Genomic DNA, 57,671 nt, shown 5'->3' on the forward strand with positions numbered 1-57,671 from the left:
GCGCCGCAAGCAGGGCCAGAGGTGGCGCTGCTGACCGAGTTTTCATTCATGAGTGGATTCCTTGTTTTCGATCAGTGCTTGCCTTGAGGCGACTCCCCAACTGAGGTTTTGCTCGAAGCTGACGAGCTCGCGGGTTAAGCGAAAAAGTGCGCTCACTGCCTCCGAGAGTGAGAACGACACCACCTGGAAAAGCCAATCACCAACCAGGGGCTGGAAGGTGGAGCGCAGGTTGGGTTGGGTAGCCACGATTCCTCCTAAAAAATTTTTGGAAATACACAGACGCGGTGAACATCTGCGTGGTAATGGGTTGCTGTAGATCCCGTACATGAAGGACAACGAGGACGCTATCAACGCACACCAACAAGTTCAGACGCGGCGGATGCAAAACTTGCGCAGTCACTTTCGGATCACTGAGTGAAATCAGACTGCCAGTTGCTGTTGCGAGGTATCACCACTGGTTTCGATGCCGTATTTTTCCCTCGGGCTCATTCGAAAACAGTGGTGGACTAATTTCAGCATGTTCTGGAGTCGCTTTCGTCGTTGCGCATCGGTGATTGAATATCAGAAAATCCCTCGCCGGAGGGGCGTTGTTGAAGATGCCCGAGATAGGATGCGATATCCACATGGGGCGACTGCATCAGATCGAAAACAGCACCGGCTCATAGCTACACTCTTCTTTCGTCCCAGCTCTTCGAGGCATGAGGCGGGGCCGTGCGGCGGCATCGCGGTTTTGCACGTGGGATTCGTGAAGTCGGTGCGCAACTGAATGGCAGGGTGTGTGGGATAGGCCCTCTCGTAGCCAGCATGCTTTTGCTGGCCTGGGTTGGCCAGGGCCTTGTACGGATAGATCGGCGCCATTCGGGAAAGCCCTGATGGGTCGAAAGCTGGTGCATGAGTATCCACAGAATATGCCCCTCCTCGAACTTGATGATAGTGCACTATTGAAAAGTTCTGAAACTGTCGTTGTAGGAAAATTCCAATTGCACATGTGGTTTTTTCTTCAGGCTAAGATTATTCCTACGCTGCGATTTTAGTTTGACGGCTTTGCTGTTTTCGATCTTTTGGGGTTTAGGGTGACCATAGCGCAGTTCGAGGCTCACTGGTCGAATTTAAACTGTAAGTTAATATTGGTTGTCTCTCGTGGCCGATACTTTAGCCTTGGCAGGTAAGGTCGGTATTAAGCTTTTCTAAAACCTTGTGCATGAAGGGCTGTGGGCCTGCTCCTTCACCTTGCTTTTGGTGGTCGTGCCTTGCTCGGCTGGGTGGGGGGGCTGCGTCATGCTTGGAAGCCGAACGTCCGCGATTCGCTGCCCTCGAGATGGAGCCCAGCCTTCGCTTTGTGTAGGACTGAGATCAGAAGCAGGCGGGGGCGTGAGCAATCACCACGCGCACCGAGCCTGTAGCAACGTCGCGTGGATCTGGGGAGATGGCCGCAGCAGTAAGCTGAGCGTCGTAGGCATTGGTCGATGTTCCGACTGCTCAGTCGGGGAATGCTCAATGGTCGTACGTAGACGAGTGAGGATTTGACCTACAAGGATTTCGCCATGCCAAGCCCCTTGCTCGATTCCGCTGGCCTGCAAGTCGGCATGACGCAGTCGAACTGAGCCTCAGGCCCAGTAACCGAACGCCAGCAGCGCCGCGACCCCAAGCCCGACCGCCACGGAACACCCGCCCAACGACAGCGCCGCACGCCCGTTCCTGTACCAACCGTCCTGCCCCAGCTCCCGCGCGGGAGCCAGCAATTGCCGCCAGCGCAGCTCGGTGTCGTGAAACGCCTGCAGGTGTGCCAAGTCGGCATCCAGCCAGCGGCGGAAGTCGATGCGCTCGCAAGTGGTGGCTTCGGGGCTCTGCAGGCGGATGTACCATTGCGTGGCCACGTCGGCCAAGCTGTCGCCCCGCGGGCGAGCGGTCTGCAGGGCCTGGTTCATGTGCCGCTCGATACTGCGCAGCGGCAGGTCGAGGCGGCTGGCGATGCTGGCGAAATCGAGCTGATCCAGGCGATTGAGCAAAAACACCTGCTGCACGCGCCGTGGCAGGCGCTTGAGGCCATGCAGCAGGGCATCGTCGACCACGTGCTCGGCGGAGGGCGTGGGGTGCTCGAGGGGCAGCAGCAGACGGCTCATGGACAGCTCCTTGCTCGAAAAAGGGAGGGGTGGGGGCATCTTCCTTGACGCGAAATCAGCTTAGGCGAAACGAGATTGATTCTCAAGTGCTGATTCCGCAAAGATTTGTAATGAGCGTTCACGCCCTGACACACTTTTGCTATCATGCCGGCCATCAACGATCTTCATTAGCCTGAAGAGCCAAAAAAAAGACCCGGCAAAAAGCCGGGTCAAAAACCGTGATTAGCCTGATGAGGAGATAATCTGAGAGCGACCTAAGCTCCAGGTTATCCAGCGGATCTCGCGATCAGCTGAGTGCAATAATAATCGTTATCATTTGCAAGTCAAATGAATTTTCAGTCATTCGCTGAAAATTTTTTCGATGCACCTCCTCGACCCGGCCCACGGGCCTTTCGCCGCTACCTTTCCTTTCCTTCGAATGTTCGCTCGGCCCCTCGCGGTTCGGGCTGTTCTGCGTGTTCCAGCAGGGCTTTGGCCATCTCGATCATGTGTACCAATGCCATGGTCAGTTCCCGCGGGTTACCTTCCTGATGAGCAGCGGTGGCGTGGGCCGAGGCGGCAGCGCAGCGGAGCAGGGCGATGGCGTTGGCCATGATTTCCTCGTGGCTGACATCCTCGTTCAAGGTCCAGATCTTGTGCTGGATGGTCGACAGGGGTTGGGCGGGATTGAGGTAGTAATCGAGCGCGCGCCGGGCAGCATCGCTCTCGCTTTCTGTAACGGGCTTTTTCGGGGGTTTCATCCTGATACCTACGTATGCCAGAGATAGTGAGGGGAGGCTGATTCTAATACTTGTGGTATTTGCTCTGTTTGGAATAAATAATACTGAATGTTTATTGAGCGCCGGGAGGCAGCCCGTATCGTGCCAGCGATGAATATGGATAAATGGATTGCCCTCGTCCGTGACCGGCTCGAGGAACTCGATATCTCCCAGGAGCAACTCGCCGAACGCGTCGGGGTTTCCCAGGGCAGCGTGGGTCACTGGCTCTGCAAACGGCGCCAGCCCAAGGTCGACTCGATGAACCGGGTGTTCGTCGAGCTGGGCATGCCGCACTACCAAGTCAGCATGCAACTGCGGCTACTGGGGCAGGTAGGCGAGGACAGTGGCCATTACGCGCTCGATGACGAGGACGACGATGTCGACCTGATGCAATACATCGTCTGCTTCCGCTACCCCGTGCGTGCCTGGAGCGCGCTCGACGAGGTCGAGCCGCAAGTGCATGAGCCGTTCGAGCAGACCGAGTATTTCGCTCAGGGCAAGGCGTTCTGGCTGCCGGTGGAGAACGATGCCATGAGTTCGGCCAGTGGACGCAGCGTGCCGCAGGGCATGCGCATCCTGGTCGACCCGGGGCGCGAGGCCGAGGCGGGGCGCCTGGTGATCGCTCGGCTGCCGGGGAAGAAGGCCATTCTCCGCGAGCTGGCTGAAGAGGGTGGCCAGCGTTACCTGAAGGCGTTGAACAGCAATTACCCGGCACTGCTGTGCGAGGAAGGCTGCGAGTTCCTCGGCGTGGTGGTGCGGGTGCACGGTAGCTTCGATTGACCGGGAACTTCGACTGAACGGGCCCAGGGTTGGCTGAAATGGGACCATCCCAGCCAACCCAAGTCGGGTTCTATCCCGCAATCATTCCTCCAACTCCACCAGCACCGTTCCTTCGCTGACCATATCCCCTTCCTGGCAGAACAGCGCCTGCACCGTGCCGGCATGCGGCGCGCGGATACTGTGTTCCATCTTCATCGCCTCCAGCACCACCAAGGCAGTGCCGGCCTCCACCACTTGCCCCAGCTCGACCAGAACCCGCACGATGCTGCCGTTCATCGGCGCGCCCAGGCCGCCTTGGTGACCATGGCTGGCTTCGGCCGCGCTGATCGGATCGAACGCTTCGATGGCGTGCATTTCGCCGTCCCAGCGCAGGAACAAAGTATCGCCACGGCGCACCGCCAGGTAGCGGCGACGCAAGCCATCCAGGTCGTGGCACAACTGTTCGCCATCCAGCTGCCAAGCCGAGGGCGCGCTGCGCTCCAGGGCGACAGCCTGGTCCTGGCCGCCACTGCTCAGGTGCAGGCTGCTACGGGCCGGCAGGCCCAGGCGCAGGCCAGCCCGCTCGGCCCACGGCGAGTCGCTGTCGTCAGCACGGCGTTGCCTGGTCTCGCCTTGCAGCCAGGCTTCTGCTGCCGCTTCCCAGAACGGCGCCGGCAAGGCTTGCGCTGCCGGCAGCAATACCTGCTGGTGGCGGGCGATGAAACCGGTGTCCAACTCGGCCTCGGCAAAAGCGGGATGGGCGAGGATGCGGCGCAGGAAGCCGATGTTGGTCTTCAGCCCACCGATGGCGAATTCGTCGAGCATCGCCAGCAAACGCAGGCGTGCCTGTTCACGGTCCTGGCCCCAGGCGATCAGCTTGCCCAACATCGGGTCGTAGAACGGCGACACCACGTCGCCCTCGCTGACCCCGCTGTCCACCCGACGGCCCTCGCCAGGTGCCGATTCGCGGTACAGCGCCAGGCGCCCGGTGGCCGGCAGGAACTCGTTGGCCGGATCTTCGGCGTACAGCCGCACCTCGATGGCATGGCCGACCAGCGGCACCTGTTCCTGGGTGATCGGCAACGGTTCGCCGCAGGCGACGCGGATCTGCCAGGCCACCAGGTCGAGGCCGGTGATCGCCTCGGTGACCGGGTGCTCCACTTGCAGGCGGGTGTTCATCTCCATGAAGAAGAATTCGCCGCGGGCGTCGAGCAGGAATTCCACGGTGCCGGCGCCGACATAACCGATGGCCTGAGCCGCGCGCACCGCCGACTCACCCATGGCCTGGCGCAGTTCGCGAGACAGCCCCGGGGCGGGCGCTTCCTCGACCACCTTCTGGTGACGGCGCTGGATCGAGCAGTCACGCTCGTTCAGGTACAGGCAGTTGCCGTGCTGGTCGGCGAACACCTGGATCTCCACGTGGCGCGGCTTGAGCACGTATTTTTCCACCAGCATGCGGGCGTCGCCGAACGATGCTTGCGCTTCGCGTTGCGCCGAGGCCAGGGCGTCGGCCAGCTCGGCTTCGTGCTCGACCACTTTCATGCCTTTGCCGCCGCCGCCGGCACTGGCCTTGAGCAGCACCGGGTAGCCGATGCGCTCGGCGGCGGCGCGGAAGGTGTCGAGGTCCTGGGCTTCGCCGTGATAGCCCGGCACCAGGGGCACGCCGGCGGCTTCCATCAGCGCCTTGGCCGCCGACTTGCTGCCCATGGCGTCGATGGCGCTGGCCGGTGGGCCAAGGAAGATCAACCCGGCGGCCTCGATGGCGCGGGCGAAGCCGGCGTTTTCCGAAAGGAAGCCGTAGCCGGGGTGGATGGCCTGGGCGCCACTGGTCTTGGCCGCCGCCAGCAGCTTGTCGACCAGCAGGTAGCTGTCGGCGGCCTTGGTGCCGCCCAGGTCGACGCGGAGGTCCGCTTCACGGCTGTGCCGCGCGTCACGGTCGGTAGCGCTGTGCACGGCCACGGTGGTCAGGCCCATGGCCTTGGCGGTGCGCATCACCCGGCAGGCGATCTCGCCGCGGTTGGCGACCAGCAGGGTGGTCAGGGGAGGGCGGCTCATGGGCGCGGTTCCTTCTTGTCGTCGGTTTGCCAGGCAGGGCGGCGTTTTTCCAGGAAGGCGCGCAGGCCCTCTTGGCCTTCGGCGCTGACGCGGATGCGGGCGATGGTGTTTTCGCAGTAGCGGCGCAGCGCCGGGCTGAGCTCGCCGTCATCGACTTCCTGCAGCAGGTCCTTGGTCGCCCGCAGGGCCTGCGGGCTGTTGTGCAGCAGGTTGGCGACCCAGGCTTCGACCTGGGCCTCCAGTTCATTGGCCGGGTACACCTCGGCCAACAGCCCCAGCTCACGGGCGCGCACGCCACTGAAACGCTCGGCGGTGAGGCTGTAGCGCCGCGCCGCACGTTCGCCGATGGCCTTGACCACGAATGGGCTGATCACCGCCGGGGCCAGGCCAATGCGTACCTCCGACAGGCACAGTTGCGCGTCTTCGGCGCCGATGGCCATGTCGCAGCAAGCGATCAGGCCCAACGCACCGCCAAAGGCGGCGCCTTGCACCACGGCCAGGGTCGGGGCCTTGAGGCGGTGCAGGGCGTACATCAGCTCGCCGAGCTCATGGGCGTCTTCGAGGTTGCGATTGAAGTCCAGTTGCGCCGACTGCTGCATCCAGGCCAGGTCGGCGCCCGCACTGAAGTGCCGGCCACGGCCACGCAGCAGCAGAAAGCGCAGGCTGGGGTCTTCGGCAAGTTGGTCGAGGGCGCGGATCAGCTCACCGATCATCTGGGCGTTGAAGGCGTTGTTCTTGTCCTCGCGGCTCAGCCACAGGGTGGCGTAGCCGCGCGGGTCGCGAATCACTTCGAGGGTGCTGAAATCGCTCATGGGTCACATCCGGAAGATGCCGAAGCGGCTCTGTTCGATCGGGGCGTTCAGCGCGGCCGACAGGGCCAGGCCGAGCACATCGCGGGTCTGCGCCGGGTCGATGACGCCGTCGTCCCACAGCCGGGCGCTGGAGTAGTAGGGGTGGCCCTGGCGCTCATACTGGTCGAGGATCGGCTGCTTGAGGCTGGCCTCGTCGGCGGCGCTGAAGGACTGGCCGCTGCGCTCGCTCTGCTCGCGCTTGACCTGGGCCAGCACCCCGGCGGCCTGTTCGGCGCCCATCACGCCAATGCGCGCATTGGGCCACATCCACAGGAAGCGCGGGTCGTAGGCGCGCCCGCACATGCCATAGTTGCCGGCACCGAAGCTGCCGCCGATGATCACCGTGAACTTCGGCACCTGGGCGCAGGCCACGGCGGTGACCAGCTTGGCGCCGTGCTTGGCGATACCGCCTTCCTCGTACTTCTTGCCGACCATGAAGCCGGTGATGTTCTGCAGGAACAGCAGCGGGATGCCGCGCTGGCAGGCCAGTTCGATGAAGTGCGCGCCTTTTTGCGCGGCTTCGGCGAAGAGGATGCCGTTGTTGGCCAGGATCGCCACCGGGTAGCCGTGCAGGTGGGCGAAGCCGCACACCAGGGTGGTGCCGAACAGGGCCTTGAACTCATCGAACACCGAGCCATCGACCAGGCGGGCGATCACCTCGCGCACATCGAACGGCTGCTTGGCATCGGCTGGCACCACGCCGTACAGCTCCTCGGTGGCATACAGCGGGGCCACCACTGGCCGGCACTGCACCTGGCCGAGCTTGTGCCAGTTGAGGTTGGCAACGCTACGCCGAGCCAGGGCCAGGGCGTGTTCGTCGTTGTCGGCGTAGTGGTCGGCAACGCCGCTGGTGCGGCAGTGCACGTCGGCGCCGCCGAGGTCCTCGGCGCTCACCACCTCACCGGTGGCAGCCTTCACCAACGGTGGCCCGGCGAGGAAGATGGTGGCTTGCTGGCGCACCATGATCGCTTCGTCGGCCATGGCCGGCACGTAGGCGCCACCGGCGGTGCAGGAGCCCATGACCACGGCGATCTGCGGGATGCCCAGGGCGCTCATGTTGGCCTGGTTGAAGAAGATTCGCCCGAAATGTTCGCGGTCGGGGAACACCTCGTCCTGGCGCGGCAGGTTGGCGCCGCCGGAGTCGACCAGGTAGATGCATGGCAGGCGGTTTTGCAGGGCGATGGTCTGCGCACGCAGGTGTTTCTTCACCGTCAGCGGGTAGTAGGAGCCGCCTTTGACCGTGGCGTCGTTGGCCACGATCATGCATTCGACGCCTTCCACGCGGCCGATGCCGGCGATCACACCGGCTGCCGGGACGTCCTCGCCGTACACCTCATGGGCCGCCAGCTGGCCGATTTCGAGAAACGCCGAGCCTGGGTCGAGCAGGCGGTCGATGCGTTCGCGCGGCAGCAGCTTGCCGCGCGAGGTATGCCGCTCCTGGGCCTTCGGCCCGCCGCCCTGACTGACCTGGGCGAGCAGGCCGCGCAAGGCCTGCACCTGCTCGAGCATGGCCGCGCTGTTGCCGGCGAATTCCGCCGAGCGCGGGTTGATCTGGGTGTGCAAGGTAGCCATGTGCGTCGTCCCTCGTGCTCAGCGGGTTTCGTTGAACAGTTCGCGACCGATCAGCATCCGGCGGATTTCGCTGGTGCCGGCGCCGATTTCGTAAAGCTTGGCATCGCGCAGCAGGCGGCCTGCCGGGAATTCGTTGATGTAGCCGTTGCCACCGAGGATCTGGATCGCCTCCAGGGCCATCTGGGTGGCGCGCTCGGCGGTGTAGAGGATCACCCCGGCGGCATCCTTGCGGGTGGTCTCGCCGCGGTCGCAGGCCTGGGCCACGGCATACAGGTAGGCGCGGCTGGCGTTGAGCTGGGTGTACATGTCGGCGATCTTGCCCTGGATCAGCTGGAATTCGCCGATGCTCTGGCCGAACTGCTTGCGGTCATGGATGTACGGCACTACAAGGTCCATGCAGCTTTGCATGATGCCGGTGGGGCCGCCGGAGAGCACCACGCGCTCGTAGTCCAGGCCGCTCATCAACACGCGCACGCCGCCGTTGAGCTGGCCGAGGATGTTTTCTTCCGGCACCTCCACGCCATCGAAGAACAGCTCGCAGGTGTTGGAGCCGCGCATACCCAGCTTGTCGAACTTGTTGCTGCGCGAGAAGCCTTTCCAGTCACGCTCGACGATGAATGCGGTGATGCCGTGGGCACCCTTGTCCAGGTCGGTCTTGGCGTAGATCACATAGGTGTTGGCGTCGGGACCGTTGGTGATCCAGGTCTTGCTGCCGTTGAGCACGTAGTGGTCGCCGCGTTTCTCGGCGCGCAGCTTCATCGATACCACGTCGGAGCCGGCGTTGGGCTCGCTCATGGCCAGGGCGCCGATGTGCTCGCCGCTGATCAGCTTGGGCAGGTACTTGAGCTTCTGCTCATGGCTGCCGTTGCGGTTGATCTGGTTGACGCAGAGGTTGGAGTGGGCGCCATAGGATAGGGCTACGGAGGCCGAGCCGCGGCTGATCTCTTCCATCGACACCACGTGGGCCAGATAGCCCAGGCCGGCGCCGCCGTATTCTTCGGCCACGGTGATACCGAGCAGGCCCATGTCGCCGAACTTGCGCCACATGTCGGCGGGGAACAGGTTGTCGTGGTCGATCTGCGCGGCGCGCGGCGCCAGTTCGGTGGCGACGAAGGTGCGCACCTGGTCGCGGAGCATGTCGATGGTTTCGCCCAGGGCGAAGTTCAGGGAGGGGTAATGCATCTGGGGGCACCTTGTTGTTCTTGATATGTGGGTTGAACCGACCTTGCTGCCGTTGCACCGTGCTCTGTAGGAGCGGGTTTACCCGCGAAAGCGCCGGCCGCAACGACGGCGATGACGGGTCGATCGCTTTCGCGGGTAAACCCGCTCCTACAAGGGGCATCGACCGACCGGCAAGGTAGGTACTGTTTATCACCTTTACGTTAACGTAAACCTGCCTCGAAGCACTGTCAATCGACTTATGACCTTTACGTAAACGTTAATCTGCGCCAGAGTATCCCCACCCGCTTCAGCCCGTGCCCAGAACAAACACAAGAAGGGACACCCATGAGTCAACCAAGCTATACCCGCGGCCGCCAGGACCAGCCGCTGCTGAGCCTGACCATCGGCCAGGCATTCGATGCCACCGTCGCCCGCCACCCTGATGGCGAAGCGTTGGTGTCGCGTCACCAGGGCCTGCGCTACAACTGGCGGCAACTGGCCGAACAGGTCGACCTGCATGCGCGGGCGTTGATGGCCCTGGGCGTCGAGCGTGGCGACCGGGTCGGGATCTGGTCGCCCAACTGTGCTCAGTGGTGCATCCTGCAACTGGCCACGGCGAAGGTCGGTGCGGTCCTGGTCAACATCAACCCAGCCTATCGCGTAGCCGAACTCGAGTACGCGCTGCGCCAGTCCGGCTGCCGCTGGCTGGTGTGCGCCGATGCCTTCAAGACCTCCGACTACCACGCCATGGTCCAGGCCCTGGTGCCGGAACTGGCCGCTGCAGCGTTGGGCGCGCTGGCCTGCGAGGCACTGCCCGAGCTACGCGGGGTCATCAGCCTGGCCGACTGCCCGCCGCCTGGGTTCCTGGCGTGGCAGGCGCTCGCCGCACGGGCAGAAGGCACCAGCACCGAGTCTTACCAGGCCCGTCAACAGGGGCTGCACTGCGAGCAGCCGGTGAACATCCAGTACACCTCCGGCACCACCGGTGCGCCCAAGGGCGCCACGCTGAGCCACTACAACATCCTCAACAACGGGTTCATGGTCGGCCAGAGCCTGGGCCTGAGCAGCGCCGACCGCATGGTGATCCCGGTACCGCTGTACCACTGCTTCGGCATGGTCATGGCCAACCTCGGCTGCATCACCCACGGCAGCACCATGATCTACCCCAACGATGCCTTCGACGCTGAGCTGACCTTGCGCGCCGTGGCCGAAGAGCGTGCCAGCATCCTCTATGGCGTGCCCACCATGTTCATCGCCATGCTCGACCATCCGTCACGCAATGGCCTGGACCTGTCGACCCTGCGCAGCGGCATCATGGCCGGCGCCACCTGCCCGATCGAGGTCATGCGCCGGGTCATCGACCAGATGCACATGGCCGAGGTACAGATTGCCTATGGCATGACCGAAACCAGCCCGGTCTCGCTGCAGACCGGCCCCGACGATGAACTGGAACTGCGTGTGACCACCGTCGGCAGGACCCACCCGCAGTTGGAGACCCAATTGCTGGATGGCGAAGGGCGCGTGGTCGCGCGTGGCGAGATCGGCGAGCTGTGCACCCGCGGCTACAGCGTGATGCTCGGCTACTGGGACAACCCGCAGGCCACGGCCGAGGCCATCGACGCCGATGGCTGGATGCATTCCGGTGACCTGGCGGTGATGGACGAGCAGGGTTACGTGCGCATCGTCGGGCGCAACAAGGACATGATCATCCGCGGCGGTGAGAACATCTATCCGCGCGAGCTGGAGGAGTTCTTCTACACCCACCCGGCAGTGGCCGATGCCCAGGTGATCGGCATTCCTTGCCAGCGCTATGGCGAAGAAGTGGTTGCCTGGATCAAGCTGCATCCCGGTCACAGCGCCACCGTGGAAGAGCTGCAAGGGTGGTGCAAGGCGCGCATCGCCCACTTCAAGGTGCCCCGGCATTTCCGCTTCGTCGACGAGTTCCCGATGACGGTCACCGGCAAGGTGCAGAAATTCCGCATGCGCGAGATCAGCGTGGCGGAGCTGGTGGCTTCGCCTGTTGGATGATGGATTGATGTGCGGGCCTATTCGCGGGTAAACCCGCTCCTACACGGCCTCCTGTAGGAGCGGGTTTACCCGCGAATAGGCCCGCACAACCTCCAACGCCAACCTTGGCTATCCTCTATGCCTTCACCGGTGGTTCATCGCTCGGCGGGTCGCCAACCGTCGGCGGCACGGTCGGCTTGATCGGCAGCTCGTCCGGGTCTTCCTCCGGCACGGGTGGCGGCAGGCTCGGGTCGTCGATGTTGGGGTCGGGTGTCTCCGGTGGAATGGGAATGTTCATGGCCTGACCTCGCAGGGGTGGATTGAAGAGGTGCTGCAGGCTCTGACTGCTGGCAGTGGCCATTCGCTCAATTTTTTTGAACCCCGTGCGTGTGCCTGGCTCTGAACCCTTACCGCCACCAGCTTAAGGGAGCATGGTCCGATGTCACGAAACGAGCCCTTCGAAAGCGTGCCCATGGCGAACGACCATCCGCACCAGGCCATCAGCCTGGCTCAGGCGCTGCTGGCGCCGCGCATCGTGATCGAAGACACCCAGCCCGTGCTCGATGCCGGCACCTTTCCCGCCAAGGCCATCAGCGGCCAGCCGGTCGCGGTCGCCAGCAAGGTCTACAGCGATGGCCACGATCGCCTGGCGGTGATGCTGCAATGGCGCCAGGCGCACAGTGAGCGCTGGCATTGCGTGCCGATGCAGTCGCCGGGGAATGACGTATGGTTGGCCGAATTCACCCCGATAGAACTGGGTCCGCACCTGTTCAGCATCGTCGCCTGGATCGACCCGTTCGCCACCTATTGCCACGACCTGGAGAAGAAGTACCACGCCGGCGTCGAGCTCAAGCTGGAGCTGGAGGAAGGGCGCCTGATGCTCGGCAAGGGTGTCGAGCTCAGCGAGGGCGTGCTGCGCGATGAGCTGGCCGCCTTGCAGCAGCGCCTGATGACCTTGTCCGCCGACGACCAGGTGGCGCTGTTGCTCAGCCGCGACACCACGCGGCTGATGGCCGAGGCCGAGCATCGCAGCTACCTGACCCGCAGCCCGGAGTTTGCCCTGGACGTCGACCGCCCGGCCGCGCAGTTCGCCAGCTGGTACGAGCTGTTTCCCCGCTCGATCACCGACAGCGCCGAGCGCCACGGCACGTTCAACGACGTGCACGAACGCCTGCCGATGATCCGCGACATGGGCTTCGACGTGCTGTATTTCCCGCCCATCCACCCCATCGGCAGCCAGCACCGCAAGGGCCGCAACAATGCCTTGCAGGCCGAGCCGGGCGACCCCGGCAGCCCCTACGCGATCGGCAGCCCCGAGGGCGGCCACGAGGCCATTCACCCGCAGCTGGGCAGCCGCGAGGACTTTCGTCGGCTGGTGGCCGCTGCCGCCGAGCATGGCCTGGAGATCGCCCTGGACTTCGCCATCCAGTGCTCGCAAGACCACCCCTGGCTCAAGGAACACCCCGGTTGGTTCAGTTGGCGCCCGGATGGCACCATCCGCTACGCCGAGAACCCGCCCAAGAAGTACCAGGACATCGTCAACGTCGATTTCTACGCGCCCGACGCCGTGCCCTCGTTGTGGCTGGCTTTGCGCGATGTGGTGGTCGGCTGGGTCCGGGAGGGGGTCAAGACCTTCCGCGTCGACAACCCGCACACCAAGCCGCTGCCGTTTTGGCAATGGCTGATCGCCAATGTGCGCAGCCAGCACCCGGAGGTGATCTTCCTCGCCGAGGCGTTCACCAAGCCGGCGATGATGGCGCGCCTGGGCAAGGTCGGTTATGCCCAGAGCTACACCTACTTCACCTGGCGCAACCACAAGCAGGAGCTGCGCGAGTATTTCGAGCAGCTCAACCAGCCGCCGTGGAGCCAATGCTACCGGCCCAACTTCTTCGTCAACACGCCCGACATCAACCCGTACTTCCTGCACGACTCGGGCCGCGCCGGCTTTCTCATCCGTGCCGCCCTGGCGACCATGGGCTCAGGCCTGTGGGGCATGTATTCGGGTTTCGAGCTGTGCGAAAGTGCAGCGCTGCCGGGCAAGGAGGAATACCTGGATTCGGAGAAGTACCAGATCCGCCCCCGGGACTTCACCCAGCCGGGCAACATCATTGCCGAGATCGCCCAGCTCAACCGTATCCGCCGGCAGAACCCCGCGTTGCAGACGCACCTGGGCGTGGCGTTCTTCAACTGCTGGAACGACAACATCCTGTACTTCGCCAAGCGCACCGCCAAGCGCGACAACTACATCCTGGTAGCCATCAGCCTGGACCCGCACAACGTGCAGGAAGCCCACTTCGAGTTGCCGCTGTGGGAACTGGGGCTGGGCGACGATGCCGAAACCCATGGCGAGGACCTGATGAACGGCCACCGTTGGTCGTGGTATGGCAAGACCCAATGGATGCGCATCGACCCTGGACACCTGCCGTTCGGCATCTGGCGCATCGAAAAGGCCCATTGATGGTAGAGCGCTGGCCCTGTAGGAGCGGGTTCACCCGCGAAGAAGGCAACGCGGTGAATGGCACCGGCTTTGCCGGTGTTCGCGGGTGAGCCCGCTCCTACAGGGGCGTCGTCGTCGATGCGAACTCGAATTTGAAAGGAGTCACCCATGGCCAAGCGTTCACGCCCTGCAGCTTTCATCGACGACCCGCTGTGGTACAAGGACGCCGTCATCTACCAGCTGCACGTCAAGTCGTTCTTCGATGCCAACAATGACGGCATCGGCGACTTCGCCGGCCTGATCGGCAAGCTCGACTACATCGCCGAGCTGGGCGTCAACACCCTCTGGCTGCTGCCGTTCTACCCCTCGCCACGGCGCGACGATGGCTATGACATTGCCGGGTACAAGGCCGTGCATCCAGACTACGGCAGCATGGCCGATGCCCGTCGTTTCATCACCGAAGCGCACAAGCGCGGCCTGCGCGTGATCACCGAGCTGGTCATCAACCACACGTCCGACCAGCACCCCTGGTTCCAGCGTGCCCGTCATGCCAAGCGCGGCAGCAAGGCCCGCAGCTTCTACGTGTGGTCGGACGATGACCAGCACTACGATGGCACGCGGATCATCTTCCTCGACACCGAGAAGTCCAACTGGACCTGGGACCCGGTGGCCGGCCAGTACTTCTGGCACCGCTTCTACTCACATCAGCCGGACCTCAACTTCGACAATCCGCAGGTGCTCAAGGCGGTGATCGGGGTGATGCGCTTCTGGCTCGACCTGGGTGTCGACGGCCTGCGCCTGGATGCCATCCCGTACCTGATCGAGCGCGACGGCACTAATAACGAGAACCTCCCCGAGACCCACCAGGTGCTCAAGGCGATCCGCGCCGAGATCGACGCCAACTACCCCGACCGCATGCTCCTGGCCGAGGCCAACCAATGGCCCGAGGACACCCGGCCGTACTTCGGCGAAGGCGAGGGCGACGAATGCCACATGGCCTTCCACTTCCCGTTGATGCCGCGCATGTACATGGCCCTGGCCATGGAAGATCGCTTCCCGATCACCGACATCCTGCGCCAGACGCCTGAGATTCCCGCCAATTGCCAGTGGGCGATCTTCCTGCGCAACCACGATGAGCTGACCCTGGAAATGGTCACCGACCGGGAACGCGACTACCTGTGGAACTACTACGCAGAGGATCGCCGCGCGCGCATCAACCTGGGCATCCGCCGGCGCCTGGCCCCGCTGCTGCAACGCGATCGCCGGCGCATCGAACTGCTGACCAGCCTGCTGCTGTCGATGCCGGGCACGCCGACCCTGTACTACGGCGACGAACTGGGCATGGGCGACAACATCTACCTGGGTGATCGCGATGGCGTGCGCACGCCGATGCAATGGTCGCCCGACCGCAACGGCGGCTTCTCCCGCGCCGACCCGCAGCGTCTGGTGCTGCCGCCGATCATGGACCCGTTGTACGGCTACCAGACGGTCAACGTCGAGGCCCAATCCCACGACCCGCATTCGCTGCTCAACTGGAACCGTCGCCTGCTGGCGGTGCGCAATCAGCAGAAGGCGTTTGGCCGCGGCAGCCTGCGCCTGCTGACCCCGAGCAACCGGCGCATCCTGGCCTACATCCGCGAGTACACCGGCGCAGATGGCAATACCGAGGTGATCCTGTGCGTGGCCAACGTGTCGCGCGCCGCCCAGGCCGCCGAACTGGACCTTTCGCCGTACGCCGACCAGGTGCCGGTGGAGATGCTCGGCGGCAGTGCCTTCCCGCCGATTGGCCAACTGCCGTTCCTGCTGACCCTGCCACCTTATGGCTTCTACTGGTTCCTGCTGGCGAGCCACGATCGCATGCCCAGCTGGCACACCCCGCCCACGGAGGGCCTGCCCGAATTGACTACCCTCGTGCTGCGCAAACGTATGGAAGAGCTGCTCGAATCGCCTTCGCGCGACACCTTGCAGCAGACCATCCTGCCGCAATACCTGCCCAAGCGCCGCTGGTTCGCCGGCAAGGAGGGGCCCATCGATCAGGTGCGCCTGAGCTATGGCGTGCGCTTCGACACCGCCACGACACCCGTGCTGATTGGCGAACTGCAGGTGCTCAGCGAGGGCACGGCCAGCCAGTACCTGCTGCCGTTCGGCCTGCTCGCCGAAGAACAGATCAATAGCGCGCTGCCTCAGCAACTGGCCTTGGCGCGAGTACGCCGCGGTCGCCAGGTGGGCTTGATCACCGATGCCTTCGTCCTCGAACCGTTCATCCGCGCCGTGTTGGCAGCCTGCCAGAAGGGCCTGCAGCGCAGCTGCGGCGACGGCCTGGGCACGATGCATTTCCACAGCAACGAGGCGCTGGCGGGGATCGAGCTGGATGAGCAGAGCGACGTGCGCTATCTCAGCGCCGAGCAGTCCAACAGCTCGGTGGTGATCGGCGATCGGGTGGTGCTCAAGCTGATCCGTCGGGTCAATCCGGGCATCCACCCCGAACTGGAAATGAGCGCGTACCTGACCGCCGCAGGTTTTGCCAACATCTCGCCGCTGCTGGCCTGGGTCAGCCGCGAAGACGCCCAGGGCACGCCGCACCTGCTGATGATCGCCCAAGGCTACCTGAACAACCAGGGCGATGCCTGGGCCTGGACCCAGAACACCCTGGAACGTGCCATTCGCGATGAAATGGAACCCGCCAGCGCCGAGCCCGAGGCGCATACCAACGCCCTGGCCGAACTGGCAGGCTTCGCCGCGTTGCTCGGCCAGCGTCTGGGCGAAATGCACTTGCTGCTGGCTGCGCCGACCGAGGACCCGGCGTTTGCGCCGCGTATCAGCGATGCCGATGACAGCGTACGCTGGAGCCAGCAGATTGGCGCCGAACTCGGCCATGCCCTCGATTTGCTGGTGCAGCATCGCGAGGGGCTCGACAGCGACAGCCAAGCCCTGGTCGACGATCTGCAACAGCAGCGCGAAGGCCTGGCCGCGCATGTCCAGAGCCTCGCCGAACAGGCCCAGGGCGGCCTGCTGATGCGGGTGCATGGCGACTTGCACCTGGGCCAGGTGCTGGTGGTGCAAGGTGACGCCTACCTGATCGATTTCGAGGGCGAACCTTCGCGCCCGCTGGACGAGCGCCGGGCGATGCACAGCCCCTACAAGGACGTCAGCGGTGTGCTGCGATCCTTCGACTATGCTGCTGCCATGGTCCTGCGCAGTGCCTCGGCAAGCGACCTGTCCGACCCCGCGCGCCAAGCCCGGCAGCGGGTGGCGCGCCAGTACCTGCACCAGGCGCGGCATGCCTTCGTCGAAGCCTATGGGCTGGCTACCGCAGCCTTGCCGCATGCCTGGCAACAGGCCGAAGGGGAGCGCGCAGCACTGGAGTTGTTCTGCCTGGAAAAAGCAGCCTACGAAATCACTTACGAAGCCGAAAACCGTCCAAGCTGGCTGGCCGTGCCCTTGCATGGCCTGCATGGACTGATCAGTACCTGGGGAGAGTCATAGATGAACGCAACCATGCGTGACAACGGCGGCCTTCGGCAGCAGGACCTCGATGGCCTGGCCCGCGCCGAGCACGCCGATCCATTCGCGGTGCTCGGCCCGCACGACGATGGGGCAGGGGGAATGTGGGTACGAGCCTTCCTGCCCAATGCGTTGAGTGTTCGGCTCGTGGCGCGCCACGACGGGCGCATCCTCGCCGAGATGGAGCAGGGCAAGCTGCCTGGATTGTTCACCGCACACTTGAACGAGGCCCACCCCTATCTGCTGCAGATCGGTTGGGCCGGTGGCGAGCAAGTGACCGAAGACCCCTACAGCTTTGGCCCGCAACTGGGCGACATGGACCTGTACCTGTTCGCCGAGGGCAACCACCGCGACCTGTCCGGGCGCTTTGGCGCGCAGCTGATGGACGTCGACGGCATCGCCGGGGTGTGCTTCTCAGTGTGGGCGCCGAATGCCCGGCGGGTGTCGGTGGTGGGCGATTTCAACAACTGGGACGGCCGCCGCCACCCCATGCGCCTGCGCCACAGTGCCGGAATCTGGGAGTTGTTCGTGCCGCGCCTGGGCGAGGGCGAGACCTACAAGTTCGAGGTGCTGGGCCAGGAGGGGGTGTTGCCGCTCAAGGCCGACCCGCTGGCCCGCGCCACCGAGTTGCCGCCGAGTACCGCTTCCAAGGTAGCCCCGGCGTTGAACCACCCCTGGAGCGATCACGACTGGATGGCCCAGCGTGCCCAGCGCCATGCCTACAGCGCCCCGCTGTCGATCTACGAACTGCATCCAGGCTCCTGGCGCTGCGAAACCGACGATCTGGGCGAGGTCGCGCGCTACTACAACTGGCGCGAGCTGGCCGAGCGGCTGGTGCCCTATGTGCAGGACCTGGGGTTCACCCACATCGAGCTGCTGCCGATCATGGAGCACCCCTTTGGTGGTTCGTGGGGGTACCAGCCGCTGTCGCTGTTCGCGCCGACCTCACGCTACGGCACTGCGCAAGACTTCGCCGCCTTCGTCGACGCCTGCCACCAGGGTGGCATCGGCGTGATTCTCGACTGGGTGCCGGCGCATTTCCCCACCGACGAGCATGGCCTGGCGCGCTTCGACGGCACGGCGCTCTACGAATACGACAACCCGCTGGAGGGTTTCCACCAGGACTGGAACACGCTGATCTACAACCTCGGGCGCAACGAGGTGCGTGGCTTCATGCTGGCCTCGGCACTGCACTGGCTCAAGCACTTCCACATCGACGGCCTGCGCGTCGACGCGGTGGCCTCGATGCTCTATCGCGACTATTCACGCAAGGCCGGCGAATGGGTACCCAACCGCCATGGCGGGCGGGAGAACCTCGAGGCCATCGACTTCATCCGCCACCTCAACGGGGTGGTGGAACACGAGGCACCGGGGGCCTTGATCATCGCCGAGGAGTCGACCGCCTGGCCGGGCGTCAGCCAGCCGATCCAGCAGGGCGGGCTGGGCTTTGGCTACAAGTGGAACATGGGCTGGATGCATGACACCTTGCACTACATCCAGAACGATCCGGTGCACCGCACCTACCACCACAACGAGATGAGCTTCGGGCTGATCTATGCCTATTCCGAGCACTTCATCCTGCCGATTTCCCACGACGAGGTGGTGCACGGCAAGCATTCGCTGATCGACAAGATGCCCGGCGACCGCTGGCAGAAGTTCGCCAACCTGCGGGCCTACCTGGCCTTCATGTGGACCCACCCGGGCAAGAAGCTGCTGTTCATGGGCTGCGAGTTCGGCCAGTGGCGCGAGTGGAACCACGACCAGCAGTTGGACTGGTACCTGTTGCAGTACCCCGAGCACCAAGGCGTGCAGCGTCTGGTCGGCGACCTCAACCGCCTGTACCGCGAACTGCCTGCCCTGCACGAGCAGGACTGCCAGCCCCAGGGCTTCCAGTGGCTGATCGGCGACGACGCGCAGAACAGCGTGTTCGCCTGGCTGCGCTGGAGCAGCAGCGGCGAGCCATTGCTGGTGGTGGCCAACTTCACCCCGGTGCCGCGCGAGGGGTACCGCATCGGCGTGCCGTTCGGCGAACGTTGGCAGGAGTTGCTCAACAGCGATGCCGAACTGTATGCCGGGTCGAACGTGGGCAACCTGGGGGTGGTGGAGAGCGAGCAGGTCAGCAGCCATGGGCAGCCGCTGTCGCTGGGTCTCAACCTTCCGCCGCTGGGAGTATTGGTGCTGAAGCCGGCCTGATCGGTTGGCTGTGCCGGCCTCTTCGCGGCGGTTCGGCGCCTCGATGAACCCGCTCCTACACGTTTCATGTAGGAGCGGGTTTACCCGCGAAGAGGCCAGGCCTGCCTACCACCGCATCCGCACCCCAAGGCTACCGATCAACCCATTCAGATCATTGTCATCCACGTCGCTGCTGTAATCGGCGCTGACGAACAACGCCACCGTCGGCGTGACCCGCGCCACCAGCCCCAGGCCCAGTTCCACCGTGGTCGAATAGCGCGAGCTGGAAATCTTGTCGACCTGGTCCAGCTTCACCTCGCCCCCTTCGTTGAAGTCATACCAGACGTTGGTCCGCACGTAGGGCTCGATGGGCATCCCACGCACTTCATAGCGCCCGGACAACTTGGCACCGACCCGGCCGCTCCAGCTCGGCTGGCTGTCGAACGCCCGCAAGGTTTGCTCCTGCACCTGGCTACCTGGGAAGAACTGCTGGTTGATCAACTGCGCCTGCGGCTCGATCACCCAGCTGTTACTCAGTCTGATCGGGTAACCGCCCTCCAGCGAGAAGGTCATCGCATGGCCGCTGTCGTCCAGGCGCTGGCCGTTCTCGCCACGGCCGTTGATGTCGATGCGCGAGCCCATGGCCACGGCATCGACGTGCCAGCCGCGCTCATGGGTCATGCTCCAGTACACGCCCAGGCTCTCGCCGCTGAGGTTGACGGCGTTACGCTGCTTGTCGCCGAGCAGCGGGCGCATGCCATTGAAACTGCTCTGCAGGTTGTTGTGGCCGACGAAGATCCCGGCCCGGTGCACGTTGCCGCCGGCGCTCTCGCGCACGAACAGGTCCGGCCCGATCATCAGTTGCTGGCTGGGTGCTTCGAGTTGCTCGGGCGGCTGGGCGCCTTGGCGCGGCGCGCCGGGGAAGAACTGCGCCCATTGGCTGGCGACCAGGTCCATCGGCGCCTGCCCATGGCGTGCGCTCATCTGGTCGGAGAATGCCTGCAAGGTGCCCAGGTTCACGCCGCTGGCACTGATCGGGTCCAGCGACAATTGCGGCACCGCCGCCAGCGTCAGGAAATTGGGCGAGGCGGGGTCTCCCTGCAATTCGAACGCGAAGGTTTCCACCGGGGTTGCCAGAAGCAGCGACGTGGAAACCGCGTAGAAAATGCGATCGAAACGCAAGGGAGTCGAGGTGCTCTTCATGGCGGATCTCCTGTTTTTTTATGTTGAACAGCCCAATGACCTGGCCTGATGTCTCGAGCTGTACGACTGAAACAGGAGCGACCCAAACCAGCGCGCCAGCCTTGCTCAGCGCGCACGAAGGCGCGAGCTAGAGGCTCGGCACGAGTATTTACCAATACGGTATTGTTCAGCTAAGGAGAGGTCGGCGCTTGCGTCAAGAAAGCGTGAAGGCTATGTGCAAGGGTTGTGATATCGGCTAACTCATTGTTTCAACAGGGTATTGAGAAGGATATAGCCAACTTCGCTATTTGCCCGGGTGCCGCTATGCCGAATCATTGCTAGAGGTGCACTTCCACCGCCAGCGGCAGGTGATCGGACAGGTGCGTCCAGGGCTTGTGACCGAGGATCTGTGGCACATGGCTATCGGCATTGCGCAGGTAGATGCGGTCCAGGCGCAGTAACGGCATGCGCGCCGGATAGGTGCGCGCGAGCCGGCCATTGTGACGCTCGAAGGCCTCGTGCAAGCCTGGATGCAGGCGCAGCGCCTGGTTGCCTCGCAATTGCCAGTCGTTGAAATCGCCGGCGACGATCACCGGGTCGTCATCGGGCAAGCCGTCGAGCAGGGTGCGCAGCAGTTGCAGTTGTTTCTGGCGGTGACTTTCGAGCAGTGACAGGTGCACGCACACCGCGTGCACCTGGCGCCCGCCCGGCACGTCCAGCACGCAATGCAACAGGCCGCGACGTTCGGGCCCGGTGATCGAGACATCCAGATTACGATGTTCGAGGATCGGGTACTTCGACAGCAGTGCATTGCCGTGGTGGCCATCGGGGTAGACGGCATTGCGGCCGTAGGCGAAATCGCTCCACATGCTGTCGGCGAGAAACTCGTACTGGGACGTCTGTGGCCAGCCGGGGTAGCGGGCGGCATGGCGGTCGTGGCTGCCCAGCACCTCCTGAAGGAACACCACGTCGGCCTGGGTGCTGCGCACCGCTTCGCGCAGCTCTGGCAGGATGAAGCGCCGGTTGAAGGCGGTGAAGCCCTTATGGGTATTGACCGTCAACACGCGCAGGCGGTGGACGGCGGGGGCCTGGTCGACGTTGAGGAAACCCGGCTTGCCGGCTTCGGAATTCACGATGGCTCCTCTGGACGGAGGGCGCCGGCACCTGCGGCGAGTAAGCCACCGCAGGCACCGCCCGTTACTACCTGGGACCGGCCACGCCGAGCCAGGTTCACTCAGTCCTCTTCGCGTTGCAGCACGAACAGCAACAGTGAGCGCCCGGTCACCTCGAAGGTGGTGTCGAACGCCAGGTGCTGCGGCTTGCGCAGCTCGGGCCGATCCGTGTCCACCAGGCAACTCCAGTAGTCGCCTTCGGGCACCGCCGGCAACAGGAAGGGTACGGTATCGTGGTGGGCATTGACGATGAGCAGCATGGTCGCCTCGGCACCGGGGCGGGCGATGCCGCTGACCTGGGCACGACCGTCCATGAGCATGCCCAGGCAACGCCCGTGGGGGTCTTCCCATTGCTCCACGCTCATCTCGTTGCCATCGGGCGCCAGCCAGGTCACGTCCTTGACGCCGATCGCTTCGTTGTAGTCGCCCACCAGGAAGCGCGAGCGGCGCAGCACCGGGTAGGCCAGACGCAGGCGGGTCAGGCGCTTGACGAAAGCCAGCAGCTCGGTGCCTTGCTCGTCCAGTTCCCAGTTGATCCAGCCGATCTCGCTGTCCTGGCAATAGGCATTGTTGTTGCCATGCTGGGTGCGGCTGAACTCGTCGCCAGCGACGATCATCGGCGTGCCTTGGGCAAACAGCAGGGTGGCGAAGAAGTTGCGCATCTGGCGCATGCGCAGGGCGTTGATCTCGGCATCGTCGGTGGGCCCTTCGGCCCCGCAGTTCCATGACAGGTTGTTGTCGGTGCCGTCCTGGTTGTTCTCGTCGTTGTCCTCATTGTGCTTCTGGTTGTACGAGACCAGGTCGCGCAGGGTGAAGCCGTCGTGGGCGGTGATGAAGTTGACCGACGAGTAGGGGCGCCGGCCGCGGTTGTTGAACATGTCGCCCGAGGCGGTCATGCGCGCGGCGAACTCGGCCAACTGACCTTCGTCGCCTTTCCAGAAGGCCCGCACGGTGTCGCGGAAGCGGTCGTTCCATTCTGCCCAGCCGGGGGCGAAATTCCCCACCTGGTAGCCGCCCGGGCCGCAGTCCCAGGGCTCGGCGATCAGCTTGACCTGGCTCAGCAACGGGTCCTGGCGACAGGCGACGAGAAAACCGTGACGTTCGCTATAGCCCTCGTGGTAGCGTCCGAGGATGGTCGCCAAGTCGAAGCGGAAGCCATCCACGTGCATTTCGCCGGCCCAGTAGCGCAGCGAGTCGGTCACCAGTTGCAGCACGCAGGGGTGGCTGAGGTCGAGGGTATTGCCGGTGCCTGAATCGTTGATGTAGTAGCGCTTGTCGTCGGGCATCAGGCGGTAGTACGAGGCGTTGTCGATGCCGCGCATCGACAGCGTGGGGCCCAGCTCGTTGCCCTCGGCGGTGTGGTTGTAGACCACGTCGAGGATCACCTCCAGGCCGGCATCGTGCAGGTGCGCGACCATTTCCTTGAACTCGGCGATCTTGCCGCTGGCCAGGTAGGTCGGGTGTGGCGCGAAGAAGGCGATGCTGTTGTAGCCCCAGTAGTTGTTCAGGCCCTTTTGCAGCAGGTGCTGGTCGTTGACGAAGGCATGGATGGGCAGCAGCTCGATACTGGATACGCCCAGATCCTTGATGTGCTTGAGCAGCTCGTCGTTGGCCAGGCCGCCGAAGGTGCCACGCAGTTTTTCCGGCACCGCCGGATGGCGCATGCTGATGCCCTTGGTATGGGCTTCGTAGACGATGGTGCGCTCCCAGGGTATCTGCACGCGCTGGTCGCGGCCCCAGGTGAAGGCCGGGTCGATGACCTTGCACTTGGGCACGAACGGGGCACTGTCGCGCTCGTCGAAACTGAGATCGCCGTCGGGGTGCCCGATGGTATAGCCGAACAGTGCTTCGGACCACTTGAGGTCGCCCACCAGTTGTTTGGCATAGGGGTCGATCAGCAGCTTATTGGGGTTGAAGCGGTGACCGTTTTCCGGCTCGTAGGGCCCATGCACGCGGTAGCCATAGACCTGGCCTGGGTGCGCATCGGGCAGGTAGCCGTGGTAGATCTCGTCGGTGTACTCAGGGAGCTCGATGCGTTCCAGCTCCTTTTCGCCTGTGGAATCGAACAGGCACAGCTCGACCTTGGTGGCATTGGCCGAGAACAGGGCGAAGTTGACGCCCAGGCCGTCCCAGGTGGCGCCAAGGGGAAAAGGCGAGCCCTCACGGATGCGCGAAGGAGCGACGGAGCGGGTTTTCTTTGGGGTGCGGGGACTCATGGCGTTCCTCGTGAGGGCCAGGGGAAAGGGGTATGGTTGCGCAATTCGGCGCCGGCCTCTTCGCGGGCTTGCCCGCGAAGGGGCCGGTACAGGCTCAGCTGGCAGCGGGCTTTCTAGCGGCCCTGGGCTTCTTCACTGCCGCGGGCTTTTCTGCTGCAGGCGAGGCGACCTTGGCTTTGGCCGCCGCCGGCGCTGCCTTGGGCGCCGCCGCGACCTTTGGCTCGGGCGCAGCCTTGGGCTTTGCCGGTGCGCGTTTGCGAGGCGTAGCCTTGGGCGCTAGCGCTTCGGCTTCAGCCAGCTTGCGCGCCATCTCCCAGTGACGCTCCTCGTGCCCCTCGGGTTTTCCTTCCGATTCCCAGATCTGGTAGGCAAATTCGCGAACTCGTTTTTCATCGACACTCATCACGACGCTCCTGAATGCGTTAGGCATGCTCAATCAACAGGTTGACCGGAAACTCCGACAGCACGGCGCTCAACATCAGCTCCCTTGTAGGAGTGACAGCGGCACCACCGAAAAGTCCAGTCCAGGTGGCAGGCGACAAGGCAAACGGCAGTATCAGCCGGGTATCGTCCCAGTTCTGCGCCGGGATCAAGGGCGTTGCGGCGCCGCCAAGCAGGCCACTGGCCAGGCGTGGGGCGACGATGATGGCGCGCTGGCCTTCCCCCAATCGGGCAAAGGCCACTACCTTGTCGGCATATCGCCCTTGCACGTTCAGCGGCAGGTGGGCGCCACGCTGGAACAGCTCGGCATGGGCCTGGCGGCAATCCAGCACCCGGGCGACCAGCGCTTGCTTGATACGGCCGTCCTGCCAGTGCTGCAACAGGTCGGCCAGCGTGCTGCCGTCGTCCAGGGTTCGACGCCTGCAAGCGTAGTCCACGGGACGGCGGTTGTCCGGGTCGACCAGGCTGAAGTCCCAGTATTCGTTGCCCTGGTACAGGTCCGGCACGCCAGGCACGGTCATGCGCAGCAACGCCTGAACCAAGCCGTTGAGCGCCCCGGGGCAGGCGATCAGCTGGGCCGCATCGGCCAGCGACTGGCGCAACTGCTGGTTCTCCCGGGCCAGCAGCAGGCCATCGGTCAGGGCGCTGCAGGCGGCCTCGTAGGCCTCGTTGGGTGCGCTCCAGCTGCTACGCAGCTTGGCCTCGCGCAGGGCTTTCTGCTGCCACTGGCGAATGCGTTCGGCGTACTGGCGCAGGCCGCTTTCATCGTTGCCGGCCAGCCCCAGCGGCCAACTGCCGAGCAGGGTCTGGAACAGCAGCAATTCATCGCCTGGGCTCGGCGCCGGGCCGTCCTCCAGCTGCGCGCGCAGGGGGGCTGCCAGTTCTCGCCAATGCTCGAAGCGGCTGGCCAGCCAGGCCCCGCGCTCGCTCAGGACGGCCAGGCGGGCGCGGGTGTCCTCGCCGCGCTTGTGGTCGTGGGTGGCAGTGGCCAGGAGGTTGTCCGGGAAGTCGCGCAGGCGCCTTTGCGACTCGTTGTGGAAGTACTCGGCACCGGCGCTGAACCGCTCGGCCTCGAAGCCCACGTCGTTGCGCGACAGCAAGCGCGCCGAGCGATAGAACGCGGTGTCTTCCACCGCCTTGGCGGCAGTGGGCGCGGTGAGCTGCTGGAAGCGCACGCAAGCGTGGCGCAGGTGCTTGCGTGTACGGCCCGGTGGCAGGCTGCGCCAAGGCTGGCCACCGAGCCAGCGTTCCAGTTGCTCAAGCAGCGGCCAGTCGGCTTCGCCGAGGTCCTGGCGGGCGTTGGCCAGTGCCTGCTGAAAGAACGCCTCGTCCTCGGCGGGGCGGCCACAGGCCGTGAAGTAGGTGCGATAGACCGGGTAATGCGCAACCAGGGCCTGCAGGGCACGGCGGATCGCGCCGAGCGTCAGGTCGCGGGTCATCAGGTCGTCACGGGCCACTTGCAGCAAGGCCTGGGCCACCGACTCGCAGTCCCCCGCCAGGCTGGCATTGAGCACCAGGTGTCGGGCCAGGCGAATTTCCTCGGTGAATTCAGGGCGTTCGCTGAGGTTGGCCCAGGCCTCGGTCAGTGGCGCCTCGCCGGCCGGATCGTGCTGCAGCAGCGACACCTGGTTCATGAACTCGTAGCCAGTGGTGCCGTCGGTGAGCCAGTCGCGGTGCAGGTGTTCGCCAGGGCCGAGGATCTTCTCGACGTAGATCGGAAAGTGCTCCACGGCCGCCGGCAACGGCCGCCCGGCCAGCAGGGAGGTGACCCGCCGGCGCAATTTGCGGCAGTAGGCGCGTGGGTCGGCAAGGCCGTCGATATGGTCGATGCGCAGGCCGTCGATCAATCCCCGCTCGATCAGTTCGAACAGCTTGGCGTGGGTAGCTTCGAACACCGTGGAGCGCTCCACACGCAGGCCACCGAGTTCGTTGATGTCGAAGAAGCGCCGCCAGTTGATGTCGTCGGCGGCGGTACGCCAGCTGGCCAGGCGGTAGGTCTGCCGTTCGAGCAGCAGGTGCAGGCGCTTGAAGCCCGCTTCGGCACGGCTGTCGAAGGCCAGCAGGGCGGATTCGAGATCGGCGCCGTCGCGCACCAGGCGTGCCAGTTCGGCGTGCAGCGGCAAGGCATCGGCCAGCGGGTCGGCGGCTTCGCGCAGCGCCGTGAAGTGCGCGGCCAATGCTTGCAACGCAGGTTCCGGGCTTTGCGCCAGGATCCAGCCGTAGTCGAGCGGGCAGATCGGGAAACGGTGCTCGTAGTGCTCGACCTGCAACACGCCGTGCCCGCTATCGAAGGCCAGCGGCAACTCGCCCTGCTTGAGCGCGACGCCATAGTCATTGCCCAGGAACGGCAACAGCAGTTGGCCGGCGAGCAGCGGGTCGCTGGAGTGCCACTGGATATCGAAGAACTGGGCGTAGGGGCTGCGTCGCCCCCAGGTCAGCAGGCTTTGCCACCAGGGGTTGTCGGCACCGCCCACAGCCATGTGGTTGGACACGGTATCGACGATCAGCCCCATGTCGTGCTGGCGCAGCGCGGCCACCAGGCGTTCGAGCGCGGCTTCACCGCCAAGCTCGGGGTTGACCTGGGTCGGGTCGACCACGTCGTAGCCATGGCGTGAGCCGGCCCGGGCCTTGAGGATCGGTGAGGCATACAAGTGGCTGATGCCGAGTTGGGCGAAGTAGGGCACCAGCGGTACGGCGTCGTCGAGCGTGAAGTCGCTGTGGAACTGCAGGCGCTGGGTGGCAGTGAGGGCTTTCATCGGTCACGCTCCCAGGCTTGCTCGCGGGCCTGGGCCAGCAGCTCCAGGCGCCGGGCGGCATCTTCATCGTCGAGCAGTTCGCGCACCGGCGCGGCGAAGCGCCGGCGCCAGTTCGGGTGGCCGGCGGTGGTGCCCGGCAGGTTGGGCTGCTCGTCGCAGCCCAGCAGGTCTTCGAGGGGGACCAGCACCAGCGGAGCGCGGGTGTGGCCAACATAGCGAATGGCGGCGTCGATCACGGCGGCGTTGTCCTTGAGGGGGCCATAGTTCGCTTCCAGGGTGCGTTGCAGCCCACTGCGTTCCTTGTGTCGCTCGTGGCGCCAGTGCAACTCGGTGGCCGCGTCGATCAACTGCAAGCGATGGTTCCAGTCGATGTCACGGCTTTCCAGCCAGCCGCCCAGGGGCGCCAGGTCATGGGTGCCGGTGGTGGCCAGGGCGTTGTCCGGCCAGTCGAGAATGGCGGTGAACTGCCCAGGCGACGATTGCTCGAACGGCAGCACACGCATGCCCAGCACGCGTTGCTCGGCCAACGCTTCGCGCAGCCCTGCGGGCACCGTGCCGAGGTCTTCGCCGAGGATGACCGCCTGATGCCGCGACGACTCCAGGGCCAGCAGGCGCAGCAGGTCGTCGAGGGGGTAATGGAGGTAGGCGCCTTCGCTGGGTTTGGATCCCCGCGGGATCACCCACAGCCGACGCAAGCCCATGACATGGTCGATACGCAGCCCGCCAGCGTGGGCCAGGTTGGCCCGCAGCATCTCGATGAAGGCGCGGTAGCCGTTGCGCTTGAGGCCTTCGGGTGAGAACCCGCAGATGCCCCAGTCCTGCCCCGAGCGGTTGAGGATGTCGGGCGGGGCACCCACGGTGAGCCCGGGCAGCAGTTCATCCTGGCGGCTCCAGGCCTGGCTGCCGGCGCCATCGGCGCCCACCGCCAGGTCGGCGATCAGGCCGATGGCCATGCCATTACCGCGCGCGGCCTCCTGGGCCCGTTGCAGGCTGCGTTCGATGAGCCACTGGCAAAAGGCGTGATATTCGACCCGTGCCGGGTAGGTGGCGGCGAAGGCCTGGACCTCGGGGTGGTAGGGATCGCGCCAGGCGTCGGGCCAGGCCCTCCAGTCGGCGCCAAGGCCGCGATCGACGGCCTCGGCTTGCAGCACCTCGAAGCGGCAGTGGTGTTCCAACGCCTCGCCGGCGGCGTCGCGGAAACTTTCGAAATCGCCACGTTGCGGGTGTTCACCCTGGCTGAAGTCCTTGTACAGCGCTTGCAGCAGGCGCTCGCGGGCGGCGGCGGCACGCGGCCAGTCCACCAAGGGCTGCTGTTCCAGCTCGTCCAGCGTCTGTTCCAGGCCACAGGCCTCGACGGCCATGCGCACGGCACGCTCGCCCAGCACGCTGGCGGGGCTGGCGTAAAGGGCGTTGAGCAACAGTCGGCTGGACGGCGAGTAGGGGCTGTAGTGCTGCTGGTCGTAGGCCGACAGTGCGTGGATCGGGCTGATCGCCAAGGCGTCGGCTCCGCGTTCGGCGGCGCTGCGCGCCAGCTGCTCCAGGGCCAGGCAGTCGCCATAGCCGCCATCGCCAGGGCGCCGCAGGCTGTAAAGCTGCACGGCCAGGCCCCAGCAGCGTGCCGGCGGTTGCTCCACGGCCTGCTGGAGGCTGTAGCAGTGCGGCGGTGCCACGGCCAGGGTGAAACGGCGGCCCTCGATCTCGACCTGGTGGTAACCGATCGGCAGCTCGCCGGGCAAATGCGCCTGCGAGTCGAGCGCCAGTGTGCGTTGGCTGCCATCCGCGAGGGTGCAGCGGGCCAGGCTGGCGGCGCTGAAGTAGCGTTGCAGGTCCAGCGGCGTGCCGACCTGCACGGTCAGCAGCGGCGGCAGGTGCTCGCTGTCCTCGTCCTGGTCCAACTGCTGCAGGCTGGTGCGCAGGGCCGCGCGGTCACCGGCCGGGTGGCCGAGGGCTTCGAGTACCCGGCGCAGCACGTCGTCGGCGACCTGCTGCGGGCGGTTGTTGGCGTCCAGCCAGTCGCGCGCCAGGCCGACCCGGGCCGCGAGCGTGTGAAGAAGGTTCTCGCTCATGCAGCCTCCTGTTCAGGGGGGAGCAGGCTGACCACGCAGCTGTGCGGGGACAGGTGCGAGTCGGGGTGGGCATTGTCGCTGCTGTCGAACAGGCGCACCGTGGGGCCGGGCAGGGTTACCGCCTGGGGCTCTGCGGCAAGGTTGAGGTCGATACGCAGGAGGCTGCCATTGCCCAGGCGCCAGCGTGCGCTCAGGGCCTTCTCGCCCAGCACCTCGGCGCCCAGGGCCTGGCTGCCGGGCAAATGCGGCACGATATGCGTGCTGCGCAGGGCCAGCAGTTGCTGGTAAAGCCCATGCCAGCCGGCCAGTACTTCGTGGTTGTCGGGCTGCGAGGCGGTGAAGGTGGCTGGCGCATTGGGGTCGGGAATGCGCTGGCGTTGTTCGGGGTCGTTGAACGCGGCGAAATGGGCGAATTCACCTCGACGGCCCTCGCGCACGGCGTCGGCGAGCTGGTCATGGAAGTCGGTGAAGAACAGGAACGGGGTGCGGCTGCCGTCCTCGTCACCCATGAACAGCAGCGGGATCATCGGCGCCAGCAGCAACAGGCCGGTGGCGGCGCGCAGGGCGGCTGGCGGACACAGGCGCGACAAGCGCTCGCCGAGGGCGCGGTTGCCGACCTGGTCGTGGTTCTGCAGGAACAGGACGAACGCACTGGGCGGCAGATGACCGCTGGGCTCGCCCCGTGGCTCGCCGTGGCGGTTGGCCTGGCCCTGGTAGACGAAGCCTTCGCCCAGACAGCGCGCCAGCTTGCCGATCGGGTCGGCCTGGTAGTCCTGGTAATAGCCTTCGGTTTCACCGGTCAGCAACACGTGCAGGGCGTTGTGGCCGTCGTCGTTCCACTGCGCGTCGAAGCCCTGTTCGAGCAGGAACGCCTGGTTGTGCTCGTTCTCCAGCACCAGCCACACCTGGCGCCCCGGCTCCACGGCGGCGCGCACCCGCTGCGCCAGCTCGACCAGGAAGTCGGGCTGATCGATGGCGTGCACGGCGTCCAGGCGCAGGCCGTCGAAGCGGTATTCGCACAGCCACATCAAGGCGTTCTGGATGAAGTATTCGCGCACCTCCGGCCGGCGGAAGTCGATGGCCGCGCCCCAAGGCGTCTGCCGATCCTCGCGGAAAAAACCGCTGGCGTATTGGTGCAGGAAGTTGCCGTCGGGGCCGAAATGGTTGTAGACCACGTCGAGCATCACCATCAGGCCATGGCCGTGGGCCTGGTCGATCAACGCGCAGAGCTGTTGCGGGTGACCGTAGTTGTGCTGCGCAGCGTAGGGCAGCACCCCGTCATAGCCCCAGTTGCGCTCGCCGGGAAACTGCCCCAGCGGCATCAGCTCGATGGCGGTGATGCCGACCTCGGCCAGGCGTGGCAGTTGCTGCGTGACCCCGGCGTAGCCGCCGAGCACGCCGACGTGCAACTCCTGGATCACCGCCTGGTGCCAGGGCCGGCCCTGCCAGGGGTGTTTCCAGGCATACCCGGCCAGGTCGACGAGCTGGCTGGGGCCGTGTACGCCTTCGGGCTGGAAGCGCGAGGCGGGGTCGGCGACCTGAAGATCGCCGTCGATCCGGTAGTGATAACGTGCCCCCGGCTGGCACGGGGCAACCCCGCTGAACCAGCCCTCGGCGTCGGGCAGCAGCTCGATGGCCGGCTGCCCGTGGATTTCCAAGCTCACGTTGCGCGCATCCGGCGCCCAGAGGGCGAAGCGCGCCGACGTGGCGTCCAGCAAGTGTGCGCCATGCCTGTGCATCTTCAACGCTCCGCTCAGTAGTGGGTCAGGAGGGTCTGCTTGACCAGATCCTCGTAGAGGCGGGCGTAGGGTTCCACCGCCTGGCACCAGTTGAACGGCTGGGTCATCGACAGGCAACGCATGGCGTTGAGCAGGTCAGGCTTGCCATAGATGTAGAAGGCACGGCTCAGCGCTTCGCGGTAGCTGTCCACCGTCGATTCGTCGAACAGGAAGCCAGTCACGCCATTTTCGATGGTATCGGCCAGGCCGCCCGTATTGCGGGCCACCGGCAGCGAACCGAAGCGTTGCGCGTACATCTGGCTGAGGCCGCATGGCTCGTAGCGCGAGGGCATCAACAGGAAGTCGGAGCCTGCGAACATGCGCCGGGCGTCGGTCTCGTTGAAACCGATGCGCACGCCGATGCGACCGGGATGGCGCAGCGCCAGTTCGCGCATGGCCTGTTCCTCTTCCGGCTCGCCACGACCGATGATCGCGATCTGCCCACCCTGTTCGACGATGTAGTCGGCAACCCCGAGGGTCAGGTCCAGGCCCTTCTGGTAGACCAGTCGCGAGACCACCGCGAACAGCGGGCCCTCCGAGGCATCGAGCTCGAACAGCTCGCGCACTTCGGCGGCGTTGCGCGCCTTGCCTTCCCAGTCGTTGAGGCTGAAATTGTGCTGCAGGTGCTTGTCGGTGGCCGAATCCCAGCTTTCGTCGATACCGTTGGGAATGCCACCGAGCAGGCCTTGCTGGGCCTTGCTGGCGAGGAAGCCATGGAGCCCGCAGCCAAACTCCGGGGTGGTGATTTCCTGGGCGTAGGTGGCGCTGACCGTGGTGATGTGGCTGGAGTAGGCCAGGCCGGCCTTGAGGAACGACAACTTGCCGTAGAACTCCATGCCTTCCTGCTGCATGGCGTGCTCGGGAATGGCCAGCTCCGGGCTGCAACCGCGGCTGTAGACGCCCTGGTAGGCCAGGTTGTGAATGGTGAACAGGGTCGGTGTGTTCAGCCCGCGCCAGTGCATGTAGGCAGGCGCCAGGCCCGCCGGCCAGTCGTGGGCGTGGACCACTTCCGGCTTCCAGTGGATCATGCCTTCGCCGGCGGCGATTTCCGCTGCCGCCAGGCCCAGGCGGGCGAAGCGGATGTGGTTGTCGGGCCAGTCACGGCCATTGTTGGCGCCGTAAGGGCCGCCGTCGCGCTGGTACAGTTCGGGGCAGATCAACACGTAGATGACCAGGCCGTCAGCCAGGTCCATGCGGCCGATCTTGCAGGGGGGCAATGCCGCGTGGCCGCCCAGTTCGCCGACGATATGGATGGGGTTGTCGCTTTCCATGACCTGGCGGTAGCCGGGAATCAACACCCGCACATCGTGCAGGTGGGCGAGGGCGCGGGGCAGTGCTGCAGACACATCGCCCAGCCCGCCGGTCTTGATCAGGTCGGCGATTTCCGAGGTAACGAAAAGGATCTTGCGTTTATTGGGATTTTGCTGGCGCTGTGCGCCGGGTGCCTTGACTGTCGGGGCGAACTCCGGGGTGAGCGGCTCGCGATTGTCCGGGTGAAACGTCGTTGCGTTAGGTTCGACAGCGGCACTGATCATACTTCTTTCCGTCCCTATGCTTGGTCGGGTGCTGGCACCCGTCATGTCATCTCGTGTTGGGTCTCTCTGATCTGTAACTGCAATTGCTATCCATGCCCCTGAGTCGTGCGCGCAAGCACAGCGCGCCTGGCATTCCAGCCGAAAGCGATTGGACTGAATGGGATGGGTCGGCTTGGAAGCGGGAAGTCCCTTGCCTCTGGCCTACTTAAAACCTGACCTGCCCTGGCTGCGGAAAGTTTCGACTATTTTCTGTCGCATTTCCGAACGGAGGGTGGGCCAGAATCTTCAGTGTAGGAGAGGATGAGATAAAAAAGTGACCCGCTGGTCACTTTGGTTATGACGCAAACGTTGGCGTTTATGAAGGTTTGTCGAAAGAGGGTTTTTCGGGAGGGCGGCGAGAGATTTGTCTTGAGGAATTGTTTGGTTTTGAGATCGAGCGCCGCCCTGCAGTCATCCAGCCGAACTTCAATACCGCCGGGTAGTGGTCAGCTCCTCCAACACCCGAGGCACCACCCGAAACGGCATCGACATATGGTCCTCGCCAGCCTCGACCTGGAAATCACTGCGCAACCCGTATTGCGACAACCCTTCCAGCCGGTGTTGCAGCGCCCTGGCATCCTGGATCTCCTGGGGCATCTCGCGGTCGCCCATCATCAAGGTCAGGCTGCTGTGGGTCAGGTCCACCTTGCCGTCGATGGCCCGCTGGGTGAAGACCCGCTCCGGCGCCAGCAGGTAACGGTCATGCCACCACAGGCTCGGGCTGATGGCCACCACGTGCTGGAACAGCTGCGGCCGGGTGAACAGGGTATACACCCCGAACATGCCGCCAAACGAATGCCCGACCAGGCTGCGCTGGTCCTGGTCGACCTTGAAGCGCTCGTTGACCTTGGGCATCAGACGCTTCTCGATGAAGTCGAGAAACTGATCCTGGCCACCTTGTGGCGGCGTGTTGCGCTCGGGTGGCTGCGGTGGCGACAGGTCGAAGGCGCGGCGCTCGAAATCCAGTGGTGTGCTGCTTGGATAGCCGATGGCGACGATGATGACGCCATTCCAGCGTTCCTGCGCTCGCTTGGCGGCATGGAAGGCCGGGAAGTAGGCGTTGCCGTCGAGCAGGTAGATCACCGGGTAGCCGCCGGTCCACGGTACGTCGCCTTCGGGCAGGCTGACCATGATCCGGTAATCGCGCCCCTCGGCGCTTTTCATCAGCCACTGCTCGGTGCCATCGAGGGGCACCGGGTCGGCCTGGGCGAGGGTGGCGACCAGCAAGGCTAAAAGCCCGGTCATCAGGCGGCGTAGATTCATCACTGAAAATTCCTGGGAATAGAGAGCACGCGCGCACCATAGTCGCGAACCGTTCTCAATTCAAATTTTCCGATGTGGGCTCGCCGGAGTCGGCTAAGTGGGAGCCAGGGCAGCTCCCACGCTGGAGGGTAACGGCTTACAGGCTGACCGACTTGTCGTCGGAACGCTTTTGTTCCAGCAGCATGTTCAACTGGGCCACTTGCAGGCGCAACTGGTCACGCTCGTCCTTCAACTGGCGCAGCTCGTCGCGACGCACGGAGACATAGAGGGTCTGGGTTGGAGTGGCAGGCATGTAGGTACCCATGAGTACACCTCGCGGTTATGGCTGGTGACAGTTGAAGCTTAGACGCTTCACGCGGCGCGCATTGTGAATTCTTTCCAAGGCGAAGGGAACTTTTTTGTTTATGGTGGTCGCGCCGTTCGTCGCTGAACCCTCGGGCGGTACACTGGACTAATCTGAAAACCTGGACTGTGTTGTCATTCCATTTCGTAAAAGGGGAGCATCGGCTCATGCAACTGGGAATCGTCGGGCTGGGCCGCATGGGCGGCAATATTGCAAGGCGCCTGATGCGCGCCGGTCACCGCACCGTGGTGCATGATCGCAGCCGTGACGCGGTGACTGCGCTGGAGGGCGAAGGCGCCCAAGGCGCACACGACCTCGGTGCCCTGGTGCAGAAACTCAAGGCGCCGCGCGCGGTGTGGGTGATGCTGCCGGCCGGCGAGCCGACCGAGCAGACCATCGCGCAGCTGGCCGATTTGCTGGAGCCGGGCGATGCGATCATCGACGGCGGCAACACCTTCTACAAGGATGACGTGCGCCGCGCCGGCGAGCTGGCCAAGCGCGGCCTGCATTACCTGGATGTCGGCACCTCGGGCGGTGTATGGGGCCTCGAGCGCGGTTACTGCATGATGATCGGCGGCGAAACCGAGGTGTTCGAGCGCCTGGAACCGCTGTTCAAGGCCCTGGCCCCCGGCGTCGGCGATATCCCCCGGACCCGCGGCCGTGAGGGCGAGCACCAGCGTGCCGAGCATGGCTACATCCACGCCGGGCCGCCCGGTGCCGGGCATTACGTGAAGATGGTGCACAACGGCATCGAGTACGGCTTGATGCAGGCCTATGCCGAAGGCTTCGACCTGCTGAGCAGCAAGGGTGGTGACGAACTGCCGGAAGACCAGCGCTTCGACCTCGACGTGGCCGAGATCGCCGAAGTCTGGCGCCGCGGCAGCGTGGTCACCTCGTGGCTGCTCGACCTCACCGCCGATGCGCTGGTGGCCGACCCGCAACTGTCGCAGTTCAGCGGCTCGGTGTCCGACAGCGGCGAGGGGCGCTGGACCATCGACGCCGCGGTCGAGCAGGCCGTGCCGGTGCCGGTGCTGTCCAGCGCGCTGTTCGCCCGTTTCCGCTCACGCCAACAGCAGGGCACCTACGGCGACAAGGTACTGTCGGCCATGCGTCTGGGCTTTGGCGGCCACGTCGAGAAAAAAGCCGAATGATGCCAGCCAAGCCGCCCGCCGCGCCGCCCTGCACGCTGTTCCTGTTCGGCGCCAGCGGCGACCTGGTCAAGCGCCTGCTGATGCCGGCGCTGTACAACCTCAGCCGCGATGGGCTGCTCGACCGCAACCTGCGCATCGTCGGTGTCGACCACAATCGGCTGGGCCGCGAGGGGTTCGTCGAACACCTGCACAGCTTCATGCGCGAACGTGACCAGGGCAGGGATTGCGCCGGCAAGTGCCTGGACGAAAAGCTCTGGGCCCGGCTGGCCAAGCGCCTGGACTACCAGACCGGCGATTTTCTCGACCCTGCGACCTACGTCGCCCTGGCCAAGCGCATCGATGCCACCCGCCACGGCAACGCCATCTTCTACCTGGCCACTGCGCCGCGCTTTTTCCCCGAGGTGGCCAACCAGCTTGGCCAGGCCGGGCTGCTGGACGAGTCGGGCGGCGGCTTTCGCCGCCTGGTGGTGGAAAAACCCTTCGGCACCGACCTGGCCAGTGCCGAGGCGCTCAATGCCTGCCTGCTGAAGGTCATGGGCGAGCGGCAGATCTACCGCATCGACCATTACCTGGGTAAGGAAACGGTACAGAACATCCTGGTCAGCCGTTTCTCCAATGGCCTGTTCGAGTCGTTCTGGAACAACCACTACATCGACCATGTGCAGATCACCGCCGCCGAAACCGTCGGCGTCGAGACCCGCGGTGCGTTCTACGACAGCACCGGCGCGCTGCGAGACATGGTGCCCAACCACCTGTTCCAACTGCTGGCGATGGTCGCCATGGAGCCCCCGGCAGCCTTCGCCGCCGACGCCGTGCGCAGTGAGAAGGCCAAGGTGATCGGCGCCGTGCGGCCCTGGTCGCAGGCGTTGGCCTTGAAGAACTCGGTACGCGGCCAGTACGGCGCCGGCAAACAGGGGCGCAAGCGCCTGCCCGGTTACCGCCAGGAGCCCAACGTGGCCGCCGACAGCCAGACCGAGACCTACGTGGCGATGAAGGTGATGATCGACAACTGGCGCTGGGCCGGAGTGCCGTTCTACCTGCGCACCGGCAAGCGCATGAGCGTGCGCGACACCGAGATCGTCATCTGCTTCAAGCCGGCGCCCTACGCGCAGTTCCGCCAGTCGGCGCTGGAGCGGCCCAAGCCCAACTACCTGCGGATCCAGATCCAGCCCGACGAGGGCATGGCCTTCGCCCTGCAGGCCAAGCGCCCAGGGCCTGAGTTGGTGGTGGAAAACGTCGAGCTGGGGTTCGCCTACAAGGACTACTTCAACATGACCCCGGCCACCGGCTACGAGACGCTGATCTATGACTGCCTGACCGGCGATCAGACCTTGTTCCAGCGTGCCGACAACATCGAGAACGGCTGGCGTGCGGTGCAGCCGTTCCTCGATGCCTGGGCCAAGAACGGCGAGGTACACGAATACTCCGCCGGGCAGGATGGGCCGCAAGCGGCCGACGACCTGCTGGCCAAGGACAAACGCGAGTGGCAACCGCTGGGCCGCCGCCATACATGACCCTGGCGCGTCCGTTCCTCCCATCCAACCCAGGAGACCCGATGCCCGCCCCGATCGAAGACTACGCCCTGCTTGGCAACTGTCGTAGCGCCGCCCTGGTCAGCCGCGACGGCTCCCTCGACTGGCTGTGCCTGCCGCGTTTCGACGCCCCGGCGGTGTTCGCGGCGCTGTTGGGCAACGAGGAAAACGGCCGCTGGCGCCTGGCCCCCAGTGATTCCATCGACAGCAGCACGCGCCGCTACCTGGATGACACCCTGGTGCTGGAAACCACCTGGACCACCGCCAGTGGCCGCGCCCGGGTGCTCGACCTGATGCCCCTGGGCGAGGTCAACTCGGTGGTACGTATCGTCGAGGGCCTGGCCGGCGAGACCAACTTCGAAATGGACCTGGTGATGCGTTTCGACTACGGGCGCACCGTGCCCTGGGTGGAAAAGCTCGAGCCGCTCACCCTCAGCGCCGTCGCCGGCCCCGACCGCCTGCTGCTGTGTAGCACGGTGGCGATCCACGGTCGCGACCACCACAGCGTGGCGCGCTTTCGCGTGTGTGCTGGTGAGCGTCAGGTGTTCAGCCTGCGTCATCAGCCTTCACACCTGCCGGTGCAGCCCGATTGCGACATCGAGCGTGCGCTCGAACAGACCATCGCCCAATGGCAGGCGTTCGCCGCCCGCTGCCCGGATGTCGGCCCGTACACCGGCGCGGTACGCCGCTCGTTGCTGACCCTCAAGGCCATGACCTACGCTCCGACCGGGGGCATCGTCGCCGCCGTGACCACCTCGTTGCCCGAGCGGGTAGGCGGCGAGCGCAACTGGGACTACCGCTTCTGCTGGCTACGCGACGCCACCATGACCCTGCTGGCGTTCATGAACCTGGGCTACTTCGACGAGGCCCAGGCCTGGCGCGAGTGGTTGCTGCGTTCGGTAGCCGGCAATCCGGAACAGATGCAGATCATGTATGGCCTGGCCGGCGAGCGCGACCTGCAAGAGTTCAGCCTGCCCTGGCTGGCCGGTTACGAGCACTCGCAACCGGTGCGCGTGGGCAACGCCGCGTCGCAGCAACTGCAACTGGACATCTTCGGCGAACTGGCCGATGCCATGGGCCAGGCGATCAAGGGCGGCCTGCCGCGCCATCCACGCAGCGCGGCCATCGCCAGGGTGATCCTGCCCTACCTGGAGCGTATCTGGCGTGAGCCGGACGAGGGCATCTGGGAGGTGCGCGGTGGCCGCCAGCAGTTCGTGCACTCCAAGGTCATGGCCTGGGTGGCGTTCGACCGTGCCGCGGGCCTGGCCGACACCACCGAGGAGGGCCGTGAGCAGGGCCGGCATTATCGCCAGGTGGCCGAATGCATCCGCCAGGAGGTGTGCAACCAGGGCCTGGACCCGAGCGGGCGGTATTTCGTCCAGGCCTATGGCTCGAACGAGATCGACGCCAGCCTGTTGCAGATCGCCCTGACCGGTTTCCTGCCCGCGGACGACCCACGCTTCGTCGAAACCCTGGCGCAGATCGAACGGCGACTGTTGAAGAACGGCCTGCTGCTGCGCTACGACAGCGACAGCTGCAGCGATGGGCTGACGCCGGGCGAGGGCACCTTTCTGGTGTGCTCGTTCTGGCTGGCGGATGTCTACGTTCTGTTGGGCCGTGAAGCCGAAGCCCAGGCGTTGTACGAGCGCCTGTTGGGCTTGTGCAACGACCTTGGGCTGCTGGCCGAGCAATACGACCCGGCAGGAAGGCGCATGCTCGGCAACTACCCCCAGGCGTTCAGCCATATCGGCATCATCAACACGGCGTTGAACCTGCACCGGACCCAGTGCCCGGTGCGCGACCGGGCTCGCTCCGGCTGAGCGGCCTACGCCTCGACCGCCACCAGGCGACCGTCGCGATCGAGGTGGTAGCGTTGCAGGTCCCGGGCCAGGGTCAGGTGGCCGTGGTAATGCGCCAGTGCCTCCTGGCGAATATCGTCAAGGCACGGGCTGCGGGCGGGATTGGCCTGGTAGCGGGCGCTGAAATGGGTCAACACCAGGTTGCGCACGCCGGCCAGCTCGGCGAAGCGTGCCACCTGCGCGGCCGTGCTATGGCCCCAGGTCAGGCCGGAGCGCTCGACCACCTGCTCGGTGAAGGTGGCCTCGTGCACCAGTACGTCCACGCCCTGGGCCACCCCGGCGAGCAGTTCAGGGCGGTCGTTGTCGCCACAGACGATCACCCGCCGCGGCGGGCGCGAGGCACGCAGGTAGTCGATGCCCTGCAGCGTGCGGCTGTCGTGGATCACGCTCAGACCCCTGGCCAACTCGCCCCATAGGGGTCCACGCGGGATACCCTCGGCTTCCAGGCGTGCGATGTCCAGGCGCGGTTCCGGATTGCGCTCGGTGAACACGTAGCCAACGCTGGGCACCCGATGCGACAGCTGCACGGCATCCACCTGGATGGCCGGGTTGCACCAGCCGCTGAAGCTTTCCAGGGCCAGCAGGCGCAGCTCGAACGGCAGGTGGGTGTCGCTGGCGGCCAGGCTCAGGCGCAGCCATTGATGCAGGGCGAGCGGCAGCACCAGCTCGAGTGGCTCGCTGCGCCCGGCCACCCCGGCGCTGGCCAGCAGCCCCGGCAGGCCGAAGCAGTGGTCGCCATGCACATGGGTGATGAAGATGCCGCCCAGGGCGCGCAACGACAGCGCGCAGTGCAGCAAGCGATGCTGAGTGCCTTCGCCGCAATCGACCAGGTACCAGCGCTTGCCACTGGCTTCGATCACGGCGGTGGCGCTGACGTTGCGGGCCTTGGTGGGCACGCCGGCCGAGGTGCCCAGAAACTGCAGGTCCATCGAGGGTTCCTTGGCGCAGGGAGAAGGGCACCATTGTAAACCAATGGCACCCTGTGCCGATCATTCGCGCCAGATCAGCTTGCTGGTGTCGTAGCCTTGCTGGCGGGCGATGTCCAGCAACTGCTCGCGGGTCTGGTCGCTGACCGCCTCGGTGCGCGACAACAGCCACAGGTATTCGCGGTTCGGATGGCCGACCAGTGCCACGCGGTAGTCCGCATCGTGGTATAGCACCCAGTATTCGCCCTTGGTCAGGTCCGGCGCCAGGCGGCTGAACCAGTTGTCGAAGCGGACCCAGAGCTTGTCGGTCTTGCCGGCCTGCTGGGCCTCGGCGATGCCGTGCGCCTCGTTGGATTGCCCGTCCTTTTCCTTGCAGCGGTTGGTGACATCGATGCGCCCGTCTTCGCGCAGGCCATAGTGCGCCTCGGACTGCACGCAGTTGCGCTGGAAGAACATCGGCAACCGCGCCAGCTCGTACCAGGTGCCCTGGTAGCGCTTGAGGTCGACCTGCTGGGTTGCGGGTGGGTTGGGGTGGTCATCGGCGGAGCCGGCGCAACCGGCCAGGGCCAGGCTCATGCAGGAAAGAAGCAGGGCAGTGCGCACTGCCAGGGTGAACGGTGCCATGGTGAAGCTCCTCGCAGGCGGGGTTCTCCTGGGGTTCGACCGCGCACGGCCAGCGAAAGTGCGGCTGGGGTTCACAGCCAGTAGGTCACCGCCCACCAGCCCAGCCCACCCATCACCACGGTATAGGGCAGGGCCATCCAGACCATGCGCCCATACGACAGGCGCACCAGCGGCGCGATCGCCGAGGTCAGCAGGAACAGGAACGCCGCCTGGCCGTTGGGGGTCGCCACGCTGGGCAGATTGGTGCCGGTGTTGATCGCCACCGCCAGGGTTTCGAAATGCGCCTGGCTCATGCCGCCCTGAAGGAACGCCTGCTTGACCTCGGTGATGTAGATGGTGGCGACGAACACGTTGTCGCTGATGGCCGACAGCAAGCCGTTGGCCAGGTACAGCATGCCAGGCTGCTGCTCGGTCGGCAGGGCCAGCACCCAGGCTATCAGCGGATGGAACAGTTGCTGTTGGTGAATGACTGCGACCACCGCGAAGAACACCACCAGTAATGCGGTGAACGGCATGGCGTCCTGGAACGCACGGCCCAGGCGGTGCTCGTCGCTGATGCCGGTGAAGGCGGTGATGAGCACGATGACCATCAGGCCGATCAGGCCCACTTCCGCCACGTGCAGGCCCAGGCAGAGGATCAGGATCAGCGCCGCCAGGCCCTGGACCCACAAGGCCAGGCGTTGGGCTGGCGTGCGCGCCGTGGCGTCCTCGGCGGCATGGGCCGCGAGCACCTGGCGTACGGCCTCGGGCAGCCGGGTGCCGTAGCCGAACAGGGCGAAGCGCTCCAGCAGCACGCAGGTCACCAGGCCGGCGGCCAGTACCGGCAAGGACACCGGTGCCACCTTGAAGAAGAAGTCGCCGAAGTGCCAACCCATCTCATGGCCGATCAGCAGGTTCTGCGGCTCGCCGACCAGGGTGCAGACCCCGCCCAGGGCGGTGCCGACCGCGCCATGCATCAGCAGGCTGCGCAAGAAGGCACGAAACTGGTCGAGGTCTTCGCGCTGCAGCGCCGGGATGCGCTGGTCGCTGTCCAGGGCCGTTTCCTCGCGCGGGTTGGTGCCCGATGCGACGCTGTGGTACACCGCGTAGAAACCCACGGCGGCGCTGATGATCACCGCAGTCACGGTCAGGGCGTCGAGGAACGCCGAGAGGAACGCCGACAACACACAGAACAGCAGCGCCAGTACCGCCTTGCTGCGCACCCCGAGCAGGATCCGCGAAAACACGAACAGCAGCAGCTCCTTCATGAAGTGGATGCCGGCGACCATGAACATCAGCAGCAGGATGACCGGGAAGTTGTGCTGCAGTTCCTCGTACAGCGCCTGTGGCGAGGTCATGCCCAGCAGCAGCGCTTCGATCAGCAGCAGGCCACCCGGCATCAGCGGGTAGCACTTGAGCGCCATGCCCAGGCAGAAGATGAACTCGAGCACCAGCGCCCAGCCTGCGGCCACCGGGCCAACGGTGCTGAGCAGCAAGGGGTTGAGTACCAGGAACGAGCCGATGAGCGTCTTGTACCAGCGGGGCGACTGGCCGAGGAAACCTTGGGCCAGCGCGCCGGGCAGGGTGGATGCCATGTATTTGTATCCTTATGATTCAGCGTTGCCGCAAGGTGCCGTATTGCCTGGCCTTAGGCAAGGCGGGCAGTCCTGTTTTTGGCACAAGCGCGGCCTGCCGGCTGGGTTAACATCCAGGCCAACCATCTTTCCCACAGGAGTGCCGCCCGTGTCCGATTACACTGCGTTCAAGGTCGAACTGATCGACAACATCGCCCATGTGCAGATCAACCGCCCGGACAAGATCAACTCGATGAACGCTGCCTTCTGGGAAGAGATCGTCGCCATCTTCCAGTGGGTCGATGACACCGATGCGGTGCGTGCAGTGGTGCTCAGTGGCGCCGGCAAGCATTTCTCCTCCGGCATCGACCTGGCGATGCTGGCCTCGCTGGCCGGGCAGATGGGCAAGGACGTCGGCCGCAACGCGCGCCTGCTGCGCAGCACCATCCTGCGCCTGCAGGCCTCGTTCACCGCCGTGGACAAGTGCCGCAAGCCGGTGCTGGCGGCCATCCAGGGCTACTGCATCGGCGGCGCCATCGACCTGGTCTCGGCCTGCGACATGCGCTACTGCAGCGGCGATGCGCAGTTCTCGATCAAGGAAGTCGACATGGGCATGGCCGCCGATGTCGGCACCCTGCAACGTTTGCCACGTATCATCGGTGACGGCATGATGCGTGAGCTGGCCTTCACCGGGCGCCAGGTGGCGGCTGACGAAGCCTTGCGCATCGGCCTGGTCAACCGGGTCTATGATGACCAGGCCGCGTTGCTCGAAGGGGTCTTTGCCATCGCCCGCGAGATTGCCGCAAAATCGCCGATTGCCGTGGCCGGCACCAAACAGATGCTCAGCTACATGCGTGACCATCGCATCGATGATGGCCTGGATTACATCGCCACCTGGAACGCCGCGATGCTGCAGTCCGAAGACCTGCGCGTGGCCGTGGCGGCGCACATGAGTAAACAGAAACCGACGTTCGCCGACTGACCGCGCGGGGGACGAGCAGTCAGGAAGCCGCTTTATGTCAGCACGTTGGACTACCGCAGTACTCGACCCGCAAACTCCCGGCGGCCTGGCCGTCGCCCGCAGCCCGGAAGGGTTTCTGGTGGACGACAACGGTGCGTTGTTCCCTCGCGACTGGCTCAAGCGCCAGGGTCTGGACGTGTTGTGCGAGCACGGCATCGGCCATTTCGATGGCGAGCCGGTGTTCCTGCTCGAACTGCGCAGCGCCGGCGAGGTGCCTGGGTGCGGCTGGCGCGGGCTACGGGCGTTCATGCTCGAGGGCGACTTCGATACCTACAAGGTGCTCGGTTATGCCGCGCAGATCGGCACCTGGGCCCGCGAGCACCGTTTCTGCGGCAGCTGCGGCCAGGCCATGACGCAGATTCACTGGGAGCGCGCGATGCATTGCCAGGCCTGCGACCTGCGCAGCTACCCGCGCATCTCGCCGAGCATGATCGTGCTGGTCACCCGCGGCGACGAGATCCTCCTGGCGCGTTCGCCGCGCTTCGTCACTGGCGTGTACAGCACCCTGGCGGGTTTCGCCGAGCCTGGTGAGTCGGCCGAGGATTGCCTGGTGCGCGAAGTGCGTGAAGAGGTCGCGGTCGAAGTGAAGAACATCCAGTACATCGGCAGCCAGTGCTGGCCGTTCCCGCACTCGATGATGCTGGGTTTCCATGCCGAGTACGCCGGTGGCGATATCGTCATGCAGCCAGACGAGATCGAGGATGCCCAGTGGTTCGATGTACGCGAACTGCCACCGTTGCCAGCGGGGCGCTCCATCGCCCGCCACCTGATCGACCTGTACGTGGCGCGCCGCCTGGGTCAGCCCGAGCCGCTGCTGCCGCGATAGCGAAGTGCCGCACCTGATATTTCTGCCAGTGGGAAGCCTGCTCCGTCCTGCCTAGAATCAGCCATGGACAAGGCAGCGTTCGTGGTTCACACGGCGAGGAGATTTCATGGTCATCGACCCACTGGCCATCCGCGAGGCGGTGCAGGTCGAGCGCAGGATCGACGCGCAGAAGGCGCAGGATGCCCCGCGCGGGGCATCCTGCGTGCAAGTGCTGGAAGGCCCCGCGTCGGTCATCGTCACCGCGCCCCATGCTACCGAAACCTTCCGCGAAGGGCGCTGCCGCATCTCGGACGGGGCCGGTACCGCGGCGCTGGCGCACATGCTCCACAACCTGTGTGGCGTAACGGCGATCTACACCCAGTACCGCAGCCCTTCGGACCCCAACTACTACGACGACAACGATTTCAAGGAGCTGCTCGCCTGGCTCATCGCCCTGCGCCGACCGGCGCTGGTGCTCGACCTGCATGCCAGTCACGACTTTCGGCCCTACGACGTCGACCTGGGCACCCTGCATGACGCTTCGTTGCACGGGCGCAAGATGCTCAAGGAGGCACTGATCGGCGAGCTGCATGAACACGGGATTGCGGTGCTCTCGGACAACCATTTCGCCGCCAGTCGCAACGCCACCATCACCCGCTTCGCCTCAGCCCGCGGAGTGCCCACGATTCAGCTGGAGATCAGCAGCACCTGGCTGCGGCCATCCGAGGATGGGCTCATGGCCCATCGTTTTGCCCAGATGCTGCAGGCCCTGTGCCGCTACGTGCAGCGAGTCGACGAGGGGGCGCAGGCAAGCCGCGAGCTGCAGCGCTAGGCCTGGCCGAACCAGTGCTGCCAGACCAGGCGCACGGTCAGGGCCAACACCACACTGATGAACACCGGGCGGATGAACTTGCTGCCGCCGCTGATCGCGGTGCGCGCGCCAAAGAATGCGCCGACCATCACCGACAAGCCCATGCACAGGCCGACGATGTAGTCCACCTGGCCGGAGGCGATGAACACGGTCAGGGCCGCGATGTTGCTGACGAAGTTCATGCTGCGCGCCACACCGCTGGCACGGACCAGGTCGATGGGGTAGAGCAGCAGCGTGCTGACCGTCCAGAACGCGCCGGTACCGGGGCCGGCCACGCCGTCGTAGAATCCCAGGGTGAAGCCCTGCGGCGCCTGCCATTTCTTCTTGATCGGCGCATCGGCATCCAGCGGCGCCTTGGGCGTGCCACCGAACAGCAGGTAGATGCCGCAGGCGAACACCACCACTGGCAGCATCTTGTTCAGCCATTCGGCCGGCATGTAGTGCGCCACCACGGCGCCGATCAGCGCGCCGACCAAGGTGCCGAACAGCGCCGGGCGCCACTGCGCCGGGTGGAACAGCTTGCGTTTGTAGTAGGTGAAGCCGGCGGTGGCCGAACCGAAGGTCGAGCTGAGCTTGTTGGTGCCCAGTACCAGATGCGGCGGCATGCCGGCGGTGAGCAGGGCAGGCGTGGTCAGCAGGCCACCACCGCCGGCGATGGCGTCGATGAAGCCGGCGACGAAAGCGACCAGGACGAGGATCAGTAAAGTAAGCGGTTCTACGGTGAGTTCGAAAGGCATGGGATTTCAGGCGGGCAGTGGGGCGCGCGGCAAAGGGCCGCGCTTGAAGCGGTACATGTTAATCCTGGGGCGGGAGGGTTGCCAGTGCTGCTAAAGTCCACGCCTCCGGTCTGTGGGAGCGGGCTTGCCCCGCGAACACCGGCGAAGCCGGTGCCAGCTACCGCGGCGCTTGCTTCGCGGGGCAAGCCCGCTCCCACAGACGGGGGGCATCAGCTGCGGATGAACGCCAGCAGGTCGGCGTTGATCACATCGGCATGGGTGGTCGGCATGCCGTGCGGGTAGCCGGCATAGGTTTTCAAGATGCCGTTGGGCAGCAGCTTGGCCGACAGCGGCCCGGCGTTCTCGTAGGGCACGATCTGGTCGGCGTCGCCGTGCATCACCAGCACCGGTTGGCTGATCCCCTTGAGGTCCTCGGTGAAGTCGGTCTGCGAGAAGGCGACGATGCCGTCGTAGTGGGCCTTGGCGCTGCCGATCATGCCCTGGCGCCACCAGTTGCCGATCACCCCTTCCGAAGGCGTGGCCCCCGGCTTGTTGTAGCCATAGAACGGCCCGCTGGGTACATCGCGGTAGAACTGTGCCCGGTTGTTGGCGACCTGGGCCTGGAAGTCGTCGAACACCGACTTCGGCAGCCCGCCCGGGTTGCCTGGCGTCTGCACCATCAGCGGTGGCACCGCAGCGATCAGCACCGCCTTGGCCACTTTGTCGCCGGGATAGCGGGCCATGTAGCGCACCACCTCGCCGCCACCGGTGGAGTGGCCGACGTGCACGGCGCCCTGGATACCCAGGTGTTCGACCACCGCCGCCACATCATCGGCATAGTGGTCCATGTCGTGGCCGTCCCACACCTGGCTCGAACGCCCGTGGCCGCGGCGGTCGTGGGCCACCACGCGAAAGCCCTGGGCGAGGAAGAACAGCATCTGCGCGTCCCAGTCATCGGCGCTCAACGGCCAGCCATGGTGGAAATGGATGACCTGCGCATCACGCGGTCCCCAGTCCTTGTAGAAGATCTGAACGCCATCCTTCGTGGTCACGTAGCTCATGGTCGCGGCTCCTCTGTACAGGGGTGTCATGGAAGAGCTATTGAGAATAGGAGGTATTCGAGAACGCGCCTGCGCGGCAACGCGTTTAAATCGATTCCGTGCGATTATCGCCCGCCTGAGCTATCTAAATTTATCGGTATGGTGATAATCCTGTCATGGATGTGAAAGCAGCAGTGCGCGTATTCGATGTCATCAACCTGTTCGCCGAAGTGCGACAGCCCATGACCTACAGCGAAATCGCCCGTCGAACCGAAATCCCCCAGTCCAGTTGCCATGCGCTGCTGCAGACCATGGTGGCCAAGGGGTTTCTCTACGCCCCAGGGGTCAAGGCAGGCTATTACCCGACCCAGCGCCTGTTGCACGTGGCCCGCGACATCTGCAGCCAGGACCCATTGGCCCTGGTGTTCCAGCCGTTGCTGGCAGGCATGCGCGATGCCACCGGCGAGACTGCCGCGCTGGCGGCCCTGGCGGGGAACCGGGTGGTGTACCTGGACGTGGTCGAGTCGCGCCAGCGGATCCGCTACAGCGACGAGCCGGGCAGCTTCATGTACGTGCACGCCAGTGCGGCGGGCAAGGCGCTGCTGGGGGCGTTGAGCGACAAGGCGCGTCGGCGCCTGCTCGACAGCTGTGAACCACTGCCGTTGTCCACCGATGGCTCGGTGATCGAGCGCGCCGCCCTGGAACAGGAGATCGAGCAGGGCGTGGCTGAAGGCTGGCACCGTTCCACGGGGGAAAACGTCGAGGACGTGGCGGCGCTGGCGCGGGGCTTCCTGATCAACGGCGAACCCTTCGCCCTGGTCATCGCCGGCCCCAAGGCCAGGCTGCTCAAGCATCAGCAGGTCGTCATCGACGCGCTGCTGCAAACCTACACGCAAATCCCGGCGTCGTTGCTCGGCTGAGCGTCCCTGGTGGACGTAGGCGGGTGAGGGCCGGGTATCGAGGAGAGTGACAGCAGGCGCCGGTAGCGCCGGCGACAAAGGTTGCGCTCCAGGCATCTCGTTACCAACACCACTACAACAACACCAGAGATCCATCCATGCAAAAGATCACTCACTTCTTTACCGAGCTGATGCGTCGGTACCTGCCCGATCCGTTCGTCTTCGCCATCGGCTTGACGCTGCTGACCATGGTCCTGGCCGTGGTCGTGCAGAACCAGGCCATTACCGCCCTGACCACCAGCTGGGGCTCGGGCTTCTGGGCATTGCTGGCGTTCACCACGCAGATGGCGGTGATCCTCGCCATGGGTTATGTGCTGGCCACCGCTCCGCTGACCGAGCGCCTGCTCGATCGCCTGGTGGTGCGTGTCAGCGACCCGCGCATGGCGGTGATCGTCGCCACCCTGGTCGGTGGCATCGGCAGCTACCTGAACTGGGGCTTCGGCCTGGTGGTTGGCGGCGTCGTCGCGCGCAAGCTGGCGTTGCATGTCAAGGGCGTGCACTACCCGCTGATCATCGCTTCGGCCTACAGCGGCTTCACCCTGTACGGCCTCGGGCTGTCGGCGAGCATTCCAGTGCTGATCTCCACCAAGGGTCACCCGATGCAGGAACAGATGGGTGTGATCCCACTGTCGGAAACCATCTTCTCGCCGGCCATGCTGCTCACCAGCCTGGTGGTCCTGGTGACCCTGCCGTTGCTCAATGCCTGGCTGCATCCCAAGGCTGGCCAGCCGGTCAAGGAACTCGAACGCGGTGAAGCGCAGGCCAGTCAGGCCGAGCCGGCAGTCGACATCGACGACGGCAATACCTTCGCCAACCGCCTGAACAACAGTCGCCTGCTGAGCTACCTGATTGGCCTGATCGGCATGGGCTACGTGGGCCTGCACTTCTACGAAGGCGGCTCGGTCGACCTCAACCTGATCAACTTCTTCATCCTGTTCCTCGGCATCATCCTGCTCGGCACGCCGATCCAGTATGTCGAGAAGCTCAACGAAGGCATCCGCACCATCGGCGGGATCATCCTGCAGTACCCGTTCTATGCCGGGATCATGGCGATCATGGCGGCCTCGGGGCTGGTCAACACCTTCTCGCACGCCTTCACCCAGGTGGCCACTCCCGAGACGCTGCCGTTCTGGGGCCTGCTGAGCTCGTTCGTGATCAACTTCTTCGCGCCCTCCGGCGGCGGCCACTGGATGGTGCAGGGGCCGTTCATGATCGAAGCCGCCAAGACCCTTGGCGCATCCATTAGCCATACCTCGATGGCAGTCATGCTCGGCAATGCCTGGAACGACCTGGTGCAGCCGTTCTGGATCCTGCCGGCCCTGGCGCTTTCCAAGCTCAAGCTCAAGGACATCATGGGCTACACCGTGATCATGATGATCTGGGTCGGTCTGGTGTACGCAGTCGCCATTCTCGCCTGGGCCTGAACCCGGTTTTCAATCAAGGAGAACACCATGCTGTTTCTGGTTCACATGATCGTGCAGATCCCGACCGACGCCGACAAGGCCTTCACCGACGCGCTAAAGGCCGAGGAAAAAGCCTTCTCCCAGCAGTTGCAGCGCGACGGCAAGTGGCGCCACCTGTGGCGCGTGGTCGGCGAATATGCCAACTACAGCGTGTTCGACGTTGGCTCCAACGACGAGCTGCATGAGCTGCTCAGCGCCTTGCCGCTGTTCCCGTACATGCAGATCAGCGTCACGCCGCTGGCGCAGCATCCGTCCGCCATCGCGGCCAACTGAGGGGCGCCGGTCATGCCATACCTGATCGAGACCTTCGACAAGCCCGGCCATGCCCAGGTGCGCGCCCGCGAGCGCGATGTGCACCTGGCGTTCCTCGAGCGCCACAAGTCCTTGCTGCTGGCTTGCGGGGCCAAGCTCAACGATGACGGCGGCGATGCTGGGGGAGGGGTGTACATCGTCGATGTCGACAGCCGCGAGGCTGCCGAGCGGTTCATCTCACTGGACCCGTTCAGCGAGGTCGGGTTGTTCGAGCGAGTGACCATCGTTCGCTGGCGCAAGGCTTATGTGGATGGGCAGTGCCGGTTGGGTGGTTGAGACCTGACGGTCAGTGGCTTCAGCCCATGGGGTCGAGGCCACGCAGGGCGTCGAGGAACACCTTGACGTTCTCGGACGATTTCTTATGCCGTAGAAATGCTGCGAACACATCGTAACGTGCGAACTCCAACCCTGGGAGTGCTTCGACCAGGGTGCCGTGCGCGAGATCATCCTCGACCAGGTACCGCGGCAGCACAGCGAGCCCTGCACCGCCAAGCGCAAGGCTGCGCAGTGACGTCGAGTCACTGACGGTGATACGCGGGTTCACCACCAGCGTGATCTTCTGCCCGCGCCAGTACACCGGAAAACTGATGACCGGCGCATAGACGCGCTGCGCAAGGCACGCATGCCGGTCCAGTTCAGTCAGTTCGCTCAGTTGGCCGTGGCGTTCGAGATAGACCGGCGCGGCGCACAGTGCCAAGCCGAACGACGTCAGTTTCTCGTAGCTCACACCGGATTGCTCAGGCGCTGCGAGCCTAACGGCGACATCGTACTCGCCGTCGAGCAAGTCCACGTAGCGGTCCGAGAGGTCTACCTCGAAACGCAAGCCCGGGAAGCGTGTCGTCAGCTCGGCGATACGTGGCAATACCACGGTCCGGCCAAAGGAGGATGGCAGAGTCACCCTCAATATCCCCTCCACCTTGCGCAACCCGCTTCGCAGCCGGGCGTCGGCCGAGCTGAGCTTGGCCAACACCTCGCGCAGGTCGGTGGCATAGCTCGTTCCGGCGTCCGTCAGCGACACGGTTCGCGTGGTCCTCAGCACCAATTGCTGCCCCAACCTCGCTTCAAGATTGGAAACGCGACGGCTGATCGTTGACTGGGCGACGCCGAGTTCGCGCGCCGCCGAGCCGAAGCTGTTGCAGGCCGCCACAGCCAGGAAGGCCTCAGCATCAGCCAGTGAGGGTTTATTCATCCGATCTATGCATAAGTGAAATCGTGGAATCTATATTCTAATCCGTATTTCGCAACTATACGATGAGACATGGACTAAAAAGGAGCGGCGCCATGTCAGCAGTCATGCATGCGGTAAGGGAACGGCATTCGACCAGGGCATTCCTGGCGCGGCCGGTAGAGGAGGCGTTGTTGCGCCAGATCATCGAGGCGGCGCTGTACTCGCCCTCGAGCGGCAACCTGCAACCGTGGCACCTTCAGGCGCTCAGCGGCGACGCACTCGCCCGGCTCAAACAGGCCGTGGCGCTCACATTGACGGCAAATCCTCGTGGTGAAGGCATGGGCTATCCCATCTATCCCGCAGATCTGGAGCCCCGCTACCAGGCCCGCCGGGCCAAGTGCGCCGAAGACCTGTACGCCACCCTGGGCGTCGAAAGAGATGATCGTGCTGGCCGGGCGGCCCAGTTTGCTCGCAACTTCACGTTCTTCGACGCGCCGGTCGGGATGATCCTCAGCATCGATCGAAGCCTCGGTAGCGCCCAGTGGGCCGACCTGGGCATGTTCCTGCAGACCCTGTTGTTGCTGGCCCACGAGCAAGGGCTGGCGACATGCGCGCAGGCCTGCTGGACGCTGGTGCATCAAACCCTCCAGCGTGAGCTGCAGCTGCCAATGGGAGCGATGGTGTTCTGCGGTGTCGCAGTGGGCTACGCGGACCCGCTGCATCCCATCAACCGCCTGCGAACCGAACGGGTCGCACTGGGCGAAATGGCCGAATTCAGGGGCTTTGCTCAATCAGATCGGCGGCCTGATGCCTCGATCGTGTCATCTGGAGAGTCAAATGAAGCGCGTTGAAACCCACGATCTAGAGTCTACGTCCAACTACCGAATGGTGGATGCTCCGGTGCCTGTACCGGACACGGATGAGGTGTTGATCAGAGTGGCCTGCTGCGGCGTTGGCTACGTCGATGCGCTGGAGTCCCTTGGCCGGTATCAGGTCAAGCCACCCTTGCCGCATGTCCCTGGCCAGGAGATCAGCGGCGAAGTCGTCGCAGTGGGCGAATGCGTCGCTGGCTTTTCCCCAGGAGACCGGGTCATCACGCAGGTCCACGGTGGTTTTGCCGAGCTAGTCGTGGCCCCGAGTACCTCGGTCAGCCAGATACCCGGCAACATGGATTTCGTGCAAGCGGCAGGCTTCAAGATAAACCATGTCACTGCCCTGCATGCCTTGCGTGACCGTGCGAACCTGAAACCCGGTGAGACTCTGCTCGTGATCGGCGCAGCAGGTGGAGTCGGCTGCGCCGCCATACAGGTTGGCAAATGTCTGGGCGCCAGCGTGATAGCTGTTGCTTCGAGCGCTGAAAAGCGCGCGTTCGCGCAGCGGGCAGGTGCCGATCATGTCATCGACTCGACTGCCGGAGATTTCCGCGACCAAGTAAAGGAGTTATGCAACCAGCGTGGGCCCAATGTGGTGTTCGATCCGGTTTGCGGAACGCTCTTCGAGCCAGCGTTCCGTTCGCTGACCTGGGGTGGAAGGCACCTGGTGATTGGTTTTGCCGGCGGACCGATTCCTGCCCTTCGTGCCAACCTGCCGCTGTTGAAAGGGGCCTCGCTGGTGGGGGTCGATGTCCGCCAGTTTGGGCTTTACGAGGTAGAACAAAGCGAAGCGTGCTTGCGCCAACTGCTCGGCTGGGTCGCCGAGGGCAAGCTGTCGCCGCCAATTGGCAAGGTGTTCGAGTTTAACGAGTACGCCGCTGCGCTCGATTACGTGCTGACTGGGAAGGGGGTGGGAAAAACCGTCATCCATGTATCGAGCCGCTAGAGGCAGGGGATGTAGAAGGGGCGCCGGCCAAGGCGCCCTTTTTTTTTGCCGCTTGTCGATGCAAGGTTATCGCCCCGCTCCCCAACGTTGCATGGCCTGTTCCAGAGACATCGCATGAGGCGCCTGCGGAAGGCTCGGCGTGGTACGCGAAAACCTCGGCGCAGGTGCGGGGTGGACGACCTCTTGCACCGTCACGAAGGTTTCCCGGGCTCGATTGTGCGGGTGATGCGGTGCCTGCGCCCAATCGAGGACCGGGGCAAAGCATACGTCCGTCCCCTCGAGTAACGCACACCACTCATCCCGGGTGCGCAGAGCGATGATCCCCGCCAGCGCCTGCTTCTGAGTCGCCCAGCAATCGGTGTTCATCTGGTCATCGAACACGCTGTCTTGCAGCCCACAGCGGTCGCGCAGTTCCTGGTAGAACTTCGGTTCGATCGCGCCTAGCGCGATGAAGCCGCCATCGGCGCAGCGATAGGTGTCGTAGAACGGTGCTGCGCCATCCAGGAGATTGCTCGCCCGCTGGTCTTGCCAATGCCCCTGAGCCCTGAGGCCGTGGATGAACGCTGCCAGCAATGACGTGCCATCGCTCATCGCGGCATCGATAACCTGGCCGACTCCGGACTGCCTGACCTCGTGCAGCGCCGCAAGAAGGCCTACCAGCAGCAACATGCCGCCGCCGCCAAAGTCGCCGACGAAATTGATCGGTGGCGGGGGTGTTTCGTCACGGCGCCCAATGCTGTGCAGGGCTCCGGTGATGGCGATGTAGTTGATGTCGTGACCTGCGGCATGTGCCAGGGGCCCGAACTGCCCCCAGCCGGTCATGCGGCCATAGATCAACCTCGGGTTGCGCGCCTGGCACTCGTGGGGCCCCAAGCCATTTTTCTCCATCACGCCGGGGCGAAAACCCTCGATCAGCATATCGGCCTGCTCGACGAGGGCGAGCACCGCTGCCTGGCCCTGCGCCGTGGTGATGTCCACCTCGACGGTGGGCCGGCTTCGGCTCAGCACATCCCTGGGATCGACCGGCGTGCCAGGCCTCACGATGCGGACGACCTCCGCTCCCAGGTCCGCCAGGACCATCGCACAGAATGGCGCCGGCCCGATGCCCGACATTTCCACAACCCTGATGCCTTGAAGTGGGCCCATGGCTCCTCCGATGATCAAAACGATTAATCCATCACTACCCGGGCAATGATTTCCTTCATGATTTCCGAACTACCGGCGAAGATGCGCGACACCCTGGCGTCGAGGAAGCGCTGGCAGATTTCGTATTCCTGCATGTAGCCGGCGCCACCGTGCAGCTGAACGCCAGCGTCCATGCAGCGGAACTCCAGTTCGCTGGTGACCAGCTTGGCCTTGGCGGCCGACTGGGCAGAGAGCTCGCCAGCGTTGTGCAGTTCGACACAGCGGTCGACGTAGACCTGCGCGACCTCCAGGTCGGCGGCAAGGTCGGCCAGGGTGAACCGGGTGTTCTGAAAGTCCGCGATCCTCCTACCGAAGGCCCGGCGTTGATTGACGTAGTCGCGCGTCAAGTCGAAGCCGCACTGGGCATTGGCCAGCGACCCGACCGCTGAGATCAGGCGCTCTTCGACCAGCGATGTCTTCAGGTACTTCAAGCCCAGGGCGCTATCGCCCAGGGCGTTCGCCTTGGGTATCCGCACGTCATGGAAAAACAGCTCGGCGGTGTCTTGGGCATGCAGGCCCATCTTTTCCAACTGACGACCACGTTCGAACCCAGGCATGCCGCGTTCGAGCAGGAACAGCCCGATCTGGCGAGGGTCGTTGCCGCTGGTTTTGGCGGCGACCAGCACTACGTCGGCATTGATGCCGTTGGAGATATAGGTCTTGGCGCCGTTGAGTAGCCAGTGGTCATCCTGTTCCTGGGCACGGGTTTTCATGCCGGCCAGATCGCTGCCAGCATCCGGCTCGGTCATGGCGATCGCCAGGATGGTTTCACCCGTTGCGCACCCAGGTAGAAAACGCGCTTGTTGCTCGGTGTTGCCGAAATGTTGGAGGTAGGGCGCTACCAGGCGGCTGTGCAGCGTATGGTAGAAGCCGACCTCGCCGAACCGGTTGTCTTCCTCGATCATGATCTGCTGGTAGCGGAAGTCCCACAGGCCCAGCCCGCCGTGGGCTTCGTCGGCCCACACCAGCAGGTAGCCCAACTCGCCCATCTTGCGGAACATTTCCCGCGGGACGATGCCGCTGGCGCGCCAGGCGGTTTTGTTCGGCTGGACTTCCTTGCGCAAGAAAGCCCGATAGCTTTCGCGGAAGATGTCATGTTCGATGTTGAATCCTGAACGTTGCATAGCCTCTCCCTAACATATTGCGGGGCGCGAAGCGGCGCCCCGATCAGATTCACCAGAGTTTCCATGTGTAGAGGATGTTCACCCGCAGGTCGTTGTTGTCGCGGAACGTGGCTGCCTGTGTGAAGTCGTTGCGGTACCAGGCATGACGGACCTTGAAACCCAAGCCCTGCAATGGACCTGACTGGATCACGTAGGCTACCTGCGCCTGGCTCTCTCGCTCGTACAGGCCTCGTCCGCCCATTCGTTCAGGAAGCTCGATGTTGTCGCCGCGCATGTGCCAGAGCATGGCGGTCAGCCCAGGAATGCCGACTGCCGCGAAGTTGTAGTCGTAGCGGATTTGCCAAGTGCGTTCCTTGGCGTTGAGGAAGTCGGTGGCGATGGCACCCTCCACGGTGGGGGAGGGTTCGCTGCGCCCCATATAGGGCTGCGCCGTATCGCCGAACAAGGCCATGTAGCCGGTACTGAAGGTGTGGCCTCCCAGCGAGTAGCGAAACACCACGCCGTAATTGTCGTTGTCGACCTTGCCGGCGTTGGCCGCACCGTCTTCCCGTGAGCCGACCCAACGAAAATCTGTTTTCAGGCTGCCGGGGCCGAGTGGGGTGTCGTGCACCAGCCAGATGTAATCCTGGCGGTAGATGTCATTGAGGGTGGCATGGTAGTAGCTGGCCGTGAGGTTTGGCGCGACGTTGTACTTGGCGCCGACATAGCTGAAGCCGCTGGAGTCGACATCCCGGAAGCGGCCGTTCTGGGCGGTCACCCGGATGTGCTCATAGTTGCTGGAGTCGCGGAACTTGATGCGATCCAGGTAACCGCCCAGCAGCGTCAGGTTGTCGATGTCCTCCGATTGAAAGGTGGTGCCCTGGAACATCTGTGGCAGCAGCCGGCCTGGGCTCGAGTAAGCGACGGGCAAGGTGAGGACCATGCGACCATGATTGAGCTTCGATTTCGCGTAGCGCGCCTTGGCCACGCCGCCGAAGTTGCTGTAGTCGTCTTCGGCCCGCCCTTTGGAGTCGAGAGGCAGCAACTGGGTGCCGGCACGATCGGGGGAAGAGTCCAGCTTGATGCCGGTCATGCTGTGCAGATCCAGTCCGAACCCGATCGGGCCCTCGGTGTAACCTGATTTGAAGTCCAGCGTCACGCCCTGGGCCCATTCGCGTAGCTCACGCTTGAGTGCGGGATTGGCCGGATCCTTGTAATCCCGGTCCATGTAATAGTTATGCAGCAACACTGAAGCGGAGCTTTCGGTGAAAAAGGCGCTTTGCGCCTGGGCGACGAGTGAGAACGGTAGCGAAGACAGCAACAACCCGGTGGTGCGCAAACGCATGGGAACACTCCAGTATTTATTTTTGTGTGGAGGTCATGGCCCGCGAAGGGGCCATCAGACAAGGTGACGTCAGTCGTTTTGTGCGTGCATCATCTGCCCGAAATCTCGCCGTGCGAGGAGCAGCCCGACGATGGCCACAGGCCCGATCACCGCAGCCATGGTCGCCAGCGCCGAAGCTATGGCGGTTGGCCCGCTGAATACACGATCGGCCAGCAGGCCGCTGAGGAAGGGGCCTACGGTGTAGCCGAACAGGTTGATCACCAATAGCGTCACCGCCACGGTCCGGGCCCTGAGGCGCGACGGGCTGATCATTTGCATACCCAGGCAGGCCATCACCGAAATGCTCGGCAGAAACATCATGCACAAGCCGAAAGCCGCAACCAGCAACCAGTACTGTCCGAGCAGCAGGCCGGCGATGATGGCCGGTGCCGGCACGCTGACGCACAGCACCAGCACCCATACGATGCCATCCGGTTTACCCGCTTTTTGCAGCCTGTTCGCCAGCCAGGGCAGGCATAGCGTGCCCAGGACCGAGGTCGGCAGACCCACCGAGCCGAACAGGAAGCTGGCCTGGGATGCCGTCAGATCGTGCAGGCGAACCAGCAGGGTAGGGGCCCAGGAAATCACCCCCAAGGTCAGTGAAGAAATCATGCCGATCGCGATGAAAAAAGGGATGAACATGGCCTTGTGCTGGATCAGGAACGGCAGCAGTGCCTCATGTCCGGTCGTGGTCACGGAGCCTGCGCGCTCAGGCTCACGTGCGGTAAGCGCAAACAGCAGCGCCACCAGCAGGCCCGGCACGCTAACCACCAGCAGGGTGAAGCGCCAGGCTTCCATACCTGGGAACAGTTGCTGGGTGCCTGCATATTGATAGACGGCGCCACCGATCAGAAACGCCCCGGTCGCCATCACGTTACCGGTTGCCATGTACAGGCTGGTCGGTAGTGCCCGTTGCTTGCGAACGAACATGTCCCCGATCAGGGACATGGCGGCAGGTGTGAGAACGGCCTCGCCGATAGCGACACCGGCGCGGCAGACGATCAGCGTGGTGAAGTCGAGCGTGAATGCCGAAGCTGCAGTCATGGCCGACCACAGCAGCACGCCACCCACTACTATGCGGGTGCGGTTGCCTTGGTCGATGAGGTAGGCGACCGGAATGCCTGCAATGGCATACAGCACGGCGAAGCCCGCTCCTAGCAACAGGCCCATCTGCGTATTGGACAGCCCCAGGCTTTGGGTAACGGGCTGGGCTACGGCGGAAAGGATGAAGCGGTCGACCATCGAGATGGCATAGAAGGCCATCAGGCATGCGACGGCGTACCAGCGCCCGTGGTAGATCTTGTTTTCGACATACGGAAAAGACGTGGCCTGATCGTTCATTGCACCAACCCTGTAATTATTGTTGTTGGATCTGCCGCGGGGCCGGGTTTGCATTAACTCGACCGGCGCCGGAGCAGCGATTGCCGAATATCGGCGCACACGCTTCGGTGTCGCCATGGCCGCCCTGTAGCCGGGGCTTGCAGGACCACTCTATGGAGAAGTGGGAGGAGAAAAATCGGCACAAAGGACGATTTTTCTCCTCGTTTCAGCAGACCAGCCCGAGCTTGCGTGCCACTGCCAGCGCCTGGTTGCGGCTGGTGGTCTCGAGCTTGGCGTTGATGTTGCGCAGGTGGGTACGCACGGTACTGGTCGAGACGTGCAGGCGGTCGGCCAGGTCCAGATTGGAGCAGCCTTCGGTGAGCAAGGTGAGTACCGCGATCTCCTTGCGCGTAAGCGGGTCCGCCAGCGGTGTGGGCAGTGGTTCCTTGCTCGGGCTGCACGGGATGGGGCCAAAGCCGACCAGCAACTCGCGCAGGTAATCAGAAAGCAGAGGGTTGCGTGAGCTACGGGCCTCGTAGGCCTGTTTGAATGCATGCACCACCTGGCCCAGCAGGGGGCCTTCATCCAGGAGTGTGCGTACGTAACGTTCGCTGGCGGCGAACGTCAAAGCGTCCTCGAGCTCGCTGTGCGCGGCGATCACCTGATCACAA

At 64.5% G+C, this 57,671-nt stretch carries 46 protein-coding genes (1 of these 46 running past the window's edge); 17 read left to right on the forward strand and 29 right to left on the reverse strand.

The genetic code is table 11. From position 1 onward, the window contains the following. Window positions 1-42 precede the first annotated feature (42 nt). The 3 genes from IAE37_RS09680 to IAE37_RS09690 form a co-directional block, all read right to left on the reverse strand. Window positions 43-246, reverse strand: coding sequence for a hypothetical protein (locus IAE37_RS09680; protein ID WP_201172754.1), 204 nt, complete (start codon window positions 244-246; stop codon window positions 43-45). Between the two features lie 1,361 nt (window positions 247-1,607). Then, entirely contained in the window at window positions 1,608-2,123 is a 516-nt protein-coding gene (locus IAE37_RS09685; protein ID WP_201172756.1) for a DUF4880 domain-containing protein, read from the reverse strand. Between the two features lie 398 nt (window positions 2,124-2,521). Then, a complete protein-coding gene (locus IAE37_RS09690) occupies window positions 2,522-2,863 on the reverse strand; it encodes a DUF6124 family protein (protein ID WP_201172758.1) in 342 nt (113 codons plus the stop codon). A gap of 87 nt (window positions 2,864-2,950) precedes the next feature. Here IAE37_RS09690 and IAE37_RS09695 point away from each other — a divergent pair, with 87 nt between their 5' ends. Beyond that, entirely contained in the window at window positions 2,951-3,661 is a 711-nt protein-coding gene (locus IAE37_RS09695; RefSeq protein ID WP_201172760.1) for a LexA family transcriptional regulator, read from the forward strand. An 81-nt stretch (window positions 3,662-3,742) separates the two neighbouring features. On the opposite strand, the gene IAE37_RS09700 is transcribed toward IAE37_RS09695, so the two are convergent. The 4 genes from IAE37_RS09700 to IAE37_RS09715 are packed head-to-tail and all read right to left on the reverse strand — an operon-like array spanning window position 3,743 to window position 9,300. Beyond that, complete coding sequence (locus tag IAE37_RS09700) at window positions 3,743-5,695, reverse strand: acetyl/propionyl/methylcrotonyl-CoA carboxylase subunit alpha (RefSeq protein ID WP_201172763.1); 1,953 nt, start codon at window positions 5,693-5,695, stop codon at window positions 3,743-3,745. Then, complete coding sequence (locus tag IAE37_RS09705; protein WP_201172765.1) at window positions 5,692-6,507, reverse strand: gamma-carboxygeranoyl-CoA hydratase; 816 nt, start codon at window positions 6,505-6,507, stop codon at window positions 5,692-5,694. Before IAE37_RS09705 ends, IAE37_RS09700 begins: the two co-directional genes overlap by 4 nt. 3 nt (window positions 6,508-6,510) lie before the next feature. Further along, entirely contained in the window at window positions 6,511-8,118 is a 1,608-nt protein-coding gene (locus IAE37_RS09710; protein ID WP_201172766.1) for a carboxyl transferase domain-containing protein, read from the reverse strand. A gap of 18 nt (window positions 8,119-8,136) precedes the next feature. Continuing rightward, the gene (locus tag IAE37_RS09715) at window positions 8,137-9,300 is read right to left on the reverse strand and encodes an isovaleryl-CoA dehydrogenase (RefSeq protein WP_201172767.1); all 1,164 of its coding nucleotides are present in this window, start codon (window positions 9,298-9,300) and stop codon (window positions 8,137-8,139) included. A gap of 324 nt (window positions 9,301-9,624) precedes the next feature. On the opposite strand from IAE37_RS09715, the gene IAE37_RS09720 reads away from it, so the two are divergent. Beyond that, window positions 9,625-11,307, forward strand: a complete 1,683-nt coding sequence (locus IAE37_RS09720) for an AMP-binding protein (RefSeq protein ID WP_201172768.1) — start codon at window positions 9,625-9,627, stop codon at window positions 11,305-11,307. A 115-nt stretch (window positions 11,308-11,422) separates the two neighbouring features. Here the strand turns inward: IAE37_RS09720 and IAE37_RS09725 are convergent, their stop codons facing one another. Next, entirely contained in the window at window positions 11,423-11,584 is a 162-nt protein-coding gene (locus IAE37_RS09725; protein WP_201172769.1) for a hypothetical protein, read from the reverse strand. Between the two features lie 141 nt (window positions 11,585-11,725). On the opposite strand from IAE37_RS09725, the gene IAE37_RS09730 reads away from it, so the two are divergent. The 3 genes from IAE37_RS09730 (at window position 11,726) to glgB (ending at window position 19,420) form a co-directional block, all read left to right on the forward strand. Further along, a complete protein-coding gene (locus tag IAE37_RS09730; protein WP_201172770.1) occupies window positions 11,726-13,744 on the forward strand; it encodes an alpha-1,4-glucan--maltose-1-phosphate maltosyltransferase in 2,019 nt (672 codons plus the stop codon). Window positions 13,745-13,891: 147 nt separating this feature from the next. After that, complete coding sequence (gene treS, locus IAE37_RS09735) at window positions 13,892-17,209, forward strand: maltose alpha-D-glucosyltransferase (RefSeq protein ID WP_201172771.1); 3,318 nt, start codon at window positions 13,892-13,894, stop codon at window positions 17,207-17,209. Beyond that, entirely contained in the window at window positions 17,210-19,420 is a 2,211-nt protein-coding gene (glgB, locus tag IAE37_RS09740) for a 1,4-alpha-glucan branching protein GlgB (RefSeq protein ID WP_201172773.1), read from the forward strand. It begins immediately after the preceding gene. A 105-nt stretch (window positions 19,421-19,525) separates the two neighbouring features. Here the strand turns inward: glgB and IAE37_RS09745 are convergent, their stop codons facing one another. The 10 genes from IAE37_RS09745 to IAE37_RS09790 form a co-directional block, all read right to left on the reverse strand. Beyond that, window positions 19,526-20,602: an autotransporter domain-containing protein gene (locus IAE37_RS09745; RefSeq protein ID WP_201172776.1), complete on the reverse strand. Its 1,077-nt coding sequence runs from the start codon at window positions 20,600-20,602 to the stop codon at window positions 19,526-19,528. A gap of 317 nt (window positions 20,603-20,919) precedes the next feature. Further along, window positions 20,920-21,714 (reverse strand): endonuclease/exonuclease/phosphatase family protein, encoded by a 795-nt coding sequence (locus IAE37_RS09750; protein WP_201172778.1) that lies wholly within the window; start codon window positions 21,712-21,714, stop codon window positions 20,920-20,922. A gap of 101 nt (window positions 21,715-21,815) precedes the next feature. Then, the gene (gene glgX, locus IAE37_RS09755) at window positions 21,816-23,969 is read right to left on the reverse strand and encodes a glycogen debranching protein GlgX (RefSeq protein ID WP_201172780.1); all 2,154 of its coding nucleotides are present in this window, start codon (window positions 23,967-23,969) and stop codon (window positions 21,816-21,818) included. A gap of 94 nt (window positions 23,970-24,063) precedes the next feature. Then, window positions 24,064-24,375 (reverse strand): DUF2934 domain-containing protein, encoded by a 312-nt coding sequence (locus IAE37_RS09760; protein ID WP_201172782.1) that lies wholly within the window; start codon window positions 24,373-24,375, stop codon window positions 24,064-24,066. A 16-nt stretch (window positions 24,376-24,391) separates the two neighbouring features. Next, entirely contained in the window at window positions 24,392-27,166 is a 2,775-nt protein-coding gene (locus IAE37_RS09765; protein WP_201172783.1) for a malto-oligosyltrehalose synthase, read from the reverse strand. After that, complete coding sequence (gene malQ, locus IAE37_RS09770; protein WP_201172784.1) at window positions 27,163-29,232, reverse strand: 4-alpha-glucanotransferase; 2,070 nt, start codon at window positions 29,230-29,232, stop codon at window positions 27,163-27,165. Before malQ ends, IAE37_RS09765 begins: the two co-directional genes overlap by 4 nt. Further along, on the reverse strand, window positions 29,229-30,971 hold the full coding sequence (gene treZ, locus IAE37_RS09775) for a malto-oligosyltrehalose trehalohydrolase (protein WP_201172785.1): 1,743 nt from the start codon (window positions 30,969-30,971) through the stop codon (window positions 29,229-29,231). Before treZ ends, malQ begins: the two co-directional genes overlap by 4 nt. 14 nt (window positions 30,972-30,985) lie before the next feature. Beyond that, window positions 30,986-32,545, reverse strand: a complete 1,560-nt coding sequence (gene glgA, locus IAE37_RS09780) for a glycogen synthase GlgA (protein ID WP_201172786.1) — start codon at window positions 32,543-32,545, stop codon at window positions 30,986-30,988. 465 nt (window positions 32,546-33,010) lie between these two features. Continuing rightward, a complete protein-coding gene (locus IAE37_RS09785; protein ID WP_201172787.1) occupies window positions 33,011-33,847 on the reverse strand; it encodes an alpha/beta hydrolase in 837 nt (278 codons plus the stop codon). 136 nt (window positions 33,848-33,983) lie between these two features. Then, entirely contained in the window at window positions 33,984-34,151 is a 168-nt protein-coding gene (locus IAE37_RS09790; protein ID WP_236409883.1) for a DUF6026 family protein, read from the reverse strand. A gap of 167 nt (window positions 34,152-34,318) precedes the next feature. Here IAE37_RS09790 and gnd point away from each other — a divergent pair, with 167 nt between their 5' ends. The 3 genes from gnd to IAE37_RS09805 are packed head-to-tail and all read left to right on the forward strand — an operon-like array spanning window position 34,319 to window position 38,693. Next, window positions 34,319-35,341: a phosphogluconate dehydrogenase (NAD(+)-dependent, decarboxylating) gene (gnd, locus tag IAE37_RS09795; protein WP_328822713.1), complete on the forward strand. Its 1,023-nt coding sequence runs from the start codon at window positions 34,319-34,321 to the stop codon at window positions 35,339-35,341. Beyond that, complete coding sequence (gene zwf / locus IAE37_RS09800; RefSeq protein WP_201172792.1) at window positions 35,338-36,855, forward strand: glucose-6-phosphate dehydrogenase; 1,518 nt, start codon at window positions 35,338-35,340, stop codon at window positions 36,853-36,855. Before gnd ends, zwf begins: the two co-directional genes overlap by 4 nt. Window positions 36,856-36,896: 41 nt before the next feature. After that, entirely contained in the window at window positions 36,897-38,693 is a 1,797-nt protein-coding gene (locus tag IAE37_RS09805) for a glycoside hydrolase family 15 protein (RefSeq protein WP_201172794.1), read from the forward strand. Window positions 38,694-38,698: 5 nt separating this feature from the next. On the opposite strand, the gene IAE37_RS09810 is transcribed toward IAE37_RS09805, so the two are convergent. The 3 genes from IAE37_RS09810 to nhaB all read right to left on the reverse strand — a co-directional run bounded on the left by IAE37_RS09810 (window position 38,699) and on the right by nhaB (window position 41,856). Then, on the reverse strand, window positions 38,699-39,661 hold the full coding sequence (locus tag IAE37_RS09810; RefSeq protein ID WP_201172796.1) for a ribonuclease Z: 963 nt from the start codon (window positions 39,659-39,661) through the stop codon (window positions 38,699-38,701). Between the two features lie 60 nt (window positions 39,662-39,721). Further along, complete coding sequence (locus IAE37_RS09815) at window positions 39,722-40,267, reverse strand: lipocalin family protein (RefSeq protein WP_201173058.1); 546 nt, start codon at window positions 40,265-40,267, stop codon at window positions 39,722-39,724. Between the two features lie 86 nt (window positions 40,268-40,353). After that, window positions 40,354-41,856 (reverse strand): sodium/proton antiporter NhaB, encoded by a 1,503-nt coding sequence (nhaB, locus tag IAE37_RS09820; protein ID WP_201172798.1) that lies wholly within the window; start codon window positions 41,854-41,856, stop codon window positions 40,354-40,356. Between the two features lie 148 nt (window positions 41,857-42,004). On the opposite strand from nhaB, the gene IAE37_RS09825 reads away from it, so the two are divergent. From IAE37_RS09825 to IAE37_RS09835, 3 genes are all read left to right on the forward strand, one after another. Continuing rightward, on the forward strand, window positions 42,005-42,817 hold the full coding sequence (locus IAE37_RS09825; RefSeq protein WP_201172800.1) for a crotonase/enoyl-CoA hydratase family protein: 813 nt from the start codon (window positions 42,005-42,007) through the stop codon (window positions 42,815-42,817). A gap of 34 nt (window positions 42,818-42,851) precedes the next feature. Beyond that, window positions 42,852-43,682 carry an NAD(+) diphosphatase gene (gene nudC, locus IAE37_RS09830; RefSeq protein ID WP_201172801.1) on the forward strand — a complete coding sequence of 277 codons (831 nt, stop codon included), beginning with the start codon at window positions 42,852-42,854 and terminating at the stop codon, window positions 43,680-43,682. A gap of 106 nt (window positions 43,683-43,788) precedes the next feature. After that, window positions 43,789-44,493, forward strand: a complete 705-nt coding sequence (locus IAE37_RS09835; RefSeq protein ID WP_201172803.1) for an N-formylglutamate amidohydrolase — start codon at window positions 43,789-43,791, stop codon at window positions 44,491-44,493. On the opposite strand, the gene IAE37_RS09840 is transcribed toward IAE37_RS09835, so the two are convergent. Next, complete coding sequence (locus IAE37_RS09840) at window positions 44,490-45,269, reverse strand: TSUP family transporter (RefSeq protein ID WP_201172805.1); 780 nt, start codon at window positions 45,267-45,269, stop codon at window positions 44,490-44,492. The genes IAE37_RS09835 and IAE37_RS09840 overlap by 4 nt on opposite strands. 209 nt (window positions 45,270-45,478) lie before the next feature. Further along, on the reverse strand, window positions 45,479-46,309 hold the full coding sequence (locus IAE37_RS09845) for an alpha/beta fold hydrolase (protein ID WP_201172807.1): 831 nt from the start codon (window positions 46,307-46,309) through the stop codon (window positions 45,479-45,481). A 155-nt stretch (window positions 46,310-46,464) separates the two neighbouring features. Between IAE37_RS09845 and IAE37_RS09850 the strand changes: the two genes are divergently transcribed. The 4 genes from IAE37_RS09850 to IAE37_RS09865 all read left to right on the forward strand — a co-directional run bounded on the left by IAE37_RS09850 (window position 46,465) and on the right by IAE37_RS09865 (window position 49,298). Then, the gene (locus IAE37_RS09850; RefSeq protein ID WP_201172809.1) at window positions 46,465-47,208 is read left to right on the forward strand and encodes an IclR family transcriptional regulator; all 744 of its coding nucleotides are present in this window, start codon (window positions 46,465-46,467) and stop codon (window positions 47,206-47,208) included. A gap of 137 nt (window positions 47,209-47,345) precedes the next feature. Then, window positions 47,346-48,671 carry a short-chain fatty acid transporter gene (locus IAE37_RS09855; RefSeq protein ID WP_201172812.1) on the forward strand — a complete coding sequence of 442 codons (1,326 nt, stop codon included), beginning with the start codon at window positions 47,346-47,348 and terminating at the stop codon, window positions 48,669-48,671. A gap of 27 nt (window positions 48,672-48,698) precedes the next feature. Further along, window positions 48,699-48,983, forward strand: coding sequence for a muconolactone Delta-isomerase (catC, locus tag IAE37_RS09860; RefSeq protein ID WP_201172814.1), 285 nt, complete (start codon window positions 48,699-48,701; stop codon window positions 48,981-48,983). Between the two features lie 12 nt (window positions 48,984-48,995). Further along, window positions 48,996-49,298, forward strand: coding sequence for a YciI family protein (locus IAE37_RS09865; RefSeq protein ID WP_201172817.1), 303 nt, complete (start codon window positions 48,996-48,998; stop codon window positions 49,296-49,298). A gap of 19 nt (window positions 49,299-49,317) precedes the next feature. Here IAE37_RS09865 and IAE37_RS09870 read toward each other — a convergent pair whose 3' ends face one another. Next, a complete protein-coding gene (locus IAE37_RS09870; RefSeq protein WP_201172819.1) occupies window positions 49,318-50,211 on the reverse strand; it encodes a LysR family transcriptional regulator in 894 nt (297 codons plus the stop codon). 92 nt (window positions 50,212-50,303) lie between these two features. On the opposite strand from IAE37_RS09870, the gene IAE37_RS09875 reads away from it, so the two are divergent. Then, window positions 50,304-51,041, forward strand: a complete 738-nt coding sequence (locus tag IAE37_RS09875; RefSeq protein WP_201172821.1) for a nitroreductase — start codon at window positions 50,304-50,306, stop codon at window positions 51,039-51,041. Continuing rightward, on the forward strand, window positions 51,028-52,008 hold the full coding sequence (locus IAE37_RS09880) for an NADPH:quinone oxidoreductase family protein (RefSeq protein WP_236409885.1): 981 nt from the start codon (window positions 51,028-51,030) through the stop codon (window positions 52,006-52,008). The genes IAE37_RS09875 and IAE37_RS09880 overlap by 14 nt, the downstream gene beginning before the upstream one ends. Before the next feature lie 66 nt (window positions 52,009-52,074). Here the strand turns inward: IAE37_RS09880 and IAE37_RS09885 are convergent, their stop codons facing one another. From IAE37_RS09885 to IAE37_RS09905, 5 genes are all read right to left on the reverse strand, one after another. Next, window positions 52,075-53,154, reverse strand: coding sequence for a CaiB/BaiF CoA transferase family protein (locus tag IAE37_RS09885; protein WP_201172823.1), 1,080 nt, complete (start codon window positions 53,152-53,154; stop codon window positions 52,075-52,077). A gap of 23 nt (window positions 53,155-53,177) precedes the next feature. After that, window positions 53,178-54,317, reverse strand: a complete 1,140-nt coding sequence (locus IAE37_RS09890) for an acyl-CoA dehydrogenase family protein (protein WP_201172825.1) — start codon at window positions 54,315-54,317, stop codon at window positions 53,178-53,180. Between the two features lie 49 nt (window positions 54,318-54,366). Beyond that, window positions 54,367-55,641: an OprD family porin gene (locus IAE37_RS09895; RefSeq protein ID WP_201172827.1), complete on the reverse strand. Its 1,275-nt coding sequence runs from the start codon at window positions 55,639-55,641 to the stop codon at window positions 54,367-54,369. A gap of 69 nt (window positions 55,642-55,710) precedes the next feature. Next, a complete protein-coding gene (locus IAE37_RS09900; protein WP_201172830.1) occupies window positions 55,711-57,021 on the reverse strand; it encodes an MFS transporter in 1,311 nt (436 codons plus the stop codon). Window positions 57,022-57,226: 205 nt separating this feature from the next. Beyond that, a protein-coding gene (locus tag IAE37_RS09905) for a LuxR C-terminal-related transcriptional regulator (RefSeq protein ID WP_201172832.1) crosses the window boundary here: on the reverse strand, window positions 57,227-57,671 show its end. 2,198 nt of this gene lie beyond the right edge of the window; the window shows 445 of its 2,643 coding nt (coding positions 2,199-2,643); its start codon lies off the right edge, out of view — the gene reads right to left on this strand; the stop codon is at window positions 57,227-57,229.

The organism is Pseudomonas sp. S31, from assembly GCF_016648105.1.
Classification (GTDB): domain Bacteria; phylum Pseudomonadota; class Gammaproteobacteria; order Pseudomonadales; family Pseudomonadaceae; genus Aquipseudomonas.

Bases quoted from the DNA above. Each gene is read 5' to 3' on its own strand.
- IAE37_RS09895 (WP_201172827.1), bottom strand. From the start codon at position 55,641: ATGCGTTTGCGCACCACCGGGTTGTTGCTGTCTTCGCTACCGTTCTCA.
- IAE37_RS09705 (WP_201172765.1), bottom strand. From the start codon at position 6,507: ATGAGCGATTTCAGCACCCTCGAAGTGATTCGCGACCCGCGCGGCTAC.
- IAE37_RS09725 (WP_201172769.1), bottom strand. From the start codon at position 11,584: ATGAACATTCCCATTCCACCGGAGACACCCGACCCCAACATCGACGAC.
- zwf (WP_201172792.1), top strand. From the start codon at position 35,338: ATGATGCCAGCCAAGCCGCCCGCCGCGCCGCCCTGCACGCTGTTCCTG.
- nhaB (WP_201172798.1), bottom strand. From the start codon at position 41,856: ATGGCATCCACCCTGCCCGGCGCGCTGGCCCAAGGTTTCCTCGGCCAG.
- glgA (WP_201172786.1), bottom strand. From the start codon at position 32,545: ATGATCAGTGCCGCTGTCGAACCTAACGCAACGACGTTTCACCCGGAC.
- IAE37_RS09730 (WP_201172770.1), top strand. From the start codon at position 11,726: ATGTCACGAAACGAGCCCTTCGAAAGCGTGCCCATGGCGAACGACCAT.
- IAE37_RS09880 (WP_236409885.1), top strand. From the start codon at position 51,028: ATGAAGCGCGTTGAAACCCACGATCTAGAGTCTACGTCCAACTACCGA.
- IAE37_RS09690 (WP_201172758.1), bottom strand. From the start codon at position 2,863: ATGAAACCCCCGAAAAAGCCCGTTACAGAAAGCGAGAGCGATGCTGCC.
- nudC (WP_201172801.1), top strand. From the start codon at position 42,852: ATGTCAGCACGTTGGACTACCGCAGTACTCGACCCGCAAACTCCCGGC.
- catC (WP_201172814.1), top strand. From the start codon at position 48,699: ATGCTGTTTCTGGTTCACATGATCGTGCAGATCCCGACCGACGCCGAC.
- IAE37_RS09700 (WP_201172763.1), bottom strand. From the start codon at position 5,695: ATGAGCCGCCCTCCCCTGACCACCCTGCTGGTCGCCAACCGCGGCGAG.
- IAE37_RS09720 (WP_201172768.1), top strand. From the start codon at position 9,625: ATGAGTCAACCAAGCTATACCCGCGGCCGCCAGGACCAGCCGCTGCTG.
- IAE37_RS09870 (WP_201172819.1), bottom strand. From the start codon at position 50,211: ATGAATAAACCCTCACTGGCTGATGCTGAGGCCTTCCTGGCTGTGGCG.
- IAE37_RS09845 (WP_201172807.1), bottom strand. From the start codon at position 46,309: ATGAGCTACGTGACCACGAAGGATGGCGTTCAGATCTTCTACAAGGAC.
- glgB (WP_201172773.1), top strand. From the start codon at position 17,210: ATGAACGCAACCATGCGTGACAACGGCGGCCTTCGGCAGCAGGACCTC.
- IAE37_RS09875 (WP_201172821.1), top strand. From the start codon at position 50,304: ATGTCAGCAGTCATGCATGCGGTAAGGGAACGGCATTCGACCAGGGCA.
- IAE37_RS09850 (WP_201172809.1), top strand. From the start codon at position 46,465: ATGGATGTGAAAGCAGCAGTGCGCGTATTCGATGTCATCAACCTGTTC.
- IAE37_RS09810 (WP_201172796.1), bottom strand. From the start codon at position 39,661: ATGGACCTGCAGTTTCTGGGCACCTCGGCCGGCGTGCCCACCAAGGCC.
- IAE37_RS09765 (WP_201172783.1), bottom strand. From the start codon at position 27,166: ATGAAAGCCCTCACTGCCACCCAGCGCCTGCAGTTCCACAGCGACTTC.
- IAE37_RS09715 (WP_201172767.1), bottom strand. From the start codon at position 9,300: ATGCATTACCCCTCCCTGAACTTCGCCCTGGGCGAAACCATCGACATG.
- malQ (WP_201172784.1), bottom strand. From the start codon at position 29,232: ATGAGCGAGAACCTTCTTCACACGCTCGCGGCCCGGGTCGGCCTGGCG.
- IAE37_RS09885 (WP_201172823.1), bottom strand. From the start codon at position 53,154: ATGGGCCCACTTCAAGGCATCAGGGTTGTGGAAATGTCGGGCATCGGG.
- IAE37_RS09745 (WP_201172776.1), bottom strand. From the start codon at position 20,602: ATGAAGAGCACCTCGACTCCCTTGCGTTTCGATCGCATTTTCTACGCG.
- IAE37_RS09865 (WP_201172817.1), top strand. From the start codon at position 48,996: ATGCCATACCTGATCGAGACCTTCGACAAGCCCGGCCATGCCCAGGTG.
- IAE37_RS09710 (WP_201172766.1), bottom strand. From the start codon at position 8,118: ATGGCTACCTTGCACACCCAGATCAACCCGCGCTCGGCGGAATTCGCC.
- IAE37_RS09835 (WP_201172803.1), top strand. From the start codon at position 43,789: ATGGTCATCGACCCACTGGCCATCCGCGAGGCGGTGCAGGTCGAGCGC.
- IAE37_RS09695 (WP_201172760.1), top strand. From the start codon at position 2,951: ATGTTTATTGAGCGCCGGGAGGCAGCCCGTATCGTGCCAGCGATGAAT.
- IAE37_RS09790 (WP_236409883.1), bottom strand. From the start codon at position 34,151: ATGGGTACCTACATGCCTGCCACTCCAACCCAGACCCTCTATGTCTCC.
- treZ (WP_201172785.1), bottom strand. From the start codon at position 30,971: ATGCACAGGCATGGCGCACACTTGCTGGACGCCACGTCGGCGCGCTTC.
- IAE37_RS09805 (WP_201172794.1), top strand. From the start codon at position 36,897: ATGCCCGCCCCGATCGAAGACTACGCCCTGCTTGGCAACTGTCGTAGC.
- IAE37_RS09685 (WP_201172756.1), bottom strand. From the start codon at position 2,123: ATGAGCCGTCTGCTGCTGCCCCTCGAGCACCCCACGCCCTCCGCCGAG.
- glgX (WP_201172780.1), bottom strand. From the start codon at position 23,969: ATGAGTCCCCGCACCCCAAAGAAAACCCGCTCCGTCGCTCCTTCGCGC.
- IAE37_RS09890 (WP_201172825.1), bottom strand. From the start codon at position 54,317: ATGCAACGTTCAGGATTCAACATCGAACATGACATCTTCCGCGAAAGC.
- IAE37_RS09840 (WP_201172805.1), bottom strand. From the start codon at position 45,269: ATGCCTTTCGAACTCACCGTAGAACCGCTTACTTTACTGATCCTCGTC.
- treS (WP_201172771.1), top strand. From the start codon at position 13,892: ATGGCCAAGCGTTCACGCCCTGCAGCTTTCATCGACGACCCGCTGTGG.
- IAE37_RS09785 (WP_201172787.1), bottom strand. From the start codon at position 33,847: ATGAATCTACGCCGCCTGATGACCGGGCTTTTAGCCTTGCTGGTCGCC.
- IAE37_RS09855 (WP_201172812.1), top strand. From the start codon at position 47,346: ATGCAAAAGATCACTCACTTCTTTACCGAGCTGATGCGTCGGTACCTG.
- IAE37_RS09900 (WP_201172830.1), bottom strand. From the start codon at position 57,021: ATGAACGATCAGGCCACGTCTTTTCCGTATGTCGAAAACAAGATCTAC.